At 63.6% G+C, this 57,177-nt stretch carries 51 protein-coding genes and 4 pseudogenes (2 of these 55 running past the window's edge); 45 read left to right on the top strand and 10 right to left on the bottom strand.

The window, feature by feature from the left end; all coding sequences use genetic code 11:
* Positions 1 to 687 carry the 5' portion of an NADP(H)-dependent aldo-keto reductase gene (locus TZ53_RS07525; RefSeq protein ID WP_044660917.1) on the bottom strand. It extends 363 nt beyond the left edge of the window, so 687 of the gene's 1,050 nt are visible here — the first part of the coding sequence; it begins with the start codon at positions 685 to 687; its stop codon lies off the left edge, out of view.
* Between the two features lie 331 nt (positions 688 to 1,018).
* Here TZ53_RS07525 and TZ53_RS27355 point away from each other — a divergent pair, with 331 nt between their 5' ends.
* Together TZ53_RS27355 and TZ53_RS27350 are read left to right on the top strand one after the other, a co-directional pair.
* Positions 1,019 to 1,282 carry a class II aldolase/adducin family protein gene (locus tag TZ53_RS27355; RefSeq protein ID WP_197565261.1) on the top strand — a complete coding sequence of 88 codons (264 nt, stop codon included), beginning with the start codon at positions 1,019 to 1,021 and terminating at the stop codon, positions 1,280 to 1,282.
* A gap of 147 nt (positions 1,283 to 1,429) precedes the next feature.
* The gene (locus TZ53_RS27350; RefSeq protein ID WP_076605763.1) at positions 1,430 to 1,612 is read left to right on the top strand and encodes a helix-turn-helix domain-containing protein; all 183 of its coding nucleotides are present in this window, start codon (positions 1,430 to 1,432) and stop codon (positions 1,610 to 1,612) included.
* A gap of 50 nt (positions 1,613 to 1,662) precedes the next feature.
* Here TZ53_RS27350 and TZ53_RS07515 read toward each other — a convergent pair whose 3' ends face one another.
* Positions 1,663 to 2,469 (bottom strand): SDR family NAD(P)-dependent oxidoreductase, encoded by an 807-nt coding sequence (locus tag TZ53_RS07515; RefSeq protein WP_052628166.1) that lies wholly within the window; start codon positions 2,467 to 2,469, stop codon positions 1,663 to 1,665.
* A 333-nt stretch (positions 2,470 to 2,802) separates the two neighbouring features.
* Between TZ53_RS07515 and TZ53_RS07510 the strand changes: the two genes are divergently transcribed.
* From TZ53_RS07510 to TZ53_RS07475, 8 genes are all read left to right on the top strand, one after another.
* Entirely contained in the window at positions 2,803 to 4,596 is a 1,794-nt protein-coding gene (locus TZ53_RS07510) for an acyl-CoA dehydrogenase (RefSeq protein ID WP_044660915.1), read from the top strand.
* A 47-nt stretch (positions 4,597 to 4,643) separates the two neighbouring features.
* Entirely contained in the window at positions 4,644 to 5,456 is an 813-nt protein-coding gene (locus TZ53_RS07505) for an enoyl-CoA hydratase-related protein (protein WP_238320144.1), read from the top strand.
* A gap of 49 nt (positions 5,457 to 5,505) precedes the next feature.
* The gene (locus tag TZ53_RS07500) at positions 5,506 to 6,615 is read left to right on the top strand and encodes an alpha/beta hydrolase (protein WP_197565243.1); all 1,110 of its coding nucleotides are present in this window, start codon (positions 5,506 to 5,508) and stop codon (positions 6,613 to 6,615) included.
* Between the two features lie 198 nt (positions 6,616 to 6,813).
* A complete protein-coding gene (locus tag TZ53_RS07495) occupies positions 6,814 to 7,848 on the top strand; it encodes an alpha/beta hydrolase (RefSeq protein ID WP_044660912.1) in 1,035 nt (344 codons plus the stop codon).
* 66 nt (positions 7,849 to 7,914) lie between these two features.
* Complete coding sequence (locus tag TZ53_RS07490; protein ID WP_044660911.1) at positions 7,915 to 8,712, top strand: class II aldolase/adducin family protein; 798 nt, start codon at positions 7,915 to 7,917, stop codon at positions 8,710 to 8,712.
* Between the two features lie 33 nt (positions 8,713 to 8,745).
* Positions 8,746 to 9,345: an HD domain-containing protein gene (locus TZ53_RS07485; protein WP_044660910.1), complete on the top strand. Its 600-nt coding sequence runs from the start codon at positions 8,746 to 8,748 to the stop codon at positions 9,343 to 9,345.
* Positions 9,346 to 9,365: 20 nt separating this feature from the next.
* Positions 9,366 to 10,217, top strand: coding sequence for an alpha/beta fold hydrolase (locus tag TZ53_RS07480; protein WP_044660909.1), 852 nt, complete (start codon positions 9,366 to 9,368; stop codon positions 10,215 to 10,217).
* Positions 10,218 to 10,443: 226 nt separating this feature from the next.
* The gene (locus tag TZ53_RS07475; RefSeq protein WP_044660908.1) at positions 10,444 to 10,848 is read left to right on the top strand and encodes an ester cyclase; all 405 of its coding nucleotides are present in this window, start codon (positions 10,444 to 10,446) and stop codon (positions 10,846 to 10,848) included.
* Here TZ53_RS07475 and TZ53_RS07470 read toward each other — a convergent pair.
* Positions 10,845 to 11,891 carry an AraC family transcriptional regulator gene (locus tag TZ53_RS07470; RefSeq protein WP_158230076.1) on the bottom strand — a complete coding sequence of 349 codons (1,047 nt, stop codon included), beginning with the start codon at positions 11,889 to 11,891 and terminating at the stop codon, positions 10,845 to 10,847. The two genes, TZ53_RS07475 and TZ53_RS07470, sit on opposite strands and share 4 nt — an antisense overlap.
* Positions 11,892 to 12,093: 202 nt before the next feature.
* On the opposite strand from TZ53_RS07470, the gene TZ53_RS25630 reads away from it, so the two are divergent.
* From TZ53_RS25630 to TZ53_RS07375, 21 genes and pseudogenes are all read left to right on the top strand, one after another.
* Complete coding sequence (locus TZ53_RS25630; RefSeq protein ID WP_052628163.1) at positions 12,094 to 13,371, top strand: TetR family transcriptional regulator; 1,278 nt, start codon at positions 12,094 to 12,096, stop codon at positions 13,369 to 13,371.
* 137 nt (positions 13,372 to 13,508) lie between these two features.
* Positions 13,509 to 15,740: a TonB-dependent receptor gene (locus tag TZ53_RS07460; protein ID WP_044660906.1), complete on the top strand. Its 2,232-nt coding sequence runs from the start codon at positions 13,509 to 13,511 to the stop codon at positions 15,738 to 15,740.
* 20 nt (positions 15,741 to 15,760) lie between these two features.
* Positions 15,761 to 16,738 carry an alpha/beta hydrolase gene (locus tag TZ53_RS07455; protein WP_052628162.1) on the top strand — a complete coding sequence of 326 codons (978 nt, stop codon included), beginning with the start codon at positions 15,761 to 15,763 and terminating at the stop codon, positions 16,736 to 16,738.
* Positions 16,731 to 18,446 (top strand): class I adenylate-forming enzyme family protein, encoded by a 1,716-nt coding sequence (locus TZ53_RS07450; RefSeq protein WP_044660905.1) that lies wholly within the window; start codon positions 16,731 to 16,733, stop codon positions 18,444 to 18,446. The genes TZ53_RS07455 and TZ53_RS07450 overlap by 8 nt, the downstream gene beginning before the upstream one ends.
* Before the next feature lie 38 nt (positions 18,447 to 18,484).
* A pseudogene (locus TZ53_RS07445) lies at positions 18,485 to 19,766 on the top strand (acyl-CoA dehydrogenase family protein).
* A gap of 39 nt (positions 19,767 to 19,805) precedes the next feature.
* Complete coding sequence (locus TZ53_RS07440; RefSeq protein ID WP_084694347.1) at positions 19,806 to 20,861, top strand: phosphotransferase family protein; 1,056 nt, start codon at positions 19,806 to 19,808, stop codon at positions 20,859 to 20,861.
* 15 nt (positions 20,862 to 20,876) lie between these two features.
* Positions 20,877 to 21,659, top strand: a complete 783-nt coding sequence (locus TZ53_RS07435; RefSeq protein ID WP_044660903.1) for an SDR family NAD(P)-dependent oxidoreductase — start codon at positions 20,877 to 20,879, stop codon at positions 21,657 to 21,659.
* Between the two features lie 34 nt (positions 21,660 to 21,693).
* Positions 21,694 to 22,473, top strand: coding sequence for an SDR family NAD(P)-dependent oxidoreductase (locus TZ53_RS07430; protein WP_044660902.1), 780 nt, complete (start codon positions 21,694 to 21,696; stop codon positions 22,471 to 22,473).
* Between the two features lie 2 nt (positions 22,474 to 22,475).
* Positions 22,476 to 23,248, top strand: a pseudogene (locus tag TZ53_RS07425) (SDR family NAD(P)-dependent oxidoreductase).
* Between the two features lie 10 nt (positions 23,249 to 23,258).
* The gene (locus TZ53_RS07420; protein WP_044660901.1) at positions 23,259 to 25,301 is read left to right on the top strand and encodes a 3-hydroxyacyl-CoA dehydrogenase NAD-binding domain-containing protein; all 2,043 of its coding nucleotides are present in this window, start codon (positions 23,259 to 23,261) and stop codon (positions 25,299 to 25,301) included.
* Positions 25,298 to 25,750, top strand: coding sequence for a MaoC family dehydratase (locus TZ53_RS07415; protein WP_044660900.1), 453 nt, complete (start codon positions 25,298 to 25,300; stop codon positions 25,748 to 25,750). The genes TZ53_RS07420 and TZ53_RS07415 overlap by 4 nt, the downstream gene beginning before the upstream one ends.
* Before the next feature lie 29 nt (positions 25,751 to 25,779).
* A complete protein-coding gene (locus TZ53_RS07410; RefSeq protein ID WP_044660899.1) occupies positions 25,780 to 26,952 on the top strand; it encodes an acetyl-CoA C-acyltransferase in 1,173 nt (390 codons plus the stop codon).
* Positions 26,952 to 27,959 (top strand): NADPH:quinone oxidoreductase family protein, encoded by a 1,008-nt coding sequence (locus tag TZ53_RS07405; protein ID WP_044660898.1) that lies wholly within the window; start codon positions 26,952 to 26,954, stop codon positions 27,957 to 27,959. The genes TZ53_RS07410 and TZ53_RS07405 overlap by 1 nt, the downstream gene beginning before the upstream one ends.
* A 23-nt stretch (positions 27,960 to 27,982) precedes the next feature.
* Positions 27,983 to 29,146 (top strand): MFS transporter, encoded by a 1,164-nt coding sequence (locus tag TZ53_RS07400; RefSeq protein ID WP_172668307.1) that lies wholly within the window; start codon positions 27,983 to 27,985, stop codon positions 29,144 to 29,146.
* Complete coding sequence (locus tag TZ53_RS07395) at positions 29,143 to 30,168, top strand: NADP-dependent oxidoreductase (RefSeq protein ID WP_052628160.1); 1,026 nt, start codon at positions 29,143 to 29,145, stop codon at positions 30,166 to 30,168. Before TZ53_RS07400 ends, TZ53_RS07395 begins: the two co-directional genes overlap by 4 nt.
* A 59-nt stretch (positions 30,169 to 30,227) precedes the next feature.
* On the top strand, positions 30,228 to 31,118 hold the full coding sequence (locus TZ53_RS07390) for an SDR family NAD(P)-dependent oxidoreductase (RefSeq protein WP_044660896.1): 891 nt from the start codon (positions 30,228 to 30,230) through the stop codon (positions 31,116 to 31,118).
* A 95-nt stretch (positions 31,119 to 31,213) separates the two neighbouring features.
* Entirely contained in the window at positions 31,214 to 32,401 is a 1,188-nt protein-coding gene (locus TZ53_RS25625) for a CoA transferase (RefSeq protein ID WP_052628158.1), read from the top strand.
* Between the two features lie 90 nt (positions 32,402 to 32,491).
* On the top strand, positions 32,492 to 32,653 hold the full coding sequence (locus tag TZ53_RS27505; RefSeq protein WP_235600892.1) for a hypothetical protein: 162 nt from the start codon (positions 32,492 to 32,494) through the stop codon (positions 32,651 to 32,653).
* Positions 32,587 to 32,895, top strand: a complete 309-nt coding sequence (locus TZ53_RS27500; RefSeq protein WP_443216147.1) for a glutathione S-transferase N-terminal domain-containing protein — start codon at positions 32,587 to 32,589, stop codon at positions 32,893 to 32,895. The genes TZ53_RS27505 and TZ53_RS27500 overlap by 67 nt, the downstream gene beginning before the upstream one ends.
* Positions 32,896 to 32,912: 17 nt before the next feature.
* A complete protein-coding gene (locus TZ53_RS26010; protein ID WP_084694345.1) occupies positions 32,913 to 33,119 on the top strand; it encodes a hypothetical protein in 207 nt (68 codons plus the stop codon).
* Between the two features lie 113 nt (positions 33,120 to 33,232).
* Complete coding sequence (locus tag TZ53_RS07375) at positions 33,233 to 34,204, top strand: NAD(P)H-dependent flavin oxidoreductase (RefSeq protein WP_044660895.1); 972 nt, start codon at positions 33,233 to 33,235, stop codon at positions 34,202 to 34,204.
* Between the two features lie 18 nt (positions 34,205 to 34,222).
* On the opposite strand, the gene TZ53_RS07370 is transcribed toward TZ53_RS07375, so the two are convergent.
* Positions 34,223 to 36,004, bottom strand: coding sequence for a CocE/NonD family hydrolase (locus TZ53_RS07370; protein WP_044660894.1), 1,782 nt, complete (start codon positions 36,002 to 36,004; stop codon positions 34,223 to 34,225).
* Positions 36,005 to 36,115: 111 nt separating this feature from the next.
* Positions 36,116 to 38,368: a TonB-dependent receptor gene (locus TZ53_RS07365; RefSeq protein ID WP_157009790.1), complete on the bottom strand. Its 2,253-nt coding sequence runs from the start codon at positions 38,366 to 38,368 to the stop codon at positions 36,116 to 36,118.
* A 173-nt stretch (positions 38,369 to 38,541) separates the two neighbouring features.
* On the opposite strand from TZ53_RS07365, the pseudogene TZ53_RS27495 reads away from it, so the two are divergent.
* Positions 38,542 to 39,360, top strand: a pseudogene (locus TZ53_RS27495) (IS3 family transposase); the annotation flags it as partial.
* A 40-nt stretch (positions 39,361 to 39,400) separates the two neighbouring features.
* On the opposite strand, the gene TZ53_RS07350 reads toward TZ53_RS27495, so the two are convergent.
* On the bottom strand, positions 39,401 to 40,624 hold the full coding sequence (locus TZ53_RS07350) for an IS256 family transposase (protein WP_044660505.1): 1,224 nt from the start codon (positions 40,622 to 40,624) through the stop codon (positions 39,401 to 39,403).
* Positions 40,625 to 40,693: 69 nt separating this feature from the next.
* On the opposite strand from TZ53_RS07350, the pseudogene TZ53_RS26005 reads away from it, so the two are divergent.
* Positions 40,694 to 41,065, top strand: a pseudogene (locus tag TZ53_RS26005) (integrase core domain-containing protein); the annotation flags it as partial.
* Between the two features lie 70 nt (positions 41,066 to 41,135).
* On the opposite strand, the gene TZ53_RS07340 reads toward TZ53_RS26005, so the two are convergent.
* Entirely contained in the window at positions 41,136 to 43,955 is a 2,820-nt protein-coding gene (locus TZ53_RS07340) for a TonB-dependent receptor domain-containing protein (protein WP_044660890.1), read from the bottom strand.
* Entirely contained in the window at positions 43,946 to 44,212 is a 267-nt protein-coding gene (locus tag TZ53_RS27120) for a hypothetical protein (protein WP_172668306.1), read from the bottom strand. Before TZ53_RS27120 ends, TZ53_RS07340 begins: the two co-directional genes overlap by 10 nt.
* A gap of 1,074 nt (positions 44,213 to 45,286) precedes the next feature.
* Between TZ53_RS27120 and TZ53_RS07335 the strand changes: the two genes are divergently transcribed.
* Genes TZ53_RS07335 through mtnA form a run of 5 tightly spaced genes read left to right on the top strand, consistent with a single transcriptional unit; the run spans position 45,287 to position 49,440 of the window.
* Positions 45,287 to 45,913: a methylthioribulose 1-phosphate dehydratase gene (locus TZ53_RS07335; protein WP_238320142.1), complete on the top strand. Its 627-nt coding sequence runs from the start codon at positions 45,287 to 45,289 to the stop codon at positions 45,911 to 45,913.
* On the top strand, positions 45,910 to 46,461 hold the full coding sequence (locus TZ53_RS07330; RefSeq protein WP_044660888.1) for a 1,2-dihydroxy-3-keto-5-methylthiopentene dioxygenase: 552 nt from the start codon (positions 45,910 to 45,912) through the stop codon (positions 46,459 to 46,461). The genes TZ53_RS07335 and TZ53_RS07330 overlap by 4 nt, the downstream gene beginning before the upstream one ends.
* Complete coding sequence (mtnC, locus tag TZ53_RS07325; protein ID WP_044660887.1) at positions 46,458 to 47,141, top strand: acireductone synthase; 684 nt, start codon at positions 46,458 to 46,460, stop codon at positions 47,139 to 47,141. The genes TZ53_RS07330 and mtnC overlap by 4 nt, the downstream gene beginning before the upstream one ends.
* Positions 47,138 to 48,379, top strand: coding sequence for an S-methyl-5-thioribose kinase (mtnK, locus tag TZ53_RS07320; protein WP_157009789.1), 1,242 nt, complete (start codon positions 47,138 to 47,140; stop codon positions 48,377 to 48,379). Before mtnC ends, mtnK begins: the two co-directional genes overlap by 4 nt.
* Positions 48,376 to 49,440 carry an S-methyl-5-thioribose-1-phosphate isomerase gene (gene mtnA, locus TZ53_RS07315; RefSeq protein WP_044660885.1) on the top strand — a complete coding sequence of 355 codons (1,065 nt, stop codon included), beginning with the start codon at positions 48,376 to 48,378 and terminating at the stop codon, positions 49,438 to 49,440. The genes mtnK and mtnA overlap by 4 nt, the downstream gene beginning before the upstream one ends.
* On the opposite strand, the gene TZ53_RS07310 is transcribed toward mtnA, so the two are convergent.
* The gene (locus TZ53_RS07310; protein WP_044662929.1) at positions 49,427 to 49,903 is read right to left on the bottom strand and encodes an Lrp/AsnC family transcriptional regulator; all 477 of its coding nucleotides are present in this window, start codon (positions 49,901 to 49,903) and stop codon (positions 49,427 to 49,429) included. The genes mtnA and TZ53_RS07310 overlap by 14 nt on opposite strands.
* 152 nt (positions 49,904 to 50,055) lie before the next feature.
* Between TZ53_RS07310 and TZ53_RS07305 the strand changes: the two genes are divergently transcribed.
* On the top strand, positions 50,056 to 50,907 hold the full coding sequence (locus tag TZ53_RS07305) for an EamA family transporter (RefSeq protein ID WP_439959205.1): 852 nt from the start codon (positions 50,056 to 50,058) through the stop codon (positions 50,905 to 50,907).
* A 33-nt stretch (positions 50,908 to 50,940) separates the two neighbouring features.
* On the opposite strand, the gene TZ53_RS07300 is transcribed toward TZ53_RS07305, so the two are convergent.
* Complete coding sequence (locus TZ53_RS07300; protein WP_157009788.1) at positions 50,941 to 51,216, bottom strand: hypothetical protein; 276 nt, start codon at positions 51,214 to 51,216, stop codon at positions 50,941 to 50,943.
* A gap of 61 nt (positions 51,217 to 51,277) precedes the next feature.
* Between TZ53_RS07300 and TZ53_RS07295 the strand changes: the two genes are divergently transcribed.
* The 6 genes from TZ53_RS07295 to TZ53_RS07270 all read left to right on the top strand — a co-directional run.
* Positions 51,278 to 52,261, top strand: a complete 984-nt coding sequence (locus tag TZ53_RS07295) for a YihY/virulence factor BrkB family protein (RefSeq protein ID WP_044660882.1) — start codon at positions 51,278 to 51,280, stop codon at positions 52,259 to 52,261.
* Positions 52,262 to 52,403: 142 nt separating this feature from the next.
* The gene (locus TZ53_RS07290) at positions 52,404 to 52,895 is read left to right on the top strand and encodes a hypothetical protein (RefSeq protein WP_044660881.1); all 492 of its coding nucleotides are present in this window, start codon (positions 52,404 to 52,406) and stop codon (positions 52,893 to 52,895) included.
* Positions 52,892 to 53,338 carry a phage holin family protein gene (locus TZ53_RS07285; RefSeq protein WP_044660880.1) on the top strand — a complete coding sequence of 149 codons (447 nt, stop codon included), beginning with the start codon at positions 52,892 to 52,894 and terminating at the stop codon, positions 53,336 to 53,338. Before TZ53_RS07290 ends, TZ53_RS07285 begins: the two co-directional genes overlap by 4 nt.
* Complete coding sequence (locus TZ53_RS07280) at positions 53,335 to 54,156, top strand: DUF3618 domain-containing protein (RefSeq protein ID WP_044660879.1); 822 nt, start codon at positions 53,335 to 53,337, stop codon at positions 54,154 to 54,156. Before TZ53_RS07285 ends, TZ53_RS07280 begins: the two co-directional genes overlap by 4 nt.
* 102 nt (positions 54,157 to 54,258) lie before the next feature.
* Positions 54,259 to 54,975: an HAD family hydrolase gene (locus TZ53_RS07275; RefSeq protein ID WP_044660878.1), complete on the top strand. Its 717-nt coding sequence runs from the start codon at positions 54,259 to 54,261 to the stop codon at positions 54,973 to 54,975.
* A gap of 125 nt (positions 54,976 to 55,100) precedes the next feature.
* On the top strand, positions 55,101 to 57,177 hold the 5' portion of the coding sequence (locus tag TZ53_RS07270; protein WP_044660877.1) for a hypothetical protein. 323 nt of this gene lie beyond the right edge of the window; 2,077 of the gene's 2,400 nt are visible here — the first part of the coding sequence; its start codon is at positions 55,101 to 55,103; its stop codon lies off the right edge, out of view.

Genomic DNA, 57,177 nt, shown 5'->3' with positions numbered 1-57,177 from the left:
TTCCCGCAGCGCATATTCCGACAACCCATGTTCGAAGGTGCGGTTGAGCAGATTATAGGCATTCTGGATCGAGGCGACGCGCGGCCATTCCTTCTCACGCGACAGGCGCAGATATTCGGACACGCCCCAGGGGGTTTCGTTGGAGACGCCGAAATGGCGGATCTTTCCTGCCCGCACCAGGTCGGCCAGCGCGCCCAGCGTTTCCTCTATGGGCACGGTGTCGGGCGTATCGTCCAGTCGCGTGAGGCCGCGAGCGCCGAAGGACGGCACCGGCCTGTCGGGCCAGTGCACCTGGTAAAGATCGATATAGTCGGTGCGCAGCCGGCGCAGGCTGTCCTCCACCGCCTGTTCGACATTGCGCCGGTCGAGCCGGTTGTTGCCGCCGCGAAATTCCCGCACGGCGTCGCGGGTGGGACCGGCGATCTTGGTGGCGACTATGACGTCGTCCCGCCGCTTCCGGCCCGCGATCCAGTTGCCGATATAGGTTTCGGTCAGGAACTGCGTCTCGCGGGATACGGGCGTCACCGGATAGGCCTCCGCCGTGTCGATGAAGTTGACGCCGTGGCCCACCGCGTGGTCGAGCTGCTCATGCGCCTCCGCCTCGCTGTTCTGCGAGCCCCATGTCATGGTGCCGAGGCAGATCAGGCTGACCTCGATCCCGGTGCGTCCCAATGTGCGATATTCCATTCCGTATCCCTATATGAAGCTGGCCTCCGCCCATTCTCCTTAGACGCTGGAGGCGGCAGGACACTCAAGATAATTTCATAAAGCGTTGAGCAAGCCTGTTTTCACGGTCGCCGGAGCCCGGCGGAACGGGAGAATGGCCGCGCGGCCGCCGATCGTTTCGTGCTGCGTGCGCTCCGGGCCGCGAAAGGACCGATTGCGGCCCTCCGTTCCGCCCGCTAAGGTCGCCATGGTTCTTTGTCATTGAAGGATCATCGAACGCCCTTGTCCAGCCGGGACGTCCGACAGGGATGACCGGCGCCGCGCCGAACCGCGCTTTTATTCAGATCTGGATATGCCCGCCACCGTGTCTGATTTACCTGATCCAGCGGATGCGCTTGCCAAGGCCGGTCGCCGCCTGGATGCCCGCGGCCTGGCGCCCGCGACCGCCGGCAATTATTCCGCCCGGCTGGCCGACGGGACGATCCTCTGCCGAGACGTTGCTGCCCCGGCAAGCCTAGCTCAGCCTGCTTCAGCGCCGCCGCGATCTGCTCCACCGAAAACCGCTGCTTCTTCATCGACGTACCTCCTCAACAAGGAAAATCCGTCGAAAAGCTAACGTTACGTGTGGACCACTTTGCCCATCTCACCTCACGACCATGGCGACTGGGCGGTGCTGAAGGTTCAGCACTAGCTCCGGGCGACCGGCGCAACCGACGCCCGTCTGTCGAGCCTGGCCGCTATAGGTGGGCTTGAGAAGCGGATCTTGTTGCGCCGTTTTCTGAAGGCGACGGGCCTTATCACCACCGACTATTGCCAGCGGCTGCGGGTGGCGAGCGCGCAGGAATTGCTGCGGTCGAGCGTGCTACCGATCGACCCGATCGCGTGGGAGGTGGGCTATGCCGACACGTCGTCGTTCCGAAGGCTGTTACGCGCATCGTCGGGCTGACCCCCGGCGAGTATCGGCTGCGCTTCCGGGGACGATAGCGGAGGGGGAACTTATTTCCGTAGGCCGTAGCGCGCGGCAGGCTCGGCATTGAACATCGATTGCAGCAGCGTGCCGCTCGCATTGTCATAGGCTTCTAGGAGGGATGTGTCCGCCAGTGATGGTGCGATGACGCGTTCGCCCTGCTCCAGGCCCGCCATGACGGCGTCGACGCAATCCTCGGTCGACATGACGATCGCATCGGGCAGCGGGTCCAGATCGGCGCCGCCCGCCACGTCCCATCCTTCGGAAACCACCGCGCCGGGCAGGACCAGCCGCACATTGACGCCAGTGCCTTCGACTTCGTTCTGGAGATATTTGGTCAGGAGATAGACATAAGCCTTGGTGGAGGCGTAGACCGGAATGCCGATGCCGGGGAAGGGCGCGAAACCCGCTCCGGAGCCGATATTGATGAGCGTGCCCGCGCCTTTTTCCGTAAAGCGGACGAGAGCGGCTTTGGACAGGGTGGTCAAAGCAGTGACGTTGAGCGCGACCATGTTGGCGATCACGTCGTCAGGCGTTTCGACCAGCGTCTTGATCGTGGAGTAGCCGGCGTTGTTCACCAGGAACGACACCGACGGATCGCCGGAAATACGCTCCGAGACGGCGGCGACGCCGGCAGGATCGGACAAGTCGGCGACCAGAACGTCGGCGCGCACCGAGAAGCGGCTTTCCAGATCGGCCGCGATGGCGCGAAGCCGGTCTTCACGCCGCGCGACGAGCACGACGTCGTAGCCGCGCGCGGCGAGACGATCGGCGAACAGCTTGCCGATACCCGAAGAAGCACCGGTGACGATCGCGGTGCCAAGATTCCCAGACAAATCAGTTTCCTTTAGCATGTGGAGAGGAGCCGATCAGGCGAACGCCCAATGTTATGCGTCGCAATATGCTACCGATCTATCCGGAGCCATGACCAATCGCCTCATGTAGCGGGTGACATATGGGCTCACGCCCGCACGTGGCGGCGGGCTCACCGACAAATATTCGCTACTCTCTCCTGCGCTTAAGCCGTCTTGGCCGCACGCATGCGGGGGCTGCGGGTTGAGCGAGATTGCGATGTTTGGGCTGCATCAAACCGTCCTAGCCGCCGCGGCGGAAAGCTCCCAATGCACAATCGGGCGCGTTGGCGCACCGCTTGGCCCTCAGGAGTTACCGTGAGCACCATCGTTGATCGTCACAATCTCGACTTTCTGTTGTTCGACATGTTCGATCTGGAAAAGGCGCATGCGTCCGGCCCTTTCGAGGGGCAGGACCGGGAGCTGGTTTCCCAGCTTCTGGATACGGCGCAGCGCATCGCCGAGGCCGAATATCTGCCGACCGCCGCCCCGCTCGACGCCGTTCCGCCGACCTTCGAGAATGGCGAGGCGGTAATGCCGGCCTATGTCGGCCGTGCGTTGAACGCCTATAGCGAGGCAGGTCTGTCGGCGCAGAGCTTTCCGGTCGAATCTGGCGGACTGGGCATATCGCACACAGTCAGCATGACGGTGAACGGCATGTTCAGCGCGGCCAATGTCGCGATCGCCAACTATTTTCTGCTGACGGCTGCCGCAGCGCGGCTGTTGCTGGCTTTCGGGACGGAGGAGCAGAAGTCCCGCTACGCCTCGCATATGATCGCGGGGCGCTGGATGGGCACGATGTGCCTGTCCGAGCCGCAGGCGGGATCGTCGCTCGCCGACATTACCACGCGGGCCGATCCGGCGGGCGACGGCTCCTATCATCTGCGCGGCACGAAGATCTGGATTTCGAGCGGCGGCCACCGCATGAGCGAGAATATCGTGCATCTCGTGCTCGCGCGGCTTCCCGACGCGCCCGCCGGAGTCAAGGGCATCTCGCTGTTCCTTGTCCCGCAAAAGCGCCTGAATGAAGCGGGTGAACCGGGGGAGGACAATAATGTCACGCTGGTCGGTCTGGCGCACAAGATGGGACAGCGCGGAACGACCAATTGCCAGCTCAACTTTGGCGAGGATGGTCCTTCGGTCGGCTATCTGGTCGGCAAGCCCCATCAGGGGCTGCACGCCATGTTCCACATGATGAATGAAGCGCGGATCGGCGTGGGGCATGTCGCGACCATGTCCGGTCTGGTGGGGTATCTCTATTCGCTCCACTATGCGACCGACCGGCTTCAGGGCCGCCGCCTCGGTCAGAAAAATCCAGCATTGCCCCAGATTCCGCTGATCGAGCATGTCGACATCCGGCGGATGCTGCTGGCGCAGAAGGCGGCGGTCGAAGGTGCGCTTGCGCTCTGCACCTATTGCGCGCTGCTGATCGACGAGCAGAAGAGCGCGAAGAAGGAGGATCAGGCCGACCTTGCCCTGCTGCTGGAGGTGCTGACGCCGATCGTCAAGTCATGGCCGTCCGAACATTGCCTTGAGGCCAACAAATGGGCGATGCAGATATTGGGCGGGGCGGGATATACCAGCGATCATCCCATCGAGCGCCTGTATCGCGACAATCGCCTGAACCATATCTATGAAGGCACTTACGGCATTCAGGGCATCGATCTTCTGGGACGGAAAGTCCGGCTGGCAGAAGGGCGTGGTCTCGACCTCTTGATCGAGCGGATCAATGCGACGATCACGGAAGCGGCGGCCATTCCCGCACTGTCGGGCCATGCGGCCCGGCTGGCCGAAGCGATCGGCTGGGTCACGGAGGCCACCAGCGCCGCACTGGCCGAACCCGATCTGGAGCGCAGCCTCGCCAATGCGACTCTATACCTCGACGCGACGGGGACGGTGGTGATCGGCTGGCTGTGGCTGTGGCAGGCGATGGTCGCTGTCCGCAGGCAAGAAGGCGGCGTTGCCAACAGGGCCTTTTACGAAGCCAAGCGCGCCGCCTGCGACTATTTCTTCCGCTACCAGTTGCCGCGCGCGCAGATTGACCTGGGGCTGGTGAAGGCGCTGGACGATACCTGCCTTGCGACGACTCCCGGGCAGTTGAGGGTCGCTTGACGATCCAAGACTCGGCAGACATGCGCGATAATCAAAAGGAGGATGGCTTGGGACACCGGAATACAGGAACGCCGGATCTGCTATCGGCGCTGGACGAGGGCGTTTTGACGCTGACGCTCAACCGGCCGGAGGCGCGCAATGCGATGAGCGATCCGATGCTGGAGGCGATCGACCGGGAACTCGCATTTGCCCAAAGCAGCCGCGAGGTGCGGTGTGTCGTCCTCCAGGGGAACGGCCGCGCCTTCTGCGCGGGCGGCGACGTGAAGGCGATGGGGGACAATCCGATCACGCCGTCCTCGCTGGACGACCGGATTGAGTATCAACGCGTCATCCAGCGGGCGACATCGGGCAGGCTAGTCGCGATGGGCAAGCCGAGCCTGGCTGTCATCCACGGCCCCGCCGCGGGCGCGGGCCTTGCGCTGGCGCTGGCATGCGACCTGCGGATCATGGCGCGTCCGGCATTTCTGCTGACGGCGTTCGCGAACGTGGCGCTTTCGGGCGATTTCGGCATCGGATATCTGCTGGCCCGGCTGGTCGGGATGGCGCGGGCCAAGGAGTTGATGTTCCTGCCCGAACGCGTGGCGAGCGAGCGCGCGCTCGATCTGGGGCTGACCAACTGGGTGTGCGACGCCGAGGAACTGGAGGCGCAGGCGGCGCTGATCGCTGGGCGTCTCGCGTCCGCGCCGCCACAGGCGCTGGCTTATATGAAAGAGCATCTCAACAGCGCGCTGTCCACCGAGTTCGGCGCCTATATGGACCATGAGGTGCGCTGCCATATCGACTGTTCGCAAACGGCGGACCATGTGGAGGGCGTCAGGGCTTTCGCGGAGAAGCGCGCGCCTGTCTTCAGCGGCGGTTAGGGTGGACGGGCACTCCGCCGCGCATCCGGGGCCACTTCCCCCGGCCCTGTTGCCCGATGGCATACGGTCCCGCATCGTCAGCGGTGTCGGCGATCTCGACATGCACATTCTGGAAGGCGGATATGAGGGGAGGGGGCGACCCGCCATCCTTCTTCTCCACGGCTTTCCCGAACTGGCGTGGTGCTGGCGCAGGGTGATGCCGCTGCTCGCGGACGCGGGCTATCATGTGATCGCGCCGGACCAACGGGGATTTGGACGGACCAGCCCGCAGTCCGATGCCTATCTCACCGATCTGGAGCCTTATGCCACTGGCAGTCTGGCTGCGGATATCTTCAACCTGATGGACGCGCTGGACATGTCGTCGTTGGACATGCTGGTCGGCCATGACGCCGGCTCCATTGTAGCGGGATTCTGCGCGTTCGCGCGACTCGACAGGGTTCGCCGGCTGGTGCTATCCGCATCGCCCTTCGGCGGCGCTCCGCCCGCAGGTGCGTTGCCCACAGCGCCTTTCCTCGACCATCCGATCCATGAAGAGCTGGCGCGCCTGTCGCCGCCGCGCAAACATTACCAAGCCTATTATTGCGGTCCGGAGGCGAATGCGGACATGTGGCATGCGCCGCAGGGCATGCACCAGTTTCTGCGCGGCTATTATTATCAGAAAAGCGCCGATTGGGACGGCAACAGACCTGGTCCGCTCAAGGGCTGGACCGGCGAGGAAATCGCCAGATTGCCGCATTATTACTGCATGCCGGCGCAGTGCGGCATGGCGGAGGTTGCCGCCGCCATTATTCCCGATGCGGGGCAAGTGGCGGCGTGCACATGGCTGAGCGATGCCGACCTGGCGGTCGCCGCCGCCGAATTCGACCGGACCGGGTTCCAGCCCGCGCTCAATTGGTATCGCAGCGCACTGGCCGAGGGGATGACAGGCCGGGATTTGGCACCTTTCTACAGTCGGCGTCTTGCCATGCCAGTGGCATTCATTGCCGGCAAGGCCGACTGGGGGCCCTATCAGTCTCCGGGACTGTTGGAATCGATGCGAGACGGGGTGGCGACGCAGCCGGTTGCCCTCCATTTCATCGAGAGGGCGGGGCACTGGGTGCAGCAGGAGCAACCGGAGCGCTTTGCTGAAATCCTGCTAGCTTTCGCAGGGCCGTCATGACGCTGTGCCGCAAATCGCGACCGGAGGGTTGCGAGGGCTGGTCATTGCCCCGCCGCGTACCGATGGCATGATCGGGCCACCATTTCGCGCTGAAAAACGGTCCGGTCCCAAAATGACTCCATCGGTTCCTATCCTTCTGCACATGGATGGAGCGGTGCGCACGGCGGGCGAAATGCATAAAAATCGGAGAGGCACAGAATGACAAAGCTCTTGAATGACCATCGGATCGATCCAAGGATCAAGGCTGTTTTCGGCGAATATGGCGCGCCGGCCGCTTCCGATCTGCTTACGCGCGAAGAGCTGATCGAATTCATGCACACGCCCGAAGCGCAAGCAGCCGTAGCGGCCGACGCGCAATTTTTTGCGGAAGCCGTGTGCGAAGCGTCTGCGCCGTCCTCCGGCATCATCTATGAAACCAAGACCTTCATTTCGCAGCCCGATGGGAATGAGATCAAGATCCAGTATATCCGCCCCGAAGGCGCGGGCGTCCTGCCCTGCGTCTACTATATGCATGGCGGCGGGATGGCGACCTTGTCCGCCTTCGACCCCAATTATCGGGGATGGGGCAGCATCATCGCAGCGCAGGGCGTAGCGGTCGCCATGGTCGATTTCCGCAACAGCCTGCTACCGTCTTCCGCGCCTGAAATCGCGCCCTTTCCCGCCGGCCTTAACGACTGTGTTTCAGGTCTGAAATGGGTCCACGCGCATGCGGAGGAATTGCAGATCGATCCTGACCGGATCACGCTTGCCGGCGAGAGCGGCGGCGGCAATCTGGCGCTGGCGACCGCGCTGAAGCTTAATCGTGACGGCGACATCGGCCTTATCAACGGCGTCTATTCGCTGTGCCCGTTCATCGCAGGGCAGTGGCCGCATCCGGACCATCCGTCATCCCACAATAATGAAGGCATCTTCATCAGCATCGGCAACAATCGCCTGACGCTGGCCTATGGTATCGAGGCGTTCGAGCGCAAGGATCCGCTGGCATGGCCCATCTTCGCGTCGGAAGACGATCTTAAAGGGCTTCCGCAGACGGTCATCAGCGTGAACGAGTGCGACCCGCTGCATGACGAAGGCGTCGTATTCTACCGCAAGCTGCTGGCAGCCGGAGTGCCCGCGCGGTGCCGCTCGCTGATCGGGACAGTGCACGCGGTCGAGATTTTGCCGCGATGCGCGCCCGACATCAGCGCAAACACCGCCAACGACATCGCCTATCTCGCCCGTACGGGCAAATAGGGATGGCTCTGCCTTCCGCCGATGTCGCTGGCTCGCCCTTCGATGGAATAGCTAAAGGAGATTGAAATGGCTGACGGTTCCTGGGCGCCGACACCTTCATTGAGAAGTCAGGTCAGCGAGGCGGAGTGGAAGATGCGTGTCGATCTCGCCGCACTCTACCGCCTCGTCGCCCTGAATGGCTGGGACGATATGGTCTACACCCATATCTCCGCGCGCGTGCCGGGGCCGGAGGAGCATTTCCTCATCAATCCCTACGGCATCTTCTTCGAGGAAATGACCGCGTCGTCGCTGGTGAAGATAGATATGGACGGCAATGTCGTTCAGGACACCCCCTACAAGGTCAATGCGGCGGGTTTCACCATCCATTCCGCGATCCATGGCGCGCGGGAGGATGTGAAGTTCGTGATGCACCTGCACACCGAGCAGGGCATCGCCGTGTCGGCGCAGAAGGAGGGGCTGCTGCCGCTCAGCCAGACCGCGCTGGCGATCCTGCCCGAGCTTGCCTATCACGATTATGAAGGCATCGCGCTCGATCTGGATGAGCGCGAGCGGCTGGTCGCCGACCTCGGCAACAATGCGGCGATGCTGCTCCGCAATCACGGGACGCTGGCGGTCGGGCTGGATGCGGGCGATTGCTGGCGGACCATGTTCATATTGGAGCGGGCCTGCAAGATTCAGGTCATGGCGCTGACAGCCGGGCGCGAGGGTGTCTTGATCGCGCCGGAAGAAGCGCAGCATACCGTCGCCCGCCAGATGGCGGCGCGCGGTCCGCTGCGGCTGGAGGGCGGCCAGTCCGCCTATGAACTGATCTGGCCGGGCTGCCTGCGCCGCCTGCACCGCCAACTGCCGGGCTTCGACGCCTGACTAATATCGATGCTCATGCAAGAAAGTCCGACCATGTCCGACACCAAGGAAATCGAAGGCCCCACCACCCATTTCACGCAAATGGCGGATTCTACCAAGGAGGACTGGGCGATCATCGATAGCCATTACAAGCCCTTCCATGCGGGACTGTCGAACCGGATATTGACGCATCTGAAGCTGCTGGACGGTGACTTCGGCGGTTACCCGGTCGATCGGCTGGAACATAGCGTCCAGTGCGCCACGCGCGCCTATCGGGCGGGGATGGACGAGGAATATGTCGTCTGTGCTTTGCTTCACGACATCGGCGACACGCTGGGTTCGGGCAATCATGCCGATCTCGCCGCGGCGATCCTGAAGCCCTATGTCTCGGAAAAGAACCACTGGATGGTGGAAAAGCACGCCATCTTCCAAGGCTATTATTTCTTCCATCATATCGGCGAAGACCAGCATATGCGGGAGAAGTTCAGGGGGCATCCGCATTTTGAATATACGGCGGATTTCTGTCACCTCTACGATCAGTCCGCGTTCGACGGCAATTATGAAAGCATGCCGCTCGAAGCGTTCGAGCCGATGGTTCACCGGCTGTTTTCGACGATGCGCTATTCCTTCTACAAAAGCCCGACTGCAGAATAATCAGGCCATAGCAGACAGACATGATCGAAACGTGCTGCGTGAGCCTGAACGGCCTTGAATTCACCGTCGATATCGTGGGTCATGACCATGGTCAGGCCGTTCTGCTGCTGCATGGCTTCCCGGAGTCGCGCTATATGTGGCATCCTCAGGTCGAGGCGCTGTCGGCTGCGGGCTTTCGCGTCATCGCGCCCGATCAGCGTGGCTATTCGACGGGCGCGCGTCCGGCGGAGGAAGATGCCTATCAGGTGGAGTTCATCGTCCAGGACGCCGTTGATCTGATGGACGCGGTTGGCGTCGCGGACTTCCATCTGGTGGGGCATGATTGGGGCGGGCAGATCGCTTGGTTGCTCGCTGCGGCTCATCCGGAGCGGATCCGCACGCTGAGCATCTTGTCGCGGCCGCATCCGGCGGCGTTTGCGCGGGCGTTGACGGAAGACCCCGAACAGCCGGAGCGTTCGCGTCACCACCGCTTTCTGAAGGACGCGGACGCCTATGACCGGATGCGGGTGGACGGACTTCGACCCCTCCGGGAAGCGTTGGAAACCCAATATGTGCCGCCGGAGATCGCAGCCGTTCACATCGCCAAGCTCGCTGAGCCGGGTGGGGTGGAAGGCGCGATCAACTGGTATCGTGCGAGCGGCTTCACGGGCGCGCAGACGCCGGCCATCAACCTGCCCACCCTCTATGTCTGGGGCACGCAAGATGCGACGGTCGGGCGCTATGCGGCGGAACTGACGGCGGACTATGTGACCGGTCCGTTCCGATTCGAGATCGTCGAGGGGGCGGGACATTTCATCGTCGATCAATGCCCCGACACCGTGTCGAACTTGCTCCTAGCCCATATAAGGCAGGGCGCTGACGGTCTCGCTTGACGGGGGCGCCCGTTCCTCGGATGTTTGACCCCACGGTTTGATGGTGCGGTCCCTTCGTCGGAATGGAAGGACGCAGCCCCAGGCTTTGCTCGCGACGCTGGGCCGAGCACTGCGGATCAACCCCAAGGCGGTGGCAAAATAGTGTAAGCGGAGGAAGTGATGGGGGTCGCCTTCCGCCGCCATACGCGTGATCCGTAGACGGGATTGAAGACAGGAGCGTCTAAAAATGAATGGATCGTCACAAGAAACAGCGGCAGTCAGCATGTATAAGCAATATATTGCATGCCTTAATGCCCGTGCCTGGAACGAGCTTGGCGAATTCGTGGCTACCGATGTGGTCCACAATGAGCGCCCACTCGGGGTCTATGGCTACCGAGCCCTGCTTGAAGAGAATGTCCGAGACATCCCGGACCTTCATTTCAACGCCGACATCGTTGTGGCGAATGCCAGTCATATCGCCTCACGGCTTCGTTTCGACTGCACGCCTGTGCAAGAGTTTCTTGGCGTTCCAGTCAACGGACGGCGCGTCGTATTCCACGAACATGCTTTTTACACTTTGCGAGCTGGGAAGATCGCAGAAGTTTTCTCGGTCATCGATAAGACAGCAGTTGAAGCCGAGGTGAGGCGTTAGCTATCGCACAGGCGGCGTTGGAGGCGGTAGGCCGTAGGCGACATGCCGAGCCAGTCGAAGCAGGCGCGCCATAGGCTGCGGCGATCCGAAAAGCCAAGATCGAAAGCGATATCGTCCAGATTGGCGTCGGTCGCGAGCAGGGTGCAGAGTTTCCGCATCCGGACCTCCCGTGAGAGTTCGCGAAAGCTCGTCCCTTCCTGCGTGAGCCGGCGCTGCAAGGTCGCCGCGCTCATCCCGAGCTTGCGCGCTGCGACCCGCTGGCTGGGGATTTCATCCTGCATCAGCACCCGCAATTCCTCAACAATCGAGTTGGATGCGTCCGAATGAATCGAGCGCGGTGAGCGCTGTGCGATTTCCATGAAGACGGAGGATTCGTGGAAGGAGAAGCTCTTGTAGCGACGCACTCCGAGCGGCATGTCGAGTATCTCCTTGGGATAGACCATGGAAACGCCCGTCCCGTGCCGCCAGCAACTGGTCGCGAGGCCGGTCAGTAGCGACTCGTCGCGATCGGCCAGCAGGCTCGACAGCCGCGTGCGGACCGGCTCGATCCATTGCCCCGTGCCCCAGACCAGGACGCAGTGAAACACGATCGCGATCAGCTCGGCATAGATTTCCCCGCGCTCGGACAGGTCGTTCATGGCATAGGTGATGTTGATCCCGTCGGAGCCATAGCCGACCGACACTGTCATGCCAGAGGGTATGACCTGAACGAACTCGCAGAAGCGCTTCAGACCTTCCCCGACCGAGTCCATATGGTTCACTGCGGTGAAGATCACCGTCCAGCTGCCCTTCGGCAAGGGGCGGGGGGTGCAGCCATGGCCCTCGTCGTCATATTTATAGACGCCATCTACGCACAGATTCCAGAAATCGACGCGGGAGATGCTCGCCGGCAACTGGCCCGCAGCGTCGCACAGTCCGGCTCCCACCATCAGCGCGCGCGCCCGTTCCGGCCCGAAAAATGTTTCGACATAATGTCTGGAAAGCTGTTCGGCGCCGAAATTGCGCGCTGCGGTGGAGAACAGAATGGACCGGTTATCAGGCATCGCGCTGGGCCATGCCTGGGAGCCGAACATCGATGGATAGCCGCTTGATTCCTGAACTCGGCAGAGGTTCGCTTTCATATCCAGCCTCTCTCATGTCGGCCCGTCGTTGCGAGGCCAGTCCTTGACATAATTTGTACTATAGGACAAAAAATGGTTCCAGGCAATGCCTGCCGCCTGTGGCTTTGGAGAGGATAGTTCCGCATTGGCCGTCGCCCGTCGCCTTTCGACCCTGCCGGACAAGCCAGTCGGGGCGCGTGAGCCGAAGCGCGCGCCGGCGCAGGCGCGGTCCTTCGAAACCCGCAAACGGATCATCGAAGGGGCGATCCTGGTGCTGGCGGAGCGCGGAATCGCGGGCATGACTCACCGGGAAATCGCCCGCACCGCAGGCGTTTCGCTTGCATCGACGACCTACCATTTCGCCAGCAAGTATGACATATTGGCCGCCGCATCCCAGGAAATGCTGGACCATGACACGCTGCTTCTTCCCAGCGATGATGCCGCCGGGTCGAGCGAGCGGGGAGGGGCGGGATGCCCGCGATCCTGGCTTATCGCCTTTCTTGCCAAGGTTGCCGGGGAGCAGCGCGTGCGTGGGGCGTGCTGGACCGAAATCATGCTGGACGCGCCGCGCCACCCCGAATCCCTCGCGCTGGCCCGCCGCTGGTTCGCCGCTGCGACCCAGGTCTGGAGCGAATGGGCAGCCGCCTCCGGGGATGGCGACAGCGATCTTGCCGCGCGATCTTATGGTGACATAACGGTCGGGCTTCTCCTTTTCGTGCTGGTTCTCCGCCCGACCGAAGAGGATTTGAAGGCGGTGTTCGATGGCGGCGAAGACCCTCTCGACCGGTGGGGCCATGGGCAGAAGGTTGTCCCCGCCAAACCCGCCCGACAGAGCGGCAAGTCGGCGGTGACGCGCGAAGCGATATTGCGGGCGACGCTGGACGAACTGGTTTCCAAGGGCCAGACGGCGATCGGGCTGAAAGCAATGGCGAGCAAGGCGGGGCTTTCCCCGTCTGCGGCTTTTTACCACTTTCCTACGACCGCCAGCCTGATCGAAACCGCCCAGCATCGCCTGTTTGAAAATGCGAAGGATCGCTATCGCATCGTCGCGTCGATGGAGCGTGGGGAAGAAAGCCTGGAAAGGCTGATCGATCGAACGAGCGTCATTTTCTTTCGCGAAGCGACGGAGTATGCGCTGGAAAGTCTCGCAATCTACCGGGTCTGGCTCGAAGCGAGCCGTCAGCCGTCGCTGCAATCCGCGATCTGGGCCGACATCGCGGATCAGCACAGCGCCTGGCGGCGTCTCTTGACGCCGATCTCGTCGTCGCTGCGCCCGCTCGATCCGCTGCTGTCCCAGGCCCTGTTCACCGGAAAGATGATCCGGCTGGTGGCGAGCGGATCGCGGACGGAGGATCTTGCGCATGTGCGCCGGGAATTCGCCCATGATCTGGCGATGATCTCCTCCGGCCGCTTCTGGTTGTAAGCCGATTGCCCTAAATGCGATTTCCGCCTTGCGGTAAATTGAGACATCGCGGGTGCGATCAACCATCATTCTCCCCCCAGCCGAAATCGATACAACGCGAATCGGCACAAAAAGACAAAATTGATGGAGGGGTTATCATGATGAAAGGCCATTACGTGCTTGCGCTGCTTTGCGGGGCTGCAGTCGTTCCGGCGGCCTTGGCGCAGACGTCCGATGCGCCCGCGCAGGGCGCTCAATCGTCCGGCTTGGGCCAGATAGAGGATATTGTGGTTACTGCATCCCGCCGCAGCGAGACGATCCTGAAAACGCCCATCGCGGTGTCTGCCTATTCCGGCGACAAGCTGCGCGCCGCCCAGACCGTGGCGCTCACCGATCTCGTCGGACCTAATCCGAACATTCAGATCGGCAACAGCTATAATTCGGCCAACGTCGCGATCCGTGGCATCGGCAACGGGTCGTCGATCAATGCGGGCTCCGACTCGGGCGTGTCCATCCAGGTGGACGGCGTCTACATGGCGCAGCCGCTGCTGACATTGTCGACCTTCCTCGACGTGGCGCGGGTGGAGGTTCTGCGTGGCCCGCAAGGCACGCTGTTCGGCCGCAATGCCACCGGTGGCGCCGTCAACATCATCCCCAACGAGCCGACGCGGGACGTGTATTATGGCTTCGACGTCACGGCGGGCATCGATCCCGGCCGGATCAACACGGCAGGCTATGTCAGCGGGCCGCTCAATGCGTCGGGCACCCTGACTGCCCGTCTTTCCGCCCAGCAGACATATAATCGCGGCTATACGAAGAATCTGGCGACCCAGCAGACCTACGCGCCCGGCTACTCGAACAATCTGGTCACCACCAACTCGCCTAGCCGGCTGGACGACGCGAACAATCAATCGGTTCGCGGCCAGATCAAGTGGGAGCCGTCCGATAGCTTCAACGCCCGGCTGCTGGTCGAGTACCAGCGCGATCATTCCGATGGCCCGGCGACCTTCCTCGAAGGCACGCCTGATCCAACCCAGCCCCTGCCAGCGATCCTGGTGGGGCAGTCGGTGGGGAGCGTCCGCAAGCGCGAAGTCAATAACAACGAAGCTGTGCGCCGGATCGAAGGCAAGAATGTCAACCTGACGCTGAACTGGGCGCTGGGGGGCGGCGACCTCAAGGCGGTCGGTTCCTATGCGGATACCAAGATCCACAACATCCAGGACGGCGATGGCACCGACGCGCTGCACACCTATTCCGACTTCAACAATAAGACCCACCAATATTATGGGGAACTGCTTTACTCGTCCGATGCGTCCAAGCCATTCACTTACATCGTCGGCACCAATTATTTCCACGAGAAGCTGAAGCAGGATATTTCGGTTCCGATCAGCCTGCTGCCGATGCCGGTCGATCTGGGCGCGAAGATCAACACGACCTCCTATGCCTTTTTCGGCCATGCCCAATATGCGCTGACGCCCGAGGCGAAAATCTTCGCCGGCGTGCGATACACGCACGACAAGAAGGTCGATCTGGACGATTATAACAGCTATGTTGGCATACTGCCGCGGCAGAGCACGTCTTCCAGTCAGCTCACCTATGAAGTCGGCGCTTCATATGCGTTTAGCAATACGCTCGACGCCTATCTGAAATATGCCACCGGGTATAAGGGCGGCGGCTTTTCGGCCGGCGGTCTGGCTCCCGCCTTCGATCCGGAAAAGAACACCAACCTTGAGGCGGGCTTGAAAGGCTGGTTCTTCGACCGGGGATTGCAGGCCAATATCGCCGCGTTCCACATGAAGTATGACAATCTTCAGGTGAACCAGATCAACGGCGCGTCCACGCAAGTGGTGAACGCCGCAAAGGCGACCATCTACGGCATCGAGGCGGAAACCGTCATACGTCCAGTCGAGGCGCTGCGGTTCGAGGTGTCGGGCGCCTATCTCCACGCGACCTTCGACCGTTTCCACACCGGCGATCCGGCGCGCCCCAATCTGGGGACGGTCGATCCGGACGGGACACGGCGGTTCGACCTCGACGGCAACACCCTGCCGCAGGCGCCCCGATACAGCGTCAGCGCCGGCGGCTATTATGAGATGCCGATCTCATCGGGGAAGGTCACGTTGGGCGCGCGCTACGACTGGAAGTCGCGGTTATATTTCAGCGAGTTCAACATCCCGGTTTCCTCGCAGGCTGCGGTGGGGAAGCTCAACCTGTCGCTCAACTATGAGAGCGACGACAAGCGGATCACGGCGAGCCTGTTTGCCAAGAATGTCACCAATGAACAGGTGAAGTCGAATGTGATCGTCGTGTCGGCGCTGATCGGATCGCTCGCGCTCAGCCAATATCAGCCGCCACGCCAGATCGGCGCGTCGTTCGGATATCATTTCTAGAAAGAAACGACAGCAAAGCGATGCCGACCGAACATCTGAGCGTGGCGCAGGCCCGAAGAGTCAAAGACCATATAGCGGGCCTGATCGCGCGCTCGGATGAGATGGACGATCTCGAAGTCGCGATGCGCTACGTCATGGACAATTATTGCCTGACAGGTGCGGAGCGCGAATTCGGGTGCTCTACGGTGCTGGTCGATCTCGGCACCTGTTCGGGCGAATGGTTCATGCCCCCGCAGGCGGAGCCGGGCCACCACATCGTCTATATCCATGGCGGCGGCTGGTTCGCCGGGTCGGTGGACACGCACCGCCATCTGATTGATCTCATCGCGCGAAGGACCGGGCGCGCGGTGTTCGCGCCGAACTACCGTCTGGCTCCTGAACATCCGTTTCCGGCGGGTCTTGAGGATGCCGGGCGCGCTTATGCCTACGCATCTGCCAACGGACCGGCCGGGCCGCTGGAGGCCGCCTACCTCGCTTTGATGGGCGATAGCGCGGGGGGCAACCTCTCCGCCGCGCTCGTGATCGACCTTGTGTCGCGCAACGCCCGGCTGCCCGATGCACTGGCCCTATTGTCAGGCGTGGTCGATTTCCGGCCGCCCGACAAGATGCCGCCGGGTTCCGACGACCCGACATGCGAGCCGACAACGCAGACCAAGATCGCTGAACTGTATCTTCAGGGCGTCACGACAGTGGACAATCCCCTCGTTTCGCCGGCCGCAGCCGCTTCGGACGTCCTTGAGCGATTTCCGCCGACGATCATCCAGGCGTCGTCCGACGAATATCTGCGCGATCAGGATGTCGCCTTCGCTGCCGCGCTCTGGCGGCTGGGGGTGACGGTACATCTGAGTATCTGGCCGCATTTGCCGCATGCCTTCCATCTCTTCCCGCAGGAACTGCCGGAAGCGGCGCGCGCGGTGGATGAAATTGCGGCGTTTCTGGCAGGTGTCGAGGCGGCCCCGGTCGATAAACTTGCAAGAGTGGGAGCGCACAATGACTAAATCCTGGCCGGCCATGTCGCTCAAGGAAGCAGAAGGGCAGCTCTGCGTTCCGGGCTCGCGCTTTGAAATCCGCAAGGAAGTCATCAACGGCCGCGAGTTGCGGACATGGGTGAGCCTGCCCGCCAATGTCGCCGAACTGGCGAAGCAAGTGCGGGCGACGCATGGCGCGCGTGAGTTTCTGGTCCTTAACGACGAGCGCGTCACTTATGAGGGCTGGTTCCGGGCGGTTGCGACACTGGCGGACCATCTCGTCCGCGAGGGTGTGAAGCAGGGGGATCGTGTTGCGATCGCTATGCGGAACCTGCCCGAATGGCCGGTGGCGCTGTTTGCGGCGACGGTGTGCGGGGCCATCGCCGTGCCGCTCAATGCATGGTGGACGGGCGAGGAACTCGCCTATGCGTTGGAGCAGTCCGGCTCCACTGTCCTTTTCTGCGATGGCGAGCGGTTCGAGCGCGTCATGAGCGGCAGTCCGATATCCGCCGATCGCTTGAAAATCATCGTTTCGCGGTCATCGCGTCCCGGCGTGGTTTTGCTCGAATCCATCATTGGGGCGGTCGTGGACTATGGCCGGTTGCCCGACCTGCCGCTGCCGGACGTCACGATGAAACCCGACGATCCGCTGACGATCTTCTATACCAGCGGCACTACTGGTCGTCCCAAGGGCGCGCTGGGCACGCACAGGAACATGCTTTCGGGTCTGGTGGCGATGGATTTCATCGGCCAGCGCGGCGCGTTGCGCCGCGGCGAGCCGATCAGCGACCTCACGCCATCGGTCACTTTGATGACCATCCCGCTATTCCATGTGACTGGCTGCGCCGCGCTGCTGATGTCCGCCTTCGCTTGCGGCGGCAAGGTCGTGCTGATGCACAAGTGGAACGCGGTCGAGGCGATGGGGCTGATCGAGCGGGAACGGATCACGTCGGCAGGCGGCGTCCCGACCATCGCGTGGCAGTTGATCGATTCCCCGGAGAGAAACCGGTTCGATCTCAGTTCGCTCAATTATGTGCCTTATGGCGGCGCGCCGGCCGCGCCGGACCTGCCCTTCCTGATCGAACGGGAATTGTCGGCCGTGCCCTATAATGGCTGGGGCATGACGGAAACGTCGGGCACGATCACCGGACACAGCGCGGAAGACTATATGAACCGGCCCGACAGTTGCGGACCGCCGCTGCCGGTCGACGACCTGCGGGTCGTCAACGAAGCGGGCGAACCGCTCCCGGTCGGCGAGATTGGCGAATTATGCGTTCAAGGGCCGCAGATCGTGATGGGATATTGGCAGAATCCGCAAGCGACCCAAGCAACCTTCGGCGATGGCTGGCTGCGGACGGGCGATTTGGCCCGACTGGACGAGGAAGGCTTTTGCACCATCGTCGGCCGCAGCAAGGATGTCATCATCCGCGGCGGTGAGAATATCTATGCCGTCGAGGTCGAAAACGCGCTGTTCAGCCATCCCGCCGTGACGGACGCGGCGGTGGTAGCCCTGCCGCATGACAGGTTGGGCGAGGAACCCGGCGCGATGTGCCTGATTGCCGAGGGCCATTCGATCAGCGAAGACGAGCTGAAGCTCTGGCTGCGCGAGCGGCTGGCGGCGTTCAAAATCCCGGTGGTGATCCGCTTTCACCACGAACCTCTGCCGCGCAACGCCAATGGCAAGGTCATGAAAAATGACGTGCGGGCGCTGCTTCTCTCCGACGCGATGCAGGACTGACATCCTAGCGTGACATGATTTTATCTGAGGAATAGACGATGGATTTCGCCCTTACCCCCCGCCAGACTTCCTTTCGCGACCGCGTGCGCGCGTTCATCCAGACAAACGTCAAGCCGCGCCTGGCCGATTACGAAGCCGAAGTGGCAGCCGAACCGCGTTGGAAGGTGATTCAGGTCATCGAGGAATTGAAGCCGCTGGCGCGCGAGCAAGGCTTGTGGAACCTCTTCATGCCGCCGCATTCGGGCCAGGAGCATGTCGACAACAGCTTCGTGTTCGAGGGCGAGCAACTCACCAACCTCGAATATGCCCTCTGCGCCGAAGAGATGGGCCGGGTGTTCTGGGGTTCGGAAATCTTCAACTGCTCCGCGCCCGACACCGGCAATATGGAAGTGTTTCATCGCTACGGCACGCTGGAGCAGAAGGAACAATGGCTGCGCCCGCTGATGAATGGCGAGATTCGGTCCGCCTTCCTGATGACCGAACCCGATGTCGCCAGCTCGGACGCCACCAATATCCAGACGTCGATCCGTCGCGAGGGCGACGAATATGTCATCAACGGCCGCAAATGGTGGTCGACCGGCACCGGCGATCCGCGCTGCAAGGTGGCGGTGGTCATGGGCAAGACCGATCCCGACGCCGACAAATATCGCCAGCAGAGCATGATCCTGGTGCCGATGGAGGCGCCGGGCGTGACGATCAAGCGCATGCTGAACGTCTATGGCTATGACCATGCGCCGCACGGGCATGGCGAAGTGGTCCTGGACAATGTGCGCGTTCCGGCGAGCAACATGCTGCTGGGCGAGGGGCGCGGTTTCGAGATCGCGCAGGGACGGCTCGGGCCGGGACGCATCCACCACTGCATGCGCACCATCGGCGTCGCCGAGAACGCGCTGGAAGCGATGGCGAGCCGCCTGTTGTCGCGGCAGGCTTTCGGCAAGCCGATCGCGAGCCAGTCGGTGTGGGAGCAGCGCATCGCGCGCGCGCATCGACATCGAAATGACGCGGCTGCTCTGCCTCAAGGCGGCGGACATGATGGATCAGGCCGGCAACAAGAGCGCGCAAGTTGAGATCGCGATGCTGAAGGTTCAGGCCCCGATGATGGCGTGCCAGATCCTCGATGACGCCATTCAGGCGCATGGCGGCGCGGGCGTGTGCGACGATTTCGACCTCGCTTTCGACTGGGCCAATACCCGCACGCTGCGGCTGGCGGATGGGCCCGACGAGGTGCATGCGCGCGCCATCGCAAGAGCGGAGTTCAAGAAATATCAGGATGTGGTGGGTGACACCCTGTCGAGCGGCGATGTCGGAGCGACGCGCTGATGCCGGGGCTTTCACCTTTCTTCGCCCGGAGCAGTTGGGATGACCGCGATGGCTGAGGCTGCGGTTGTCGATAATGGCTTCGACGTCGGCAGATTGACGGCGTGGATGGAGACGCATGTCCCCGATTTCGAAGCGCCGATCAGCCTGGACAAGTTCGCGGGCGGCCAGTCGAACCCGACCTTCGCGCTCGACACGGCGACGCGGCATTTTGTGCTGCGCCGCAAGCCTGCGGGCGCATTGCTGGCGTCCGCCCACGCCGTCGATCGCGAATATCGGCTGCTGAGCGCGCTCTATCCGGAAGGTTTTCCCGTGCCGCGTCCTATCGCCCTGTGCGAGGATGACGCGGTGATTGGATCGGCCTTTTACGTTATGGAGCGGATCAAGGGGCGGACGCTGTGGGACGGCGCGCTGCCCGACGAAACGCCGACGGGGCGCCGGGCGATCTATGTCGAGATGGTGGAAACGCTGGCGCGGCTGCACCGGTTCGATCCGGCGAAGGTCGGCCTCTCGGATTATGGCCGCCCCGGCAATTACTTCGGGCGGCAGGTCGCGCGCTGGAGCCGTCAATATCGCGACTCGCAGACCGAGGACGTGCCGGAAGTCGAAAAGCTGATGGAGTGGCTGGGCCGGACCGTGCCTGAGCAGTCGGCATCGACGATCATTCATGGCGACTATCGGCTGGACAACCTGATCTTCGATCCTTCCCAGCCGAAGGTGCTGGCGGTGATCGACTGGGAATTGAGCACGATCGGCGATCCGATGGCGGATTTCAGCTATTTCGCGGCGCACTGGCTGATGCCTGCGGATGGTCTGGCTGCTCTCGGCAACCTCGATCTGGAGGCGGCGGGCATTCCCTCGCTGGACGAGATTACCGACCTCTACTGCGAAATGAGCGGACGGCCGCGCATCGCCAATCCGCACTGGTATTTCGCCTTCAACCTCTTCCGCATCGTCGGGATCGTGCAAGGCATCCGCAAACGCATCATCGACGGCACCGCTTCAAGCCTTGAGGCGGAAAAGGCCGCGGCCAAGCTCGTGCCGATGGCGCGGCTCGGCTGGGAACAGGCCCGGCTGGCCGGCGCCCTCGAACCATGAAGACTGGATAGAAATATGAACAAGCTCTTTGACCTCAGCGGCAAGGTCGCCATCGTTACCGGGTCGTCGCGTGGCATCGGCCGCGCTATCGCGGAGGCGCTGGCGGACGCCGGGGCCCAGGTGGTCATATCCAGCCGCAATCTCGATGCGTGCGAGGAGGCCGCCGCCGCGATAAACGCGCAAATGGGCGAAACGCGCGCCAACGCGATCGCGGCGGACATTTCGGTAAAGGACGATCTGCGGGCGCTGGTCGCGGAAACGGAAAGGCGGCTGGGGCCGGTGGACGTTCTGGTCTGCAACGCGGCGGTCAGCTCCCATTATGGGCCAACGCTCGAAATTCCGGACGAGGAATTCCACAAGATCATCAACGGCAACATCCTGTCCAACCAGTGGCTCGTCCAGCTCGTCGCGCCCGGCATGATCGAGCGGCAGGCCGGTTCGATCATCATCGTCGCATCGCTCGGCGCATATCTGGGTTCCGGTATGATCGGCACCTATCATGTGTCCAAGGCCGCCGACCTTCAGATGGTTCGCAACCTAGCCGTGGAACTGGGCAAGCACAGCATCAGGGTCAACGCCATCTCGCCCGGCATCACGAAGACGGATTTCGCAAAGCGGCTCTGGGAAGACCCGGCCGGGGTCGAGCAGGTCACGAAGCGCACGCCGCTCTGCCGCATCGGCGTGCCGGGCGAGATGGCGGGCGCGGCGGTCTATCTGGCAGCCGAAGCGAGCGCCTTCATGACAGGGCAGTCGCTGCTCATCGACGGTGGCATGGCGATCGGCCCGGCAAGGCTGTGATGCGATCGGCTTCCAACACAGTCAGGAACGAAGCATGAGCAACCTGTTCGACCTCTCCGGCAAGACCGCCATCGTGACCGGATCGTCGCGCGGCATCGGCCGCGCCATCGCGGAGGCGCTGGCTGACGCGGGCGCCCGCGTCGTCATTTCCAGCCGCAAACAGGCGTCCTGCGATGAGGTCGCCGCTGCCATCAGCGCGCGTCATGGCGAGGCGCGCGCGACGGCCATCGAAGCCAGCATTTCCAACAAGTCGGCGTTGGAAGCATTGGTTAAGACCACTCAGGACCGGCTTGGCCCGATCGACATTCTGGTCTGCAACGCGGCGTCCAACCCCTATTATGGGCCAACGCTGGGCATCAACGACGACCAGTTCCGCAAGATCCTGGAAAACAACATCCTGTCGAACCACTGGCTGGCGCAACTGGTCGCGCCGTCCATGATCGAGCGCAAATCGGGATCGATCGTCATCGTTTCGTCGATCGGCGCCTATATCGGTTCGGACACGATCGGCACCTATCATCTGTCGAAAGCCGCTGACCTCGCCATGGTCCGCAATCTGGCCGTCGAATTCGGACCCCACAAGGTGCGGGTCAACGCCATCTCGCCCGGCGTGACGCGCACCGATTTCGCCAAGGCGCTGTGGGAAGATCCCGCCAAGGAGAAGGCGTTCAGCCAGCAGATCCCGCTGCGGCGTATCGGCGAGCCGGGAGAAATGGCGGGAGCGGCCCTGTTCCTGGCGTCCGATGCCTCTTCCTATGTGACCGGGCAAGCCATCGTCGTGGACGGCGGCATGACTATCGCTCCGGTGGCGTAAGAATGGCGCGCTTCACGGATAAGGTTGTGGCGATCACCGGCGCAGCCTCTGGCATAGGGGCGGCGACCACGCGCCTGTTCGCTCAAGAGGGCGCGCAGGTAATCGCGTTCGATACCAGCCCGACACTGGCGGAGAGCTTCGCCGGAAATGACGCCATCATCACCATGCAGGGCGACGCGGGCCGGGAGGAGGATGTGCTGGCGATGTTCGCGCTGGCGACGAGCCGTTTCGGCGGCGTCGACATCGTCTGCGCGAATGCGGGCGTGACGGGGGGCGAAGCGGGGCTTTTCGATCAGAGCGTCGAAAGCTGGGAACAGGTGCTGCGCATCAACCTGATCGGTCCGTTTCTGGCTGTCCGGCATGGCGCGAGGACCATGCTGGATGGCGGCAGGACCGGCGCCATCGTCTGCACCGCCTCGGTCGCGGCACTGCGCGCAGGGGCGGGCGGCCCGGCCTATTCGGCGTCGAAGGCGGGTGTCGTGAACCTCGTCCAGATCGCGGCGCAGCAGCTTGCCGGATCGGGCATCCGCGTCAACGCGGTCTGCCCTGGCCTCATCGAAAGCGGCATGACTAGAGACCTCTACGACAAGGCGCCATCGGCAAGCTCAACCCGCTGCGGCGCGGGGGACGTCCTGCCGAAATCGCGCAGGCCATCGCTTTCCTTGCATCAGACGAGGCCAGCTACGTCAACGGGCATGCCCTCGTCGTCGATGCAGGACTTTCGACTTCTCACCCCTTCGCCCGGCCCAGCGCATTAGGCGAGACCATTTTTTGAGAGAGATAAGATGATCGAAACGCAACGCCACGGCACCGTCCTTACAATCCGGATCGGCAATCCACCCGTCAACGCCCTGTCTGAAGATGTGCGGCGCGGCATCTATCAGGCGATAGACGCCGCGCAGAGCGATGAGGGCGTGTCCTCCATCGTGATCCACGGGGCGGGGCGGATGTTCAGCGCGGGCGCGGACATCACCGAATTCGGCAAGCCGCTCGCCGAGCCGGGCCTTGCGGTGGTGATCGACGCCATCGAAGCCAGCGCCAAGCCGGTCGTGGCCGCTATCCATGGTTCCGCGCTCGGCGGCGGGCTGGAGGTTGCGCTGGGCGCGCATTATCGCGTCGCCACCGCGAGCGCGAAGCTCGGGCTGCCCGAGGTCGCGCTGGGCCTGTTGCCCGGCGCCGGCGGCACCCAGCGGCTGCCCCGCCTTGTCGGCATTCCCGCCGCGCTCGACATGATCGTGTCGGGCAGTCCGATTTCGGGCGCGAAGGCGCTGGACATCGGTCTGGTGGACAAGATCGTGCCGGAAGCGAGCCTGGTTGAAGACGCTATCGCCTACGCCGTCACGCTCAACGCGCCGCGTCCGACGGGCGCGCGCGCCGTTTCCTTCGAGGGGGATGAGTTCGACCGGTTCGCGGAGCAGAATGCGCGCAAGATCCAGGGGCTTGATGCGCCCGAAGCCTGCATCGAGGCGGTCCGGGCAGCAACCGCCCTGCCGCTGGCCGAGGGACAGGAAAAGGAACGCAGCCTTTTCCACACGCTCATGGACGGCGCGCAGTCGAAGGCATTGCGCCATGCCTTCTTCGCTGAGCGCGCCGCCGCCAAGATCGATGGCCTGCCCAAGGATGTCGCGCTGCGGTCCATCGAAAAGGTCGGCGTGATCGGCGCGGGCACCATGGGCGGCGGCATTTCGATGAATTTCCTGTCCGCCGGGATTCCGGTCACCATCGTCGAGATGGCGCAGGAAGCGCTCGAACGCGGCACCGGCCTGATGCGGAAAAATTATGAGGCCACCGCCGCCAAGGGACGGATGACCAGCGCGCAGGTCGAAGGCGCGCTGGGGCTGCTCACGCCGACGCTGGATTTCAACGCCTTGGCGGACTGCGACCTCATCATCGAGGCCGTTTACGAAAATATGGACGTGAAGAAGGAAATTTTCGCGCGGCTGGACAGCATCGCCAAGCCGGGCGCGATCCTCGCCTCCAACACATCCTACCTTTCAGTCGATGAAATCGCGCAGGCGACGAAGCGGCCGGAAGACGTGGTCGGCCTGCACTTCTTCTCGCCCGCTAACATCATGAAGCTGGTCGAGGTGGTGCGCGGCGACAAGACCGCGCCGGATGTGCTGGCGACGGGCATGGCGACCGCGCGCAAGATCGGCAAAGTGCCGGTCGTGTCGGGCGTCTGCTTCGGCTTCATTGGCAACCGGATGCTGGACCCCCGGCTGGAGGGCGCGATGGAGATGCTGCTGGAGGGCGCGACGCCCGACCAGATCGACCGCGTCTCGGTCGCCTTCGGCATGCCGATGGGGCCGTTGCAGATGATCGACCTCGCCGGCGTCGACATCGGCTGGCACCGCGATCCCACCCGCATCGAAAGCTTGCGCGACGCGCTCAACGCCGTGGGCCGCTGGGGCCAGAAGGCGGGCGGCGGTTTCTACGATTATGACGAAAAGCGCCACCCTCTTCCCTCCCCGGTCGCGACCGGAATCATCGACGATTACCGCGCGAAGGCTGGGGTGACGCCGCGTGCCATTTCCGACGAGGAAATCATGGTCCGAACCATGCACGTCATGGTCAATGAAGGGGCCAAGATCCTGAGCGAAGGGATCGCGCAGCGTGCGTCGGACATCGATGTCGTCTGGATCTACGGCTATGGCTGGCCGCGCCATACGGGCGGACCGATGTTCTGGGCGGAGCAGGTCGGCTTCGCCAAGATCGTCGCAGATCTGGAGCGCTATGCCGATCGGCTCGGCGATGACTTTTCGCTGTCTCCCCTTCTGGTTAAGGCGGCGCGCGATGGCCGGTCGCTTGACGAGGCCAGGGCCGGATGAGCGACATGCTGGCGCGTTTGCAGGCCGACAAGGGGGTCACACACCATTCGGATTGGTTGACGGTCGATCAGGCGATGATCGACCGGTTCGCCGATGCGACGATGGATTGGCAGCATATCCATGTCGATCCGGAGCGGGCGCGCGAGACCCGCTTCGGCGGCACAATCGCGCACGGCTTTCTGGTGCTGTCGCTGCTTTCCTACCTTGAGGAGAAGACCACCGCGGCGCGGCTGCCGGATATGAAGGTGGGCGTGAACTACGGCTTTGACCGTGTGCGCTTCGTGTCGCCGGTGAAGGTAGGCAGCCGCATCCGCTCGGTTTCGACGCTTAGGAACGTGAAAGAGAAGAACCCCGGCCATTTCGAGCAGACGCAGGACATCTGCGTGGAAGTCGAAGGGCAGGAAAAGCCCGCCGTCGTCGCGACGTGGGTAACCCAGTTTTTTGTATGACCCTTCAGGGTCTGCCTAGGAGATTGAACATGCAGGACGCCGTTATCGTGTCAGCCGCGCGGACCCCCATTGGGCGCGCCTATCGCGGTGCTTTCAATGCGACGCCGTCGCCGACTCTCGCCGCGCACGCGATCCGGGCGGCGGTGGCCCGCGCCGGCATCGATCCGGCCGAAGTCGACGATGTGCTGCTGGGCGCATCGTTGCAGCAGGGCTATCAGTCCACAATCGGGCGGACGGCGGCGATGCGCGCCGGACTGCCGGTCACGGTAGCGGGCATGTCGCTCGATCGGCAATGCGCTTCGGGCCTGATGACGATCGCCACCGCAGCCAAGCAGATCATGGTCGACCGGATGAAGGTCATCGTCGCGGGCGGCGTCGAATCCATTTCTCTGGTGCAGACCGAGGAACTCAGGATCGACGAGGACCCCGAACTGGTGGCGATAGTGCCCGACATGTTCATGCCCATGCTGCAAACCGCCGAAACCGTCGCGCGTCGCTATGGCATCGGGCGCGAGCGGCAGGACGCCTACGCGCTGCGGTCGCAGCAGCGCACGGCCGCCGCGCAGCAGAATGGCGCGTTCGACGACGAGATCGTGCCTGTCGAGGCGACCATGACGGTGCGCGACAAGGCCACCGGCGCGGTGTCGTCGCAGCTCGTCACGCTGACCAGGGATGAGGGTGCCCGTCCCGAAACCACCGCCGAAGGGCTGGCTGCGCTCAGGACAGTGGTGGACGGCGGCACCGTCACCGCGGGCAATGCAAGCCAGTTGTCCGACGGCGCGGCGGCTGTGGTCGTCATGGACGCGGGCCTCGCCGCCGAGCGCGGCTTGCACCCGCTGGGCCGCTATGTCGGCATGGCGGTGGCGGGCACCGAGCCGGACGAGATGGGCATCGGCCCCGTGTTCGCCATTCCCAAGCTGCTCCAGCGCTTCGGCCTCACCATAGACGACATCGGCCTTTGGGAACTCAACGAAGCCTTCGCCGTGCAGGTCATCTACTGTCAGGACAAGCTGGGCATTCCGGAAGACCGGCTCAATGTGAACGGCGGGGCGATCTCCATCGGCCATCCTTACGGCATGTCGGGCGCGCGTCTGGTCGCGCACGCCCTGATCGAAGGACGCCGGCGCGGCGCGCGCTATGTCGTGGTGACGATGTGCGTCGGGGGCGGCATGGGCGCTGCCGGCCTGTTCGAGGTTCTGTGATGAAAGCCCTGCTCTCCGTCGATCCGGGCGGGCCGGAATCGCTGGTCCTGTCGGATGTCCCTATTCCTGATCCGGGGCCGGGCCAGTTGCGCGTGCGCGTGCTGGCCTGCGGCATCAACTATCCCGACGTTCTGGTAATTGAGGACAAATATCAGTTCAAGCCGCAACGGCCCTTCGCGCCGGGTGTCGAGGTTTCGGGCATCGTCGACGCGGTGGGCGACGGCGTGACGGGCTGGGAGCCGGGCGACAGCCTGATCGCGACGCTGGCGCAATCGAGCGGCGGGCTGGCCGAATATGCTGTGTTCGACGCGGCCGATGCGTTCAAGATTCCCGAAGGACAGGATCCCGTCGCGGCTGCGGGGCTGTTGCTCACCTATGCCACCACAATCCATGCGCTCGCTGATCGCGGCGACCTGGCCGCTGGCGAGACGCTGCTGGTGCTGGGTGCTGCGGGCGGCGTCGGGCTGGCGGCGATCGAGATCGGCAAGGTCATGGGCGCGCGCGTCGTGGCCGCCGTGTCCAGCGAGGAAAAGGCGCAGGTGGTTCTTGCCGCCGGGGCCGACGACGTCATGGTCTATGGCCGGGCGCCCTTCGACAAGGATCAGGCGCGCGCCCTCGGGCTGGCGTTCAAGGAACGGGTGGGGCCGGAGGGCGCCCATGTCATCTATGATCCTGTGGGTGGCGACTATGCCGAACCTGCGCTTCGCTGCATCGCGTGGGAAGGGCGCTATCTGGTCGTCGGCTTCCCGGCCGGGATACCCAAGATCCCGCTAAATCTGCCGCTGCTCAAATCCTGCGATGTTCGCGGCATCTTCTGGGGCGGCTTCGCCAAGCGCGCGCCGGACCATAACCGGCGCAACATCCTGCAACTGATCGACTGGTGGACGGCAGAGCGCATCACGCCCAAGATCGACCAGATTTTCCCTCTCGAACGGGGCGGCGAGGCCATCGCCCGTCTGGCAAGCCGGTCAGCGGTCGGCAAAGTCATCGTGACGATCGGCGCGTGATGAACGGCGAAGCGACCATTGGCATGTCTACGCCCCCATCGGTCGGGCTTTTGCCGGTCGCGTCCATCGTCCTCACGGGTCTGGCGAGCGCCGCCATCATCGTGGCGATGCCGGGCCTGCTCGCCGGCATGTCCACGAAACTCGGCCTGACGGACAGCCAGATCGCGCTCATCAACGCATCGGAAATGGGCGGCACGACCGCGACCACCCTTATCATCGCGGCATGGCTGAGCCGCCTCGACCGGCGCAAGGCGGCGTTCGTCGGGCTGGTTCTGATCGTTCTCGCCAATCTGGTTTCGGCATTCGCTTCGACATTCCTGTTACTCATTGGCGCCCGGTTCGTCGCGGGTCTGGCGGCGGGCGCGCTTCAGGGAATGCTGTCGGCCAGCATTGCAGCCACGCCGATACCGGACCGTATCTTCGCCATCTATCTGACGGCGAACCTGACGATGACCACCATCATGCTCGGCCTGCTGAGCCGCTTCAGCGCGGCAGGGCACCCGGAATGGCTGTTCCTGTCCGTCGTCGCGCTGGCGGTGCTGGCGATCCTGCTGCTCCGGTGGTTGCCCTCGGAACCGGTCACGCTGCAGCCCCAGGGGACGGCGGGCACAAGGTCCAGCCGGGGGTATGGCCCGGCGGTGCTGCTGGGAACGTTCATTCTGCTGGTCGGCGTCGGTCTCACCTGGCCGCTAGTGGGCGTGCTGGGGCTGGATCGCAATATGTCGGGCGAAGCGGTCGCCAGCGCCCTGTCGCTCGCGACCATAGGCGGGATCGTCGCGAGCCTGATTGTATCCGGTATCGGCGATAAAGCGGGGCGGCGGCTGCCCATATCGGCTGGCGCGGCGGGCCTGTGCGTCGCTGTGCTGATCTTCATATTTGACAGGGGACAGACGATCTTCGCGGCGGCGGCCTTCATCTTCATGTTCTGCTGGGTGCTGATCTTGCCCTATTGCGCCGGGCTGGTCGCCACGATCGATCCCAGCGGCCGCCTGTCGGTCCTGTGGGTCACGATGCAGTTTGCCGGCCTCGCCACGGGGCCGATCATCGCCGCCGGCCTGCTGCTGTCATCGGCCGATCTGCCCTTTTACGGCTCGGTTGTCTGCTTCGGCATTGCCGCTGCCCTGACCCTACATGCCGAGCGCGGATCGCGGTCGGCCCCCAAAGCTCTGGAGACTTCTTCGTTATGACAAGCACATACCGGGCATGGACGCTCGTCAAGCGCGCCCAGGGCCTGCCCAGCCGCGACCTTTTCGCGTTGCGCGACTTTGACGATGCGCCGCTCGCCGAGGGCGAGGTGCGCGTGCGGAACGTCTGGCTGACGGTCGGGCCGGCCATGCGGGTGCGGATGTCGGCGGAGACGCGCGGCTATCTGGCGCCCTATGGGCTGGGCGAGCCCATTCCGGGCTGGGCGGTCGGCGAAGTGATCGAGTCGCGATCCGCTGATTTCAAACCCGGCGACCGGGCCATGCACCAGTTCGGGATGCGCGATTACGGGCAGGGACCGGCGACCGCCTTTGAAAAATTGCCTTCGTCCGGCGCGCCCGAACATTATCTCAACGCAATGGGGTCCACCGGCTTCGTCGCCTATTACGGGCTCTTTGAAATAGCGAAAGCCAAGGCCGGAGAGACGCTGTTCGTGTCGGCTGCGGCGGGCGCGGTCGGCAGCACGGCGGTGCAGATCGGCAAGGCCATCGGCCTCACGGTCATCGGTTCCGCCGGCGGCAGCGCCAAGGGCGAGCGGTTGAAAGAGATCGGCGCGGATGCCGTGATCGATTATAAAACTCCAGGCTCGCTGGAGGAAAAGCTGGCTGCGGTAGCGCTCCAGGGTATCGACATCTATCTCGACAATGTGGGGGGCGAGCATCTCGACGCGGCGCTCGCCAGCGCGAACCCGAATGCGCGGTTCGCGATCAGCGGGATGATCGGCAGCTACAATCAGGAGCGCGCATCCGACACGATGCACCACCTCAACCGCATCGTAACGCAGCGGATCCATATCCAGGGCTATCTGCCCTATTCCGATCGCGCGGACCTGCTGGGCGGGTTTCGCGCACAGATGTCCGCCTGGATCGAGAACGGAACCGTTCGTCCGTGGCAGGAAATCCGCGACGGGCTGGAGAGCGTCCCCCAAGCGGTTGAGGAACTTTTCACCGGCGGTTTCTCGGGGAAGCCGCTCATTCGTCTCAACACCGAAGGCGCGCGGCCTTGACCGGCGCGGCCCCTTCGCCCTCCGCAGGCAGCGGAGCCAGCCATCGAAAGGATGACTTCATGACAGCCCCTCTCATTTCGCTTTCCGGGCGTGTCGCTCTGGTGACCGGCGCGGGTCAGGGTCTTGGGCGCGCCCATGCCCTTGCGCTGGCGCGGCACGGCGCCATGGTCGCGGTGAACGATCTGTCGCAGAAAGACGCCGAGGCGGTCGCGCAGGAGATTATCGCCGCTGGCGGACAGGCCACGGCCTGTGCGGCCAATGTCGCCGATCCTGCAAGCGTGACCGCGATGATCGACGGAATCGTGGCGCAGTGGGGACGGGTGGACATACTCGTCAACAATGCCGGCATCTTACGCGACCGCACCTTCGCCAAGTCGACCATCGAGGATTTCCGAACGGTGATCGACGTCAACCTGATGGGATCGGTCCACTGCACGCACGCCGTCTGGAACCTGATGCGTGAGCAGGGCTATGGCCGGATCGTGTTCACCACATCCTCGTCGGGACTTTACGGCAATTTCGGGCAGGCGAATTACAGCGCGGCCAAGATGGCGCTGGTCGGCCTGATGCAGACGCTGGCGATCGAAGGAGAGCGATACGGCATCCATGTCAATTGCCTCGCCCCCAGCGCGGCAACCGGTATGACCAGCGGCCTCTATGATAGTGGCGACCTTGCCCGGCTGGGCAGCGATATGGTCGCTCCCGCAGTCGTGGCGCTTTCAGCCGGCGAAGCGCCGAGCCGGGCCATCGTTCTAGCGGGAGCGGGGCGCTTCGCGCGGGCGCATGTCACGATGACCAACGGCGCTTATCTGATCGGGGAAGAGGATATGGCGGCGGCGATTTTGTCGCAGATGGACAGGATCGGCGACCGGGCGGGCGAGCATGTGCCGGCGTCGGGACCGGAGCAGCACCGCAGGGAAGTCGCCGGGCTGCAAGAACTCGTGCGGTAATTCCGTTGCCGGACATGAGGGGATATGGGAAGAGGTTTCTGAAGCTCTAAAGGGTTCTCGATCTGTGCGATCACCGGGGGCTACTGGCCGGGCATATGCTGGCGCAGATGGGCGCGGACGTGGTGCAGGTGGAGTCCGAAGGGGGGAACCCCGCCCGGCGGCTCGCGCCCTTCGCACCCGACTGGGCCGAAGGCGAGGAGTCCTTGTTCTGGGCCACCTATGCGGCGGGCAAGCACTCCATCGTCGCCGATCCCGGTGGGGACAAGGCGTTGTGGGATCGTCTGCTGCAATCGGCCGATATATTGATCGAATCCCGCACCCCTGCGGAAGGGCCGCCAGCCTGGCTCGATCCGGGCGGGCTGGAAGGCCCCAAGCATGACTGGCCGGACAGCGAAATCACCCTCTGGGCGGCGGGTGGTCCGCTGTGGATGACGCGCGGCCATGACGACCGGCCTTTACGCATCAGCGTCCCGCAAGCCTGTATCCATGCGGGCGCGACCGCCGTCAGCGCGGCGCTGATCGCTCTGGCCGACCGCGCCCGCACGGACCGAGGGCAGCATGTCGATCTCGCGGTCGTGCAGACGCTGCCTCAGTGCACGCTGGGGGCGGTGCTCGCCGAAGGGGTGGGGCATGCCGATTTCGTACCGCGCAGGAAGGCGGGGGACGAGCATGTCGTGGACTTGAGCGGCAGCGGGTCGATCACGCGCAAGTCCAAATGGACGGTGTCGGACGGTCTGGCGGAGATGCACCTGGGCATCGGGCCAGCCGCCGGTCCAGCGTCCAACAAGCTGATGACATGGATGCGCGACGAGGGCTGGTTCCATCCCCTATTCGGCAACTGGGACTGGAGCAGGCTTCATGAGAAGATCATAGCCGGGGAGGTGAGCGGAGCCGATCTCGATGCGGTTCGGGCCTGGGTGCAATCCATTCTCGCTACGCGGCACAAGGATGAGCTGGTCGGCGTCGCGATCGAGCGCGGGGTCCGCATCGCGCCTATCCTGACGGTGGCCGATCTGGCCGAGAGCGCCCAATTTGCAGCGCGAGACTTCATCGAGACCTTTGGTCCTTTCGGTCCTTGCAAGATGCCGGGGGCTTTTGCCCGTGACTGTCCTGAAGGATTTGTGTGGCCTCGTCCCCCCCCCCCCCCCCCCGGGCTGGGCGAGCATGACGTGGAAGTCGGGACGAGTGGCTCGCGGGGAGGCGGTCGCCGCCTTCTCCCGCTAAGGCTAGAGACGCGATCGGGCAACCGCTGGGGGAACTCCGCCTTATGGCCGGGACAATGATCGCGTGCTGCGCGGGATATTGGGCTATGGCGAGGATCGACTGGGCGCTCTGGCGGCGGTTGAAGCTTTGGTTTGAACAAGGGTGAGGCCGTGATCCAACTCTATCATTGTGATGGCGCGCGTTCGTTTCGCGCGCTGTGGATGCTGGAAGAGCTGAGCGCAGCCTACAGGTTGCACATGCTGCCATTCCCGCCCCGGTTTCGCGCGCCCGATTATCTGGAGATCAACCCGCTGGGGACCTTCCGTTCCTAATCGTTGATGGGGCGGCGATGAGCGAATCCTCTGCCATCACGCAATATTTGGCGGACACGCATTCTGAAGCCGGGCTGTCGGTCGCGCCATCCGACCCTGCCTATGCCGACTATCCCAACTTCCTGCACATGGGGGAGGCGACGCTCACCGTTCCGCAGACGCTATATTTTCGATATACGATGCTGGAGCCGTCGGAGCGCCCAATGCCCAAGTGGCGGAGGATTATCGGCGCTGGGTCCTAAAGCGTCTCGAAGCTGCGATGGGCATGATGCACGGGCGGGACCATGCGTGCGGCGGTCGTTCTACCGCAGCCGATATCTCGGTGGGTTATGCCATCAAGTTCGCGGAGGCGCTGGGCCTTGGCGATGATCTCCCTCCGGCCGGGGTGGAGTATTTCCGCAGGCTCGAAGCCCGCCCAGCCTATCAGCGAGCGATGGCGGTCGAGCGGGAGAATGCAGTGGAATGACGCCGCCAGGCGCGTGCCTCTGCCCGAATTGCGACCATAAAATTGCGCGATTGAGTCATGGCGGGGTGGCGCAGGCTAGATTATCACCGCTCACCAGTTTTCAGGAAATCCTCATGCAGACACGCATCACTGAGTTGTTCGGCATCCAATATCCCATCGTTCAGGGGGGCATGCATTTTGTCGGCAAGGCTGAACTGGCGGCGGCTGTATCGGAGGCTGGTGGCCTTGGCATATTGACCGCATTGACGCAGCGGACGCCTGCGGATCTGGCGGCGGAAATCGACAAGTGCCGCGCCATGACCGACAAGCCGTTCGGCGTTAACCTCACCTTCCTGCCGGTCGTGAACGCGCCCGACTACCTGGGCTATGTGAAGGTGATCTGCGAGAAGGGCATTCCGGTCGTCGAAACTGCGGGGAACAACCCCATCGAGCATCTGCCCGCGCTCAAGGCGGCGGGTGTCAAGATCATCCACAAATGCACCTCGATCCGCCATGCGCTGAAGGCGCAGGACATCGGGTGCGATGCCGTCAGCGTCGATGGTTTCGAGTGTGGCGGGCATCCCGGTGAGGATGACGTGCCGGGCCTCATTTTGTTGCCGCTGGCAGCGAAGGCGCTTTCGGTTCCCTTCATCGCGTCGGGCGGGATGGCGGACGGCAAGTCGCTCGTCGCCGTGCTCGCGTTGGGCGCTGAAGGGATGAACCTGGGCACGCGCTTCGTGGCGACGCAGGAAGCGCCGGTGCACGATCGCGTCAAGCAAGCCATCGTCCAGGCCGGGGAGCGTGACACGCGCCTCATCATGCGCCCGCTCAGGAACACCGAGCGGGTGCTGCGGAACCCTGCCGTGGATCAGGTGATCGAGAAGGAACGGGCGCTGGGTCACAGCATCCGGTTCGAGGATATCGCCGAGCAGGTGGCGGGTGTCTATTACCGCATCATGGTCGATGGCGAGGTCGATGCGGGAGCCTGGAGTTGCGGCATGGTCGCAGGGCTGATCGACGATATCCCGACGGTGAAGCAGCTCATCGACCGTATCGTGGACGAGGCGAAATCGATCGTGGCGGAACGGCTGGCGGCGGTCTTCTGACGCTATCGGGGGCGCCGTTCAGCGTGCCCCAGGAATGACCGGCAGCAGGATGCGGGATGGGTACGTTTCGTCATGAAGCACCTGCTGATGCGCGATTTTCGCCTCGGCCAGGGTGCCGCCCCATTCGTCCCAGATGTTGAGGTTGCGCGCCCAGCGAGGGAAGCAGCTGCTGGTGACATCAAGCTGCAAACGATGCCCCGCCTTGAACAGATTGCTGGTCGGCAGGAGCTCTATACGCAGAAGATAGGGCTTGCCGGGTTCCAGCGGCGTCGCCGGACGAGTGGGGTTGTCGGGATTGTCGCGATAGCGGGCGCGGATGATGCCGTCGGTGATGAGGCGTGCCGTGCCGTCCGGATGCACGTCCACCAGTCGAGCGACGAAATCGGTGTCGACCACATCGGTCTTCACCCACAGCTCGACAAAGGGCGTACCGGTGACTTCGATGTCCTCATCCAGAATATCGGATGTATAGACGAGTATGTCATCGCGCTTCTCGATCACATTCTGGTCGCTGCCGCCCGGAACGCAGCTTACGCCGAACACCGCGCCGCCGCGCGTGGGCACGGGATTTGCCGGGTCGTAGACGAAGGCGTCGGGTGGTCCGCCGCTGCCCTGTTGCGGTGACAGGACGCCATCGCCCTCGCTCGTATTGGCCTGGCCGCCGCTCGACAGATACCAGGGCGTGACGACGGTGCGCGCTATCGGCCATTCTTGTTCGTCGCGCCACCTATTCGCGCCCATGATCCAGATCTTGACCGGCGCTTCCGTGTTCCCCACTACGTTCAGCTCGGAAAAATAACGGGCGGCGAGACCCATATGGCCGAAGGGATTGAGCGCCTGGATCGCGGCGGAGCTGGGCGAGATCTGTTCCCCGGTCATCTTGCTTTGGGGATGATGCGCCCATGGGCCGACGATCAAGCGGCTTTTCTGTCGCGCCGATTCGCTGCCGCCTTTGGAGCATAGGCCGACGAACTGGTCGATCGATCCCCGGATGAAGATGTCATACCAACCCGCTACGATCAGCGCGGGCACGCTGATGTTCTCATATTCGTTCGACCGGACGCTGGCCTTCATCGATGGATCGTTCGCGCCATTTTTGAGCAGATCGAAAAGCTGAGCGCCCTGAATGCTGTTCGCTACAGGCGTGAACCGGTCGAGCGGGAGATGGTCATAGCCGTCCCGCGCCAGCGCTTCGAGCCACGCGGCAGCGCGCGTGACGGCTTCGGCCTTGGCCTCGGGAGAGTCCCAGTCGCGGCGCATCAATGCTTCCACGCCGAGCATTGTCCACCAGTAACCGTTCAGCTCCAGCTCGAAGACGCCGCTACAATAGATGAAGGAGCGGTTGAAATGGCCCACCGGCACGATCGGGTTGATAGCCTGAAGTGCGGGAGGCTGTTGAGCTGCTGCCGCCCATTGAACGAAACCCAGATAAGATGGCCCGCTCATATAGACTTTGCCGTTGGCGTAGGGGAGGGCAGCGGCCCATTCGACGGCTTCCGCGCCATCCCGTCCCTCATCGACCCATGGCTGGAAATCATCCTTACCGTCTGATGTCCCGCGACCGCGCACATCCTGGATGATGGTGACATAGCCGTGCCGCGCGCCGTGCGTCAGGTCGGTCGTGAAGCCCGGCGCGACCGCCTTGCCATAGGGCGTGCGGGCGAGAATAACCGGCCATCGACCTTCGCCGGCCGGCCGCGCTACGTCGGCGCGGAGCACCGTTCCGTCACTCAGCGTGCATGGAACGTCATAATGGATCACCACGTCCTTCGGAGCGGCAGCCGGATCAAAGGACGACATAGTTGCAGACACTCCAGAGGCTTTGCATTTTTTTAGCAAATCCGGCCGGCAAAGTCCGCTTCGCCGGCCGGAATCACCTGTTCATAATTCCAGTCGAGCCCGTCGGGTCGACTAGAAATGATAGCCCACCGACATGCCCACCTGGCGTCCCGGCTGATATTGGCCAAGCGCAAGCGAACCGATGATGGAAGACACGACGATGACGTTGCCCTTCACCTGCTCGTTGGTGACATTCTTGACGAAGAGACTGCCCGTCAGACGCCCATTGTCGCTCTCATAGTTCAGGAACAGGTTGAGCTTGCCCACCGATTTCTGTGAGGAAATGGGCAGGTTGAACTCAGTGAAATAGACGCGCGATTTCCAGTCGTAGCGGGCGCCGAGCGTGACCTTCCCCGTTGAGGTCGGAATATCATAATAGCCGCCCAGGCTGCTCGTATATTTGGGCGATTGCGGCAGGGCATTGCCCGACAGGTCGATCGAACATGGAACAGAGCCTACGCCCGTGCCCGGATCGCACGTCGTAGGCCGCGACGAGTCGGCCGTCTGGAACTGGTCGAACGACGCATTCAGATAGGCGGCTGACCAGTCGATGCGGAAGACATCGGCCAGGCGCAGGGACGTTTCCAGTTCGACACCATAGACCGTGGCCTTGGCCGCATTGGTGACGGAGGAGGAGACGCCGACGATCTGGTTCACCTGTAAGTCGTCATATTTCATGTAGAATGCGGCAATATTGGCTTGCAGGGTGCGGTTGAAGAAATTGCCCTTCAGTCCCGCTTCGTAGTTCGCGTTGGTTTCCGGACGGAAGGATGGCGCCAACGTGCCCGCCGAATAGCCGCCACCCTTGAAGCCAGTCGAATATTTGAGATAGCCGTCAAGCGTGGGGTTGAACGCATAGGACGCGCCCAGTTCGTATGTCAGCCGATCCCATTTCGATGTGGACGACTGAAGCGTGCCGCCATTGATGAAGTTGTTATACTGAACGACCGACTTCTTGTCGCGGGTGTAGCGCAGACCGGCGAACAGCTTGAAATCAGGCGTGAACGCATATTGGGCCCGCCCGAACGCGGCATAGGATGTGGTGATGAGCGGAACCGCGCCGCCGAACACGGTGATGTCGTAGAGCGTGACGCCGCCGCCCAGAGGCGCTTCAGCGATCGGCACCTCGATCGCCTGTTCGAGGCGCTCGCGGAAATAGTTGACGCCCAGCAGATAAGTGAACGGCTTGGCGTTGTCGGAGGTATAGATAAGCTCGTTATATGTCTGGCGCGCGGTGTTCTTGAAGGATGCATAGGTATCCTCCGCCGCTGTGCCGTCGCCGTCCGAGACGTTCAGCAGCTTGGAGTCGGCGTAGGACAGCAGCGCCTTCAGGTTCCCGCCGCCAAGCGCCCAATTGAGGGTCAGGTTGGCGTTGAAAGCGTGAACCTTGCGATAATTGATGTTGGCGAACACTTCGCGATCGCCGACATCGCCGCGCGATTGCCCGACCAGGATTGCCGGCAGAGGAATGGTCGGATCGGGCGTTCCCTCCAGGAAGCTCGCTGGCCCGTTGGAATCGTCATTGGCATATTCCAGCAAAACTCGCGCATTGAACGAGTCCGACGGCTCCCATTTGATCTGGCCGCGAATGGACTGGTTCTTCGCATCGTCGAGGCGGTTGGGGCCATTGGGGAGGAGATTGCGCGTAAAGCCGCGATTATATGTCTGCTGCGCCGCGATGCGGCCGCTGAGCGTTCCCGATTCGTTGAGCGCGCCGTTGATGAAGCCGGAAAGCTGGAATAGGGCGGGATCGACGCCTGCCGTCAGGTCGAAGCCATAATGGGTCTCTGCCGTCGGCTCGTTCGGAACCACGTTGATGACGCCGCCGGTGGCGTTGCGCCCGAACAGGGTGCCCTGCGGCCCGCGGAGGATTTCCACGCGCGCGAGATCGAGGAAAGTGGCAAGGGTCAGCGATGGCTGGCCGATATAGACTCCGTCGGAATGGATGGCGACGCCGGAGTCCTGGCCTGCGTTGATCTGCTGGTTGCCAATGCCGCGAATTGTGATGTTCGACGAATTATAGCTATTGCCGATCTGAATGTTCGGGCTTGGCCCGACGAGATCGTTGAGGCTCTTCGTCTGGGCGGCCTCGAGCTTCTGTCCGGCATAGGCGGACACGGCGATGGGCGTTTTCCGGACCGTGTCGCTCCGGCGGGACGCGGTGACGATGATTTCGCCGAGACTTTGCGAAGACAGATCCTGCGCGGGCCTCGCTGTCGTGGCCGCCGGTTCGCTGGCTGGCTGCGCGGGTGACATGTCGGCCTGAGCCAGCGCGGCGTGCGACACGCATGACCCGCAGATGGCAATGAGCAATCGGTAGCGCAATTTCCCCTCCTTTTATTGTTGCTGCCACCTTTTAGAGGGGCTCCATATAGGCTTGGAATGATGGATGCCCACAAAGTGGAGGTGTTAATTTCTCGCATTCGACTGGTCTGTCTTGGAAAAACTGGTCCAATTCTGGAGAGAGCCCGTTTCGGGCATGAGAATTGGAGAAATGTATGGGACGTCAGAGGTTTACGCCGGAGCAGATCATAGCGAAGCTGCGTGAAGTAGAGGTGATTGTGGGGCGAGGCGGCACAGCGGTGGAGGCTTGTCGCCAGATCGGGATCGCGGAACAGACGCTATATCGATGGCGCAAGGAATATGGCGGGATGAAGGTCGACCAGGCGCGGCGAATGAAGGATCTGGAGCGCGAGAATGCGCGGCTGAAGAAGCTGGTGGCCGACCTCGCGCTCGACAAGGCGATCCTGCAAGAGGCGTCGAAGCTGATTTTTTGAGTCCCTCCGTCGCCGTGAGGCGATCGAGCAGGTCCGTCGCGCGTTGCCGGTATCGGAGCGACGGACCTGCCGTGTTCTGGGCCAGCATCGTTCGACACAGCGCCATCCACCGAAGGATGATGCCGACGAGCGGCGGCTGACAGCCGACATCATCGCGCTGGCCAAGGACTATGGCCGGTATGGCTATCGCAGCATCCATGCCTTGCTGGGCCAAGCGAGCTGCAGGTCAGCCTGTCGGTGGTCGAGCGTCTCTGGCGGCGGGAGGGTCTTAAAGCGCCGAAGCGGCAACCGAAACGGCGGCGGCTCTGGCTCGGCGACGGATCGTGCATCCGGCTGCGCCCGGAGTATCGCGGGCATGTGTGGTCCTACGACTTCGTCGAGGATCAGATGCACAACGGTCGTAAGTTCCGGATGCTTAACATTATCGACGAGTTCAGCCGGGAATGCCCGGCGTTGGTGCCGCTGCGGCGCTTCCGGTCGAACGACGTGATTGACGTGCTGGGCGATCTGTTCATCGAGCATGGGCCGCCCGAGCATATGGGACTGTCAGGAATTTCGTGTGCGGCGAGGCGGTTGACCATCAGGCCGTCATGGCCCTGATGAAGCGTTCGCCGAAGAGAACGGCAAATTGAGCCTTCGCCATGTTCCACTCGCGCGGCGGCATTTTCCACTCTTTTTCCGATCGGTTCAAGATCAGATAGAGCAGCTTGGTGGCGGCCTCATCGTTGGGGAAATGACCTCGCGCACGAACGGCGCGGCGGAGCTTTGAATTGAGGGCCTCTATCGAGTTTGTCGTGTAGACGATCCGCCTGACTTCTTCAGGAAACGCGAAAAATGGGATGACTTCGGGCCACGCCCTGCGCCAGCTCTGGCCGATAGCCGGATAGCGTTGCCCCCAGAAGCCCGCTTCGAAGGCCGTCAGCGCTTCCTCGGCGGCTACGGCATCGACGGCGCGGTAGATGGCCTTCAGAGCTGCCCCAAGCGCCTTACGGTCTTTCCATGCCACGAAATCCATCGAGTTCCGCAGCAGATGGACGATGCATGTTTGAACCATCGCTTCGGGGAAGACGGCGGTGATGGCGTCGGGAAAACCCTTCAGGCCATCGACGACGGCCAGCATGATATCCTCGACACCGCGGTTGCGCAGTTCGTTCATGACGCGCAGCCAGAACTTGGCGCCTTCATTCTGCTCCAGCCATAACCCCAGGACCACCTTGGTGCCGTCGGCCATGACGCCCAGGGCAATATGGATCGCCTTGTTGCGGACCATGCCTTCGTCGCGGATCTTGACCCGGATCGCATCGAAGAAAACCAGCGGATAGGCTGGGTCCAGCGGGCGTTGCTGCCAGGCTGTGACCTCCTCCAACACCGCGTCCGTGATCGTGCTGATCAGGTCGGGCGAGGCCTCGATGCCATACAGTTCGCGCAGATGCCCGGTGATCTCCCGGGTGCTCATGCCGCGCGCGTACATCGAAATGATTTTGTCGTCGAAGCCGGGGAAGCGTCGCTGGTATTTGGCAATCAACTGCGGATCGAAGCTGCCAGCCCGATCGCGTGGCACCTCGATCTCGATCCGTCCTCCGTCGGTCGTCACTGTCTTGCGGCCATAGCCGTTCCGGCTGTTGTTCCCTTGCTCCTCCTGGCCAAGATGGTGATCCATCTCCGCATTGAGCGCACGTTCGGCAAAAGCCTTCTTCAGGGAATCAAGCAGGCCGCCCTGGCTGAGCGCTGCCGCCGCGTCAGTGCCGGCAAGCAGCTGATCGAGAATGTCGTTCGGTATCGAGGGTTCTTTGCGTCGTGACATATTGGGTCTCCTTGTTACCCATTATGCCTCGCCACACACGAAATTCCTGACAGTCCCGAGCATATCAGATCCGATAACGGCATCCAGTTCGCTGAGCAGCCCTGCAACCGGAACACCGCCTTCCCGCGTCAAATGCGCTTTGACATGATCTGCGAGGCGAACGGTATCGAGCATCGCCTCACCAAGCCGAACCATCCATGGACTAACCCAGGTCGAGCGGATGAACCGCACCATCAAGGACGCGACCGTCAAACGCTTCCACTACGACAGCCACGAGCAGCTACGCGCACACCTTGCCGATTTCATCGCTGCTTACATTTCGGTCGCTGGCTCAAGACCCTCAGCGGCCTCACACCCTACGAATATATCGCCAAAATCTGGACTTCACAGCCCGATCGAATCATAATCAACCCGATCCACCAGATGCCGGGATTGAACACCTATGGTAGGTTGATCGCGCCTGAGGGCGCGCCCGGCGGACGCGCCCGTTCGTTTTCAAGCGTTTGAATTGTTACATCTTGTAGGACAAGCGCAGATAGCCGAACTGCCCCGGCACGTCGTAGCTGGTCGTGTCGAAATTCGCGCCGTCGCATGTTCCGCAAAGCGGCGGATCCTTATCGAACACATTGTTGACGCCGATTGTCAGGCGGGTGCGATGATCCAGCCAGTCAGGCGAGAAATAGGCCTGGATGTCCCCGTAGAAGGTCGCCTTCATGACATGGCCGTCGCTTTCAGTGACCTTGCTGAGATAGCGGCCGGTGAAGGACAATCCATAGCTTTCGGTCGAGTAGTCCAGCGTGGCGTTCGCCTTGAAATGCGGATAGGCCTGATCGCTCGCCCCGCACCGCTCCGTACCGGCGCACTTGATCGTCGGCGCGCCCAGATCCGCTGGGGGCTTGATGTTGTACTTCAGCAAATAAGCGGCGTTGATGTTGAGACCGATGGAGCCGTTGCCGATCATCTTCGAGCGGTAGTTCAGAGTGCCGTCAATCCCGTCGGTTTCAATCGCGTTGAGGTTCTGGAGCACGCCGTCGATGCCCGCGACCGCACCGCTGCCGGTACGGGTGATCGCGGCACAGCTGATCGGATCGGCCTCGAACGCGCAACGCTGGAGCGTGAGCGTGGCGGGCACCGAGTCGATCGCATTCTTCAGCTTGATCGTGTAGTAATTGACCTCGATGCTGAACGCGCTGGCGAAGCTGTCGCGTGCCCAGGCCGGGCTATAGACGCCGCCTGCGGTCCAAGTCTTGGATGTTTCCGGCTTCAGACCCGTAAAGCCCTGCGAGAAAACGCCCAACTGACCGCCCTGCGGTTCGGCATAGCTGCCGCTGGCAGGGACGCCATTGGCAATGCAATTCGCCCGGACGGTCGCGTTGGTCTGCCATGGGCTGCCCGGCACATTCGTGCAGGGATCGTTGATCGTCGCGTCAGTGCGCGAACGGCCGGCATAGAGTTCACCAATGCTGGGCGCGCGAAGGCTTTCGGCATAACCGCCGCGCAGGAGCAGATCGCGGGTCGGCTTCCACAGGCCCGAAACCGTGTAGGTGGTGTTGCTGCCGAAGCTGGAATAGTTGGAATGGCGCACCGCGCCGTCCAGTTCCAACTTCTGGAAAAAGGGCGTGTCGGACAGGATGGGGATGCGCAGTTCGCCATAGAATTCATCGACATTGAAGCCGCCGCGTGCAGGGCTGGTCGGCACGTCCGCCCCCAGGCCCGCTGTGATGATCGGGTCGGGAGTATAGGATGCCTGCTGATCGCGATGCTCATAGCCGACAGCGAAGCCCACCGCGCCGCCAGGCAGGTCGAACAGGTCGCCCGACAGGTTGGCGGTGACGTCCCACAATTCCTGTTCGCTGCGGTCGCGCTCGTCGAAGGTCACATAATCGAGCATTGCCTGAGTTATCGACCCGGCACCGCCGAAGATATTGAACGGTACGCAAGCGCCGGTACAGGCGCCGACTGGCCCCAGCGCCTGGGCGAGCCTGGCAGCGTTGAGGTTACCCGTGAAGACTTGGTGCGCATTATTGGTGCCATAGCTGCCATTGACGTCCCAATACCATTTATGATCGCCGACATCGAACGTGCCTTCCAGCGTGGCCGCCATTGTGAGCGTATCGACTTCCTGGCTGAAGATGCGCGGTCCGCCCTCTACGAAGCGGCGGCGGATCGTCGAATAGTTAGCCGATCCCGGATCGGCCGAGAGCGTGACACCAAATGGATTATAGGGGTTGCTGGCATCGACCGAGATCGTGTCCAGCAGGTTGCCGTTACCCGCATCGGGCCCGATGAACAGCGGTAGGAACGCTGCTTGCGTGGTCGACTCGCGGTGCTGATAGACCAGCCTTGTCCGCAGGCTGACAGCGTCGGAAAATTCAAACTTGCCGTTCAGAAAGGCGCCATAACGCTTCGAGGGCGTCAGCAGATAATTATAAGGCGCGAAGTTGAAAGAGTCCGTTGCGGACACATAGGTGCGATAGTCGCTCAGCGCCGGCGCACGGCCTATGATCGGATTGCTCAACGTCAGGCTTTGTCCCAGCACGTCGTAGCGGCCGTTGGGCGTGGCGCTGGAACAACCGCCATCCGCGCAACTGCTACCGCCGGCGGCGGGCCATTGCGAGATCGAGCGGTCGGCGGTGCTGACGCCTTCCTGCTTCACATAATTGCCGCCAAAGACGATCGACACGCGATCGGACTGGATCCCGTAACTGGCGTTGATGTCGTAGGTGTGTCCGTCGCCCTGACGATAGGTGCCGAACTGGGCCGACATGTCGAGGCCCTTTTGCGACTGGCGGGTGATGATGTTCACCACGCCCGCAACCGCGTCCGAGCCATAGAGCGGGGAAGCACCTGACTGCAGCACTTCCACCCGCTCAATCATGCTCTGCGGAATGGTGTTGAGATCAACCGAGGCCGGAATGCCGCCAGCCGCCGATCCGTTGACGTAGCGCATACCGTCGACCAGCACGAGTGTCCGCTTGGCACCCAGATAGCGCAGGTCAATTTCGGCTGAACCCGAACTCACGCCGGTGCCGTCGGGCGGCCCACCGATATTCCCCGCATTGTTGGTCTTGGTGTTGAGGCCGCCTGCGGCGCTTGGGATACGTTGCAGCACGTCGGCGATCGAGGTCAGGCCGGTCCGCGCGATGGATTCCTGATCCACCGTGACGATGGGTTTGTCTTGTTCGGTGGGATCCCGGCGAATGCGCGATCCGGTGACGATGATGGCGTTGCCGTCATCGGCCTGCGGAACAGCGGACTGCGCTAATGCCGGCGCAGTCGCTCCAAGAACCGAAAGCATGACGCCGCAATACAAGGTATTTTTCAATCGCATGATTTTACCCCTTGATCGTCGTTCCCTGGAGTGGAGTGTTGCTGCTCTGCTGCCGGCTGGCAATCGCACTTCTGTTGCGGCGCACAACCTATGTCGGTTTTTTGTAATATGTTGCTACTTGGCAACAAACTGTTCGTCGCGCCTTTTCCACGATTGAACAGGCCGCCCGCTTTGCTCATGTTCGTCATGAAGAGTTGATCGAAAAGCTGCAGATTGTAGCAACCCTTCTGGAGCGTAAAAGAGTCCCGCTCTCGCATGCGCTCGCTGAAGCATCGGCGTCAAGGATACGGTGGCCGTAGTGGCTTGAAGTATAGAGACTGATCCGGCATATTGCTTTCAGGTTAGACACACCATGAATATCTTTATCTAAAAGACTATTTTGATCGCTTTGTTATTTGTGGACAGCTTCTGTCGCAGCTCCTAATGGTGGATTTCGATGAGGCGAGTTATTTGATCGAGGTTTAGCGGCGACTGACGGCTGCTTTCTTAACACTGTGCATGGAGCCGTCATCCCGATTCTCACCTAAGTCGTCAGGCCGCAGCTAAACGCTGCGCCCGAATAGCAGATATCCGCAGTTTTCGTGGATTTTGGGTGTTGCAACAGGCACCACTTGCTCAGGATTGTTCAACTGAAAAATGGGTTAAAGCGCGCTGGAAGCGGTTATTCGGCAAGCGACCCTTATACGACATATGGCGCATGATTTTATCTGCCCGACAGCGGACGGGGAACTCTCGTTTTTCTTCGTCCTCGATGAACGCAAGGTCGTCTTTCAACCGATCGGCCTGGGTCTTTCCCCGTGGCTGCGTGTTGTTCGCGCATGACAACGGCAACCATGGAACGTTCGGGTGGCTGCGCCTGTGGCGCATTGAGGTTCATAGCCCGAGGTGACGCGTCACGTGTGGGCCTTTGTCACTGCCTTGTTTGTCATGGTGCCGAGGCAGATCAGGCTGACCTCGATCCCGGTGCGTCCCAATGTGCGATATTCCATTCCGTATCCCTATAGAAGCTGGCCTCCGCCCATTCTCCTTAGACGCTGGAGGCGGCAGGACACTCAAGATAATTTCATAAAGCGTTGAGCAAGCCTGTTTTCACGGTCGCCGGAGCTCAGCGGAACGGGAGAATGGCCGCGCGGCCGCCGATTGTTTCGCGCTGCGTGCGCTCCGGGCCGCGAAAGGACCGATTGCGGCCCTCCGTTCCGCCCGCTAAGATCCACAGGGTTCTTTGTCATCGAAGGATCACCGAACGCCCTTGTCCAGCCGGGACATCCGACAGGGATGACCGGCGCCGCGCCGAACCGCGCTTTTCTCCAGAGCTGGATATGCCCGCCACCGTGCCTGATTTACCTGATCCAGCGGATGCGCTTGCCAAGGCCGGTCGCCGCCTGGATGCCCGCGGCCTGGCGCCCGCGACCGCCGGCAATTATTCCGCCCGGCTGGCCGACGGGACGATCCTCATCACCCGGTCGGGGGCGCATAAGGGGCGCCTCGATGCCGCGCAGTTCATGCGCGTGGCGGCGGACGGCACGGCCATCGACGCGGGTCGATCCTCTGCCGAGACGTTGCTGCACTGCCTGATATATGCCGTCGATCCCGCCGCCGGGGCGGTGCTCCACACCCATTCCGTCGCCGGAACGGTCCTCAGCCGCGCGCTGACCGGCCGGGACGGGATCGCGCTGGCCGGATATGAGCTGCTCAAGATTTTTCCGGGCGTCGCGACCCATGAGGCGAGCGTCACCCTGCCACTGGTCGACAACAGCCAGGACATGCCCGCGCTCGCCGCCCTGCTGCGGCCGATATTGCTGGCGCAGGAGCGGCTGGTGCCGGCTTTCTACATTCGCGGCCACGGGCTTTACGCCTGGGGACCGACGCTGGACGCGGCCGAGGCGATGGTGGAGGGGTGCGAATTCCTGCTGGCCTGCGCCTGGGAAGAAATGAAGCTGAGGGGAGGGGGCCGATGACCAGTCTGATCCTATATGACGACAGCCCGCCGCATGGAGCGCAGGGCCGGTTGGACGATCACGGTGCGATCGCCGCCATCCTGGAGCCGACGGGCGTGCGGCTTGAGCGGTGGGAGGCGGGCGCGACGCTCTCGCCCGACGCGGCGGATGCCGAGATCATGGCCGCCTATGCGGAGGACATAGAGCGGCTGAAGGCGCGGGGCGGCTACCGGTCCTGCGACATCGTCAAGATGACCCCGGACCATCCCGACCGCGAAGCCATGCGTGCCAAATTCCTGGCGGAACATGTGCATGACGATGATGAAGTCCGCTTCTTCGTGGAAGGAGCGGGCCTGTTCTACATTCGCTTCGGCGGCATGGTCCATGCGCTGGAATGCACGGCGGGGGACCTGATCGTCCTGCCCGCAGGGACGCCGCACTGGTTCGACACCGGGGAGCGGCCGCGTTTCACGGCCATCCGCCTGTTCACGACGCCGGAAGGCTGGGTCGCGCGGTTCACGGGCGATGAGATCGCCCGCGCCCTCCCCCTCTATCAGGGGGCGGCATGAGGCCGGGCGCAATCGTCACCGACATAGAGGGCACCACGTCCAGCATCGCCTTCGTCCATGACGTGCTTTTCCCCTATTCCCGTGCGCGGCTTGAGCGCTTCCTCACCGATCGTCCCGACGCGGCGGCGGCGATATTCGATGCCGTGCGCGCGGAAGCGGGCACGAACCTGGACCGGCAGGCCTGCGTCGCCCTTCTGCGCCAATGGCATGATGCCGACCGCAAGATCGGGCCGCTCAAGCAATTGCAGGGCATGATCTGGGCGGACGGCTATGCGCAGGGGCATTTCACCGGCCATGTCTATCCCGACGCGGCCGAAGGGCTGCGCCGCTGGCATGACGCGGGCATTGCCCTGCATGTCTATTCGTCGGGGTCCGTGGCGGCGCAGAAGCTGCTCTTCGGGCATAGCGATCATGGCGACCTGACGCCGCTGTTCGCGGGCTATTTCGACACGGCGGTCGGCGGCAAGCGGGAAGCGCGCTCCTATTGCGCCATTGCCGATGCGCTGGACCGCCCGCCCGCCGAGATATTGTTCCTCTCCGACACGCCGGAGGAACTGGCGGCCGCGACGGAGGCGGGCCTTGCCGTGACCCTGCTGGCGCGCGACGGGGCGCCGGCCGACAGCCGCTTTCCCATAGCCGACAGCTTCGACGCCATCGGATGGCAGGAGGATCGCCGATGAGCTACACCGCCCTGGACGAACGCAGCGTCGGCCCCTTTCTGGCCGATATAGCCCCCATTGCCGAGCGTCTGGGCGGCAGGCCAGGCGATTGGACGATGGCGGAGGTCGGGGACGGCAATCTCAATCTCGTCTTCCTGGTGACCGGGCCGTCGGGGGGCGTCGCCGCCAAGCAGGCGCTGCCCTATGTGCGCATGGTGGGCGAAAGCTGGCCGCTGCCGCTGTCGCGTGCCTATTATGAGCGTCTCGCCCTGGCCGATCAGGCCGCCCATGCGCCTGCGCGCGTCCCCGCGCTGCTGCATCATGACGATGCCATGGCGCTCACGGTGATGGCGTTGCTCAAACCTCACCGCACCCTGCGCGGCGCGCTTGTCGAAGGGGAACGCTACCCGCTGCTTGCCAGTCATCTGGCCGAATTCCTGGCCGATACGCTGTTCTTCACCTCCGACCTCGCCGTGCCGGTGGCGGACAAGAAGGCGCGCATCGCCGCCTATCTGGGCAATACGGCCATGTGCCGGATCACAGAGGACCTGATCTTCGACGAACCCTATTTCGACGCGCCCATGAACCGTCATACCCGGGGGCTGGAGGACATCGTCGCCGCCTTCCGGACGGACGTGCCCCTCCGCCTTGCCGCGCAGCGGATGAAGGCGCGCTTCCTCGCCGCGCCGGAGGCGTTGCTGCATGGCGATCTCCACACCGGATCGGTGATGGTGACGGCGGACGATACGCAGGTGATCGATCCCGAATTCGCCTTTTACGGGCCGATCGGCTTCGATGTCGGCATGGTACTCGCCAATCTCTGGATGGCCTATCTCGCCCAGCCCGGCCAACGTCCGGCGGAGCGGCCCGACCCTTGGCTGCTGGACCAGTCCGAAACATTGTGGAAGGGCTTTGCAAAGCGCTTCACCGGGCATGGGAACGCCCTCGATCCCCAGGCGGACCATGGCGCGCTGCATGCGCTTGCCAAGGGCGATGCCGATCTGCGCGCGGCGGCGATGGAGGATGTGCTCGCCGGCATCTGGACCGACGCGCTGGGCTTTGCCGGTTGCGAGATGATCCGGCGCATCCTCGGCCTTGCCCATGTCGCTGATTTCGAAAGCATCGCGGATGAAGCCTTGCGCGCCGATTGCGAGCGCCGGGCGCTCCAGATCGCGCGCAGGCTGCTGGTCGATCGCGCCGCCTTTCCCGGCATCGCCGCCGTGTCGCATGCAATCCGGCTGGACAGGGCGCCCGCATGAGGCTGGAGGGCAGGGCCACGCGCTCCATATGGCTGGAGCCGGATGGATGGAGCGTCGGCATCTTCGACCAGCGGCGCCTGCCCTGGGCATTGGAGCGGCTGGTCCTGAAAACGCCCGGACAGGCGTTCGACGCCATAGCCGACATGGCCACGCGGGGCGCGCCGCTGATCGGCGCCGTCGCCGCCTATGGGCTGGCGCTGGCCTTGCGCGAAGACCCGAGCACCGCGTCGCTGGAGCGCAGCTTCGCCCATCTCGCCACGGCGCGCCCGACGGCGGTCAACCTGCGCTGGGCGCTGGAGAGGGTGCGGGCCGCCGTCGCGGAACGCCCGGCCGACGAACGGGCGGCGCTGGCCTATGCACAGGCCGCCCGCCTCTGCGACGAGGATGTCGCGGCGAACCGGGCGATAGGCGAAGCCGGCCTGCCCCTCATCCGGGAAATCGCCGCGCGCAAGGACGGGGAACCGGTCAATATCCTCACCCATTGCAATGCCGGCTGGCTGGCGACGGTGGACTGGGGCACGGCGACCGCGCCCATCTATCTCGCGCATGACGAGGGCCTGCCCGTCCATGTCTGGGTGGATGAGACGCGACCCCGGAACCAGGGCGCGCTGACCGCTTTCGAACTGGCGGGCCACGGCGTCCCGCACAGCGTCGTGGTCGACAATGCCGGCGGCTTGCTGATGCAGCAGGGCAGGGTGGACATGGTCATCGTCGGCACCGACCGGGTGGCCGCCAATGGCGATGTCTGCAACAAGATCGGCACCTATTTGAAGGCGCTGGCGGCGCAGGCGCATGGCATAGCCTTCCACGTCGCGCTTCCCTCCAGCAGTTTCGACCCCGCGACGCCGGACGGCGCGGCCGTGCCGATCGAGCAGCGTGCCTCCGACGAGATACGCTTCATCCCCGGCCCCGATGATCATGGCGCGCAGACCCGCGTCGGCATCACCGCATCGCCCGCCTTCAACCCGGCTTTCGACATCACGCCAGCCGGCCTGGTCACAGGCTATGTCACGGAAAAGGGCTTGATCAGGGGCGCGGCGGGCCTTCTCACGCTCCGTTGACCGGTACCGGGCTGAGCGGCTTGACCTCGCGAATGACGACCAGCGTCTTGAACGTGCGGATGCGGTCATTGGCGGCGAACAGGCGCTGCGCCAGATCGTCATAGCCCTCCATGTCGCGCGCCACGATGCGCAGCGCGAAGTCATGATCCCCGGTGACGTTCCAGGCTTCCAATATCTCGGGCTCGTCGCGGAATATCTCCATCATCTCGTTCATCGTGTGCGCGCTTTCGCGTTCCAGCGAGACGAGGACGATCATGGAGAGGGGCCAGCCCAGATTCCTCGGCCTGACGATGGCGATCTCGCGCTCGATCACCCCGATCGCGCGCAGCCGCCGAATGCGGCGGTAGCAGGCGGGCGGCGACAGGCCGACGGTTTCGGCGAGGGCGGAGACCGGTCGCTGCGCATCGGCCTGCAACAGTTCGACCAGTTTCCGGTCGAAGGAATCGAGGAGATCGTTTTTCATCGCCTTCAAAGAATAGGCGATAAATTTTATCGGAAAAGCGACAAAATCGAACGCACTTATCGCATGCGTTGCGCTAGCTATGCCGCGTCCGTCCATCCATATTCGAGTGTTGCATGTCCAGCGTTGCCGCGCCCCGCCCCCTTTCCACGCGCGTGGATCCTGTCGCCTTCGGAGCGCTCTCCCTCTCCCTATTGTCGGTCACTTCCGGCGCGTCGCTGGCCAAGCGGCTGTTCCCGCTCGTCGGGCCGGAGGGGGCGACGACGCTGCGCCTCATCGTCGGCGCCGTGATCCTGTCGCTGGTGTTCCGGCCGTGGCGGCTGGACTGGCGGGCGGGCTGGCGGCCGCTGCTGGCCTATGGCGTGGTGCTGGGCGTCATGAACCTCTCCTTCTACAATGCGCTGGCCTATATTCCCCTGGGGCTGGCGATTGCGATAGAGTTCACCGGCCCCCTGACGGTCGCCCTGCTCACCTCCCGGCGGAAGCTCGATTTTCTCTGGATCGGCCTTGCGGTGCTGGGCCTGGCCAGCCTGCTGCCGCTCTGGGGCGCGGCGTCCCAGCTCGACTGGCGCGGCATTGCGCTGGCGCTCCTCGCCGGCGCGTGCTGGGCCGGCTATATTCTGATCGGCCGGCATGCAGGCCGCATGCACGGAGCGGCCGCGTCCGCCGGCGGCATGATCGTCGCCACCCTGCTCATTGCGCCGGTGGGATTGGTCCATGCCGGTGCCGCGCTGCTGACGCCGCAGGCGCTGCTGCTTGGCGTGGCGGTGGGCATCGTGTCCAGCGCCATCCCCTATTCCCTGGAGATGGTCGCCCTGCCCAGATTGCCGTCCAACACATTCGGCATCCTGATGAGCGCGGAGCCGGCCGTCGGCGCGGTCATGGCGCTGATCCTGCTGGGCGAGGTGCTGACGCTGTCCCAATGGTTCGCGATCGGCCTCATCATCTGCGCGTCCATCGGCACGGCGGTCACCGCCCGGGCGGGGGAGGCGATGGAACAGCCCTGATCGCCCGGCGGCGCAACCGGAAGGGCGGCTGACCTATGTGACGCAAAGGCCGGGGCGACGATTGCCGTCACCGGCGGCAAGCCGATCCTGCAGCGGCGGCGCACCGCCATCGGGCACAGTGAGCGTCTGCCCGGCCAGACGCATGCGGAGATCGTGGGCAGCCTCGACGATGGCGAAGATTTGCAGGCGATGGCGATCGCAGCGCGCGGATGGAGGCCGCTGGCGCATCCCGTTGCGATCCGCAGCCTGCCGGGCCGGCGCGATGGCGGGCGAACAGGGAACCAATGCCGGGTGCGGTCCATTCCACATCCATGCACATCATCAGCAAAGCCGCCGCCATGCCCGCGACCGGATCGGCAGGAACCGGATCATGAGCAGGGGACGGGACGCGACCTCGCCCTGGCGGATGCCCGCAGGCGCGTGGAAGGACGTGCTCATGCGCACATGGAAGGAAAGCGCGGCGGACAATGTCGGGCTGGTCGCTGCGGGCGTGTCATTCTATGCCTTCCTGGCGTTGCTGCCCCTGCTCGGCGCCATCGTGCTGACCTATGGGCTGGTTGCCGATCCGCAGACGGTGACGCAAAACATGGCGGCGATGACGCGGGTCATGCCCACGGACATCGCCCGCTTCATCGGCGAACAATTGATGTATGTCGTCCAGACCTCCGGCGGGAAGAAGGGGCTGGGCGTGCTGGTGGCGCTGGCGCTGGCGCTGTTCAGCGCGCGCAATGGCGCGGCGGCGATCGTGACGGCGCTCAACATCGCCTATGAAGAGGAGGAGAAGCGAGGCCTGGTGAAGGTGAACCTGCTGGCGCTTCTGATCACGGCCGGGGCCGTCGCGATGGCCGTATTCGCTCTGCTGTCCATGACCGTCCTTGCCTATGTCGAGGCCTGGCTGCCGTCCTCGCCGGTCCTTGCCATGCTGTCCAGGCTCATGTCCTACCTCCTCCTCGCGCTGGCGGCGGCGGCAGCGGCGGCGACGCTCTACCGCTTCGGTCCGTCGCGCGACCGCGCTCGCTGGATGTGGCTGACCCCCGGTTCCCTGTTCTTCGCGGCGGCATGGGTGCTGCTGACGCTCGGCTTCGGAATATATGTGGCGAATTTCGGCAATTACGGGGCCACCTATGGATCGCTGGCGACCGTCATCATTTTGCTGACCTGGCTTTATCTGTCCAGCTACATCCTGATCTTCGGCGCGGAACTCAATTCGGAACTGGAGCACCAGACGGCGCGCGACACGACCGAAGGCGACGAACGCCCGCTGGGGCAGAGGAACGCCTGGGCGGCGGATCATGTCGCGCAGGGAACGCGGGCGAGCGAAGATAGACCAACCCAAGTTACCAAATTGGGTTAGTCCAAATCTTCGTTGCAGGATCATCGATATTCATGATCTTTTGACGGTCCATCCAAATATCGATTCACCGCAAATCAGGGAAAATGCACGGAACCGCGCCGGTTTCATACTGTTCATCCCGTACAGCCCAGGAGATGAACTTATGCAGACGCCATCCGATGATCGGAACGACTTGCGCAGCGAACTGCGCAACGATGCCGAAAACCTGACCAGTGCCGCGACCGACCGCCTCCATGAAGAGGTGGACGCGCGCAAGAGCCCGCTGGTCGATCAGGCCAAATCGGTCTCCGCCGCGCTCGACCGGGCAGCGGGCGAACTGGGCGAAGGCGCGATGCCGTCCTGGATCAGATCGACGATGGAACAGGGCGCGCAGCAGATGCGGCGCCTTGCCGAAACCATCGAGCAGAAGGACTCCCGGGAACTGGCGGGCAGCATCCGCCACCTGGCCCGCGACAATCCCGTGACCTTCCTGACCGCCTGCGCGGCGGCGGGATTTGCCGCCAGCCGCATCTTCCGGGCGGAGGCGGACGGCAGCGCCGCAGGTGCCGCCATGGCACCGCCGGCGCCCCAGCCGCAGCCCTATACGACCGTCACGACGCCCGTGTCGCCTTCCGGAACGGGAGGGGTGATATGAGCGACCCGCAACCGGACCGCGCCAGCGTCGCCGGAGCCGGCGGCGGCAGGGACGAGGACATAGCCTCGCTCCTCCGCGCGCTCATGGGGCAGGGGACACATCTGGCCGAACAGCAGATCGCGTTGTTGAAGGCCGAAGTGCGGGAATCCGCCACCAGCGTGAAGCTGGCCGTCGGCTCGGTCGCGGTCGCGGCCGTGGTCGGCATCGCCGGGCTTGGCGTATTGCTGATGGGCCTTGCCTATCTGCTGGCCGACGCCATCGACCATCTGGGCCTTGCTACGCTGATCGTCGGCATCGTCGCCCTGATCGTCGCCTTCATCCTCTATCGCGGGGCGCTGGCCAAGGTTCGCGCCGCCGAACTCGCGCCCGAACGCACGCAGCACATGCTGGAACGCACACCCTCCGCCCTGCGCGGCGACCTCAATCCGGAGCACAGACCATGACCGACACGCTTGACCGAGATCCCGACGCCATAGAGCGCGACATCCGCCGCACGCAGGAGGATATGAGCCGCACGATCGACAGGATCGGAGACCGGTTGACGCCGCGCAACCTGTTCAACGCCCTGCTGGACAAGGCGGATGAACATCATGTCGACGCCCGGACGCTGCTGGACGGCGCGCGGCGCAACCCCATCGCGCTTGGGCTGATCGCCGCCGGCACGATCTGGCTGATCAGCGACAAGGACTCCCCATTCCCCAGCTTCGGCTCCGGCACGGGCAACCGCCATGTCGATCCGCACCATCGCGATTATGTGGCCCATATGTCCGGCATCGAGATTCGCGATGGGGAAGATGCGATCGCCTATCAGCGGCGCCGCGACGCAGCACGCGCCAACTATCTGATGCTCGAACGCCGGCACGATGAGGATGAGAGCAGCTTCCGCCAGCGGCTCGACGACCTGACCGACAAATTCCGGGAAAAGCGCCATGCCTGGGCGCAGGGTTCGGGGCAGGCGCGCGACGCCGCCGGACATGCGGCCACGCAGGCCACCGAAAGGGCCCGCAGCCTTTATGACAACAATCCCTTCGTCGGCGGCCTGATCGCCGCTGCGGTGGGCGCGGCGCTGGGATCGGTGCTGCCGCTCAGCCGGACGGAACAGGAAAGGCTGGGTGCGCTGGGCGAGAAGGCGCGCGGCATGGCGGCCGAACAGAAGGACGCTTTGGCCGAAACGCTACGCGAAAAGAAGGACGAGCTTGTCGAGAAAGCGGATTCGACGCTCCAGCAGGGTGGACATTCGGCGCCCCGGCAACCCTCCTGACCGGGACGGGGGTGAGGCCGCGCCGCCACATGCGCATGATCTGCATCTGGCCGCGCGGTTTATGCACTCGCAAAACAGCCGCTTGATCTCCACATTGGCGCGATGAAAGTGTCGACCTTCGCCAGCGCTGAACCCGCCATCCTCAACCGCCGCCTGCCCGATCCGGTGCGGGCGGTGATTTTCGACATGGACGGCACGCTGCTCGATACCGAGGCGGAGCATCGGCGCACCATGGCGGAGGCGGCTGCCGCGCTGGGCTGGCCTTTTTCCGAGGCGTTGCAGCTTGCCATGGTCGGCATTCACCGCGATGCGAACCGGGTGATGCTGGCGGAGCATTTCGGCGCGGACTTTCCGCTGGAGCAGTTCTACGCCGACAGCGACCTGCTGTTCGAGGCGGCGTTGGAGGCCGCCATTCCGAAGCGGCCGGGCGTCGAACCGGCTTTGGCCGGGCTTGCCGCGGCAGGCATTCCCATGGCCGTCGCGACCTCGACCGAGGCGCCCCATGCCTGCCATCGCCTCGAAAAGGCGGGCTTGCTCGACTATTTCGACGTGGTTGTGACGCGCAACGATGTGGAACGGCCCAAGCCGCATCCCGAACCCTATCTGCTGGCGGCGAAGCGCCTGGGCGTGGCGGTTGCCGATGCGGTGGCGGTGGAGGACAGCTATGCCGGGGTGCGTTCGGCGGCGGCGGCCGGCATCGCGACCGTGATGGTGCCTGACCTGCTCCCGCCCACCGACGCGGAACGGGCATTGGTCGCGGCGGTGCTCCCCAGCCTGCACGACCTTGCCGCCATGATCCTGCTCTCGGCGAAGGGCTGACCCTGCTCGTCCCGCGATCCTGACCCTTCGTCGCAAAGCCGGTTGCGTCGCCCGCGCTCTTGGAATTGGGGAGCCGATGTGGGACAGCGGAATCTGGATCGCTGACAGGAAGATACCGGGACCTTATGCCGCTGCCTAGCCGATGGAAGATCCTGCCCTGGGCTTGCGGTGCCGCCGGCATCGCGCTTTCGGCCGCATCGGTGCGGGCGGCCGATCCCGCACCGTTCGAGCTTGGCGGGCCGGGTCTGCGCATCACGGTCATGCGGGGCAAGGACGTGCTGCCCATTGCGCAGGTGCCCAGCCTGGCCGAAGGCGACAGGCTGTCGATCGGGGCCGACCTGCCGGAGGACCAGGGCGCAAGATTCCTGCTGCTCTCCACCTTCCTGCGGGGCGCCACCAATCCGCCGCCCAAGGATTGGATCAAGTCCGCCGAAACCTGGAAGAAGAAGGGGAAGGACAACAGCCTCAGCCTGACCGTGCCGAAGGGCGCGCGGCAGATGACGCTGTTCCTGGTGCCGGATACGGGCGGCGCGGAAGGCACCATCGAAGATGCGGTGCGCGGCAAGCCGGGGGAGTTCATCCGCGCGACGCAGGAACTCAATCAGGCCTCGCTCGATCGGTCGCGGCTGGATGCCTTCATGGCGGCCATCCGGGCGCAGGAAAACACCCATCCCGAATATCTGCGTTCGGTCGCCCCTGCCTTGGCGCGCAGCCTGTCGATGAAGCTGAATGACGAATGCCTGTCCAAGGTGGTCGAGCTTCAGGCCAATTGCCTGCTGGAAAATCGCGAACAACTGGTGCTGGCTGACGTGCACAGCAGTTCCATTGCAGAGACCCTGACCGGCGCGCCCACCGATCTGGCGCTGCAACTCAGTTCCACGCGGGAGGCGGGCTATGGCTTCTACAGCCCCTATATCGGCGTGGTGCGCGATCTGGCGAAGATTTTCGGCGCGTTCAGCAATCCGGAGTTCGACTATCTGCCGACGCTCAGCGTCCGGCGAGACGATGCCGCCGCGCTGCTGCTCAACAAGGCGCCCTCGTTCCAGAAGCCCAAGTCGGTGCTGGTCGTCGGCATGCCCGCGATCGAGGCCGACAGCCCGCCCCGCCTGCGTAGCGCGGCCAGCGGCCCGATCTGCGCGGCGCGTCCCGGCGTGGTGCTTCCTGTCGAGGGCGCGCCGCTCATCTATTCGACCGCCTATGCGCGCAACATGACGGTGAAGCTGACGGCCGCCAGCGGCGAGACGATAGACCTGCCCGTGGAGGCGCGGGCGGACCGGGGCGGCTATGTCGTCAAGGGCAATGATCCGCTTCCTGCCGTCTTCAAGCGTACGGTGAAGGGGCATCTTTCCGGCTATTGGGGTTTCGAGCGGTTCGAAGGACCGGACTTCTCGCTGCAACTGCCCGGCGACGCGCGGTGGAAAGTGGCGGGCGAGGAACCGACGCTGGTGGTCGGTCGCGACAATGGCCTGACCCTGACCGGCGAAGCGCCTGCCTGTGTCGAAGGCGTGACCTTGCGGCAGGGGGACGGCGCGCCCCAGTCCCTGCCGTGGAAGGTGCAGGGGACGGACGCCCTGCTCCTGACCCTTCCGCTGGCCGACCGCAAGCCCGGCGACATCAGGATAGAGGTCAAATATCAGGGCGTCGCCACGCCTTCCGTCCTGTCGCTCAAGGCCTATGCCCAGGCCAGCAGGCTGGACGCGCTCAGCCTGCACGCCGGGGACAACAGCGCGGTCCTTTCCGGCCAGCGGCTGGATCAGGTTGCCGCGGTTGAGCTGTCCGGGATGGTGCTGGCGCCCGGTGAACTGGTGCGCGACGGGTCCGTGGACCGGTTGAGCCTCTTGGCGAAGGGCGAGGGCGCTGCTCTGAAGGCCGGCGATCGGGCGACGGCGCGGGTACGGTTGAAGGACGGCCGCTCCGTCGATCTGGCCGCCACTGTCGAGGAAGCGCGCCCCCGGCTGGCCCTGCTCAGCAGGAGCGTTTCGCAAGGTACGGGCGCGGGCCGCAGCCTCCAGCTTTCCGGGGAGGATCTGCTGCCCGACGACGGGAGGCTGGTCTTCTCGGTCCGGGCGGAACAGGGGGCGGCTTTCCGACCGGACGATGCGCTGGAGGTCGCTTCGGCGGATGGGGCGAAATCCGTCAGGCTGGGAAGCGCCAGCGGACTTCGGCTGTCCGGCCCGGATGTGATGGTGGCGACCCTGGACC

Source organism: Sphingobium sp. YBL2, from assembly GCF_000943805.1.
Classification (GTDB): Bacteria; Pseudomonadota; Alphaproteobacteria; order Sphingomonadales; family Sphingomonadaceae; genus Sphingobium; species Sphingobium fuliginis.
Note: the sequence above shows the minus strand (reverse complement) of the source record. Positions and strands in the feature narration are given on the sequence as shown.

What these genes read in the sequence shown, in the direction of transcription:
- TZ53_RS27355 (WP_197565261.1), top strand. Translation starts at nt 1,019, where the DNA reads ATGCCCGCCACCGTGTCTGATTTACCTGATCCAGCGGATGCGCTTGCC.
- TZ53_RS07495 (WP_044660912.1), top strand. Translation starts at nt 6,814, where the DNA reads ATGACAAAGCTCTTGAATGACCATCGGATCGATCCAAGGATCAAGGCT.
- TZ53_RS07490 (WP_044660911.1), top strand. Translation starts at nt 7,915, where the DNA reads ATGGCTGACGGTTCCTGGGCGCCGACACCTTCATTGAGAAGTCAGGTC.
- TZ53_RS07485 (WP_044660910.1), top strand. Translation starts at nt 8,746, where the DNA reads ATGTCCGACACCAAGGAAATCGAAGGCCCCACCACCCATTTCACGCAA.
- TZ53_RS07480 (WP_044660909.1), top strand. Translation starts at nt 9,366, where the DNA reads ATGATCGAAACGTGCTGCGTGAGCCTGAACGGCCTTGAATTCACCGTC.
- TZ53_RS07475 (WP_044660908.1), top strand. Translation starts at nt 10,444, where the DNA reads ATGAATGGATCGTCACAAGAAACAGCGGCAGTCAGCATGTATAAGCAA.
- TZ53_RS07470 (WP_158230076.1), bottom strand. Translation starts at nt 11,891, where the DNA reads ATGCCTGATAACCGGTCCATTCTGTTCTCCACCGCAGCGCGCAATTTC.
- TZ53_RS07460 (WP_044660906.1), top strand. Translation starts at nt 13,509, where the DNA reads ATGATGAAAGGCCATTACGTGCTTGCGCTGCTTTGCGGGGCTGCAGTC.
- TZ53_RS07455 (WP_052628162.1), top strand. Translation starts at nt 15,761, where the DNA reads ATGCCGACCGAACATCTGAGCGTGGCGCAGGCCCGAAGAGTCAAAGAC.
- TZ53_RS07450 (WP_044660905.1), top strand. Translation starts at nt 16,731, where the DNA reads ATGACTAAATCCTGGCCGGCCATGTCGCTCAAGGAAGCAGAAGGGCAG.
- TZ53_RS07440 (WP_084694347.1), top strand. Translation starts at nt 19,806, where the DNA reads ATGACCGCGATGGCTGAGGCTGCGGTTGTCGATAATGGCTTCGACGTC.
- TZ53_RS07435 (WP_044660903.1), top strand. Translation starts at nt 20,877, where the DNA reads ATGAACAAGCTCTTTGACCTCAGCGGCAAGGTCGCCATCGTTACCGGG.
- TZ53_RS07430 (WP_044660902.1), top strand. Translation starts at nt 21,694, where the DNA reads ATGAGCAACCTGTTCGACCTCTCCGGCAAGACCGCCATCGTGACCGGA.
- TZ53_RS07420 (WP_044660901.1), top strand. Translation starts at nt 23,259, where the DNA reads ATGATCGAAACGCAACGCCACGGCACCGTCCTTACAATCCGGATCGGC.
- TZ53_RS07415 (WP_044660900.1), top strand. Translation starts at nt 25,298, where the DNA reads ATGAGCGACATGCTGGCGCGTTTGCAGGCCGACAAGGGGGTCACACAC.
- TZ53_RS07410 (WP_044660899.1), top strand. Translation starts at nt 25,780, where the DNA reads ATGCAGGACGCCGTTATCGTGTCAGCCGCGCGGACCCCCATTGGGCGC.
- TZ53_RS07405 (WP_044660898.1), top strand. Translation starts at nt 26,952, where the DNA reads ATGAAAGCCCTGCTCTCCGTCGATCCGGGCGGGCCGGAATCGCTGGTC.
- TZ53_RS07400 (WP_172668307.1), top strand. Translation starts at nt 27,983, where the DNA reads ATGTCTACGCCCCCATCGGTCGGGCTTTTGCCGGTCGCGTCCATCGTC.
- TZ53_RS07395 (WP_052628160.1), top strand. Translation starts at nt 29,143, where the DNA reads ATGACAAGCACATACCGGGCATGGACGCTCGTCAAGCGCGCCCAGGGC.
- TZ53_RS07390 (WP_044660896.1), top strand. Translation starts at nt 30,228, where the DNA reads ATGACAGCCCCTCTCATTTCGCTTTCCGGGCGTGTCGCTCTGGTGACC.
- TZ53_RS25625 (WP_052628158.1), top strand. Translation starts at nt 31,214, where the DNA reads ATGCTGGCGCAGATGGGCGCGGACGTGGTGCAGGTGGAGTCCGAAGGG.
- TZ53_RS26010 (WP_084694345.1), top strand. Translation starts at nt 32,913, where the DNA reads ATGGGCATGATGCACGGGCGGGACCATGCGTGCGGCGGTCGTTCTACC.
- TZ53_RS07375 (WP_044660895.1), top strand. Translation starts at nt 33,233, where the DNA reads ATGCAGACACGCATCACTGAGTTGTTCGGCATCCAATATCCCATCGTT.
- TZ53_RS07370 (WP_044660894.1), bottom strand. Translation starts at nt 36,004, where the DNA reads ATGTCGTCCTTTGATCCGGCTGCCGCTCCGAAGGACGTGGTGATCCAT.
- TZ53_RS07350 (WP_044660505.1), bottom strand. Translation starts at nt 40,624, where the DNA reads ATGTCACGACGCAAAGAACCCTCGATACCGAACGACATTCTCGATCAG.
- TZ53_RS07340 (WP_044660890.1), bottom strand. Translation starts at nt 43,955, where the DNA reads ATGCGATTGAAAAATACCTTGTATTGCGGCGTCATGCTTTCGGTTCTT.
- TZ53_RS27120 (WP_172668306.1), bottom strand. Translation starts at nt 44,212, where the DNA reads ATGCGAGAGCGGGACTCTTTTACGCTCCAGAAGGGTTGCTACAATCTG.
- TZ53_RS07330 (WP_044660888.1), top strand. Translation starts at nt 45,910, where the DNA reads ATGACCAGTCTGATCCTATATGACGACAGCCCGCCGCATGGAGCGCAG.
- mtnC (WP_044660887.1), top strand. Translation starts at nt 46,458, where the DNA reads ATGAGGCCGGGCGCAATCGTCACCGACATAGAGGGCACCACGTCCAGC.
- mtnK (WP_157009789.1), top strand. Translation starts at nt 47,138, where the DNA reads ATGAGCTACACCGCCCTGGACGAACGCAGCGTCGGCCCCTTTCTGGCC.
- mtnA (WP_044660885.1), top strand. Translation starts at nt 48,376, where the DNA reads ATGAGGCTGGAGGGCAGGGCCACGCGCTCCATATGGCTGGAGCCGGAT.
- TZ53_RS07310 (WP_044662929.1), bottom strand. Translation starts at nt 49,903, where the DNA reads ATGAAAAACGATCTCCTCGATTCCTTCGACCGGAAACTGGTCGAACTG.
- TZ53_RS07300 (WP_157009788.1), bottom strand. Translation starts at nt 51,216, where the DNA reads ATGTGGAATGGACCGCACCCGGCATTGGTTCCCTGTTCGCCCGCCATC.
- TZ53_RS07295 (WP_044660882.1), top strand. Translation starts at nt 51,278, where the DNA reads ATGAGCAGGGGACGGGACGCGACCTCGCCCTGGCGGATGCCCGCAGGC.
- TZ53_RS07290 (WP_044660881.1), top strand. Translation starts at nt 52,404, where the DNA reads ATGCAGACGCCATCCGATGATCGGAACGACTTGCGCAGCGAACTGCGC.
- TZ53_RS07285 (WP_044660880.1), top strand. Translation starts at nt 52,892, where the DNA reads ATGAGCGACCCGCAACCGGACCGCGCCAGCGTCGCCGGAGCCGGCGGC.
- TZ53_RS07280 (WP_044660879.1), top strand. Translation starts at nt 53,335, where the DNA reads ATGACCGACACGCTTGACCGAGATCCCGACGCCATAGAGCGCGACATC.
- TZ53_RS07275 (WP_044660878.1), top strand. Translation starts at nt 54,259, where the DNA reads ATGAAAGTGTCGACCTTCGCCAGCGCTGAACCCGCCATCCTCAACCGC.